Source organism: Bradyrhizobium sp. 76 (assembly GCF_023073025.1).
Lineage (GTDB): Bacteria > Pseudomonadota > Alphaproteobacteria > Rhizobiales > Xanthobacteraceae > Bradyrhizobium.
Genome location: NZ_JADPIS010000149.1, coordinates 962,591 through 1,017,554, shown reverse-complemented (window position 1 = coordinate 1,017,554; position 54,964 = coordinate 962,591). Strand labels below are relative to the sequence as shown.

At 64.6% G+C, this 54,964-nt stretch carries 54 protein-coding genes and 1 pseudogene (2 of these 55 cut by a window edge); 25 read left to right on the top strand and 30 right to left on the bottom strand.

The features are described from left to right. On the bottom strand, positions 1-524 hold the 5' portion of the coding sequence (locus IVB48_RS40410; RefSeq protein WP_247289973.1) for a Spy/CpxP family protein refolding chaperone. Its footprint begins 268 nt before the window's first position; only the first 524 of its 792 coding nucleotides appear in the window; it begins with the start codon at positions 522-524; its stop codon lies off the left edge, out of view. 484 nt (positions 525-1,008) lie between these two features. On the opposite strand from IVB48_RS40410, the gene IVB48_RS40405 reads away from it, so the two are divergent. The 6 genes from IVB48_RS40405 (at position 1,009) to IVB48_RS40380 (ending at position 7,132) form a co-directional block, all read left to right on the top strand. Next, complete coding sequence (locus IVB48_RS40405; protein WP_247408778.1) at positions 1,009-2,349, top strand: extracellular solute-binding protein; 1,341 nt, start codon at positions 1,009-1,011, stop codon at positions 2,347-2,349. Positions 2,350-2,487: 138 nt separating this feature from the next. After that, positions 2,488-3,426, top strand: coding sequence for a sugar ABC transporter permease (locus IVB48_RS40400; protein ID WP_247289962.1), 939 nt, complete (start codon positions 2,488-2,490; stop codon positions 3,424-3,426). Next, entirely contained in the window at positions 3,426-4,337 is a 912-nt protein-coding gene (locus IVB48_RS40395; protein WP_247289960.1) for a carbohydrate ABC transporter permease, read from the top strand. Before IVB48_RS40400 ends, IVB48_RS40395 begins: the two co-directional genes overlap by 1 nt. A gap of 6 nt (positions 4,338-4,343) precedes the next feature. Further along, positions 4,344-5,444, top strand: a complete 1,101-nt coding sequence (ugpC, locus tag IVB48_RS40390; RefSeq protein ID WP_247408777.1) for a sn-glycerol-3-phosphate ABC transporter ATP-binding protein UgpC — start codon at positions 4,344-4,346, stop codon at positions 5,442-5,444. Between the two features lie 33 nt (positions 5,445-5,477). Then, positions 5,478-6,467: a hydroxyacid dehydrogenase gene (locus IVB48_RS40385; RefSeq protein ID WP_247408776.1), complete on the top strand. Its 990-nt coding sequence runs from the start codon at positions 5,478-5,480 to the stop codon at positions 6,465-6,467. A gap of 167 nt (positions 6,468-6,634) precedes the next feature. Beyond that, positions 6,635-7,132: a hypothetical protein gene (locus IVB48_RS40380; RefSeq protein ID WP_247408772.1), complete on the top strand. Its 498-nt coding sequence runs from the start codon at positions 6,635-6,637 to the stop codon at positions 7,130-7,132. Between the two features lie 33 nt (positions 7,133-7,165). Here IVB48_RS40380 and IVB48_RS40375 read toward each other — a convergent pair whose 3' ends face one another. Further along, entirely contained in the window at positions 7,166-7,663 is a 498-nt protein-coding gene (locus IVB48_RS40375; RefSeq protein WP_247408836.1) for a DUF1993 domain-containing protein, read from the bottom strand. A gap of 126 nt (positions 7,664-7,789) precedes the next feature. Here IVB48_RS40375 and IVB48_RS40370 point away from each other — a divergent pair, with 126 nt between their 5' ends. The 3 genes from IVB48_RS40370 to IVB48_RS40360 all read left to right on the top strand — a co-directional run bounded on the left by IVB48_RS40370 (position 7,790) and on the right by IVB48_RS40360 (position 10,185). Beyond that, entirely contained in the window at positions 7,790-8,572 is a 783-nt protein-coding gene (locus tag IVB48_RS40370; protein ID WP_247408771.1) for a transporter substrate-binding domain-containing protein, read from the top strand. Between the two features lie 172 nt (positions 8,573-8,744). Then, positions 8,745-9,653, top strand: coding sequence for a DUF2147 domain-containing protein (locus IVB48_RS40365; protein WP_247408770.1), 909 nt, complete (start codon positions 8,745-8,747; stop codon positions 9,651-9,653). Between the two features lie 181 nt (positions 9,654-9,834). Next, the gene (locus IVB48_RS40360) at positions 9,835-10,185 is read left to right on the top strand and encodes a hypothetical protein (RefSeq protein ID WP_106944818.1); all 351 of its coding nucleotides are present in this window, start codon (positions 9,835-9,837) and stop codon (positions 10,183-10,185) included. A gap of 62 nt (positions 10,186-10,247) precedes the next feature. On the opposite strand, the gene IVB48_RS40355 is transcribed toward IVB48_RS40360, so the two are convergent. After that, positions 10,248-10,652 carry a cupin domain-containing protein gene (locus IVB48_RS40355; RefSeq protein WP_247289948.1) on the bottom strand — a complete coding sequence of 135 codons (405 nt, stop codon included), beginning with the start codon at positions 10,650-10,652 and terminating at the stop codon, positions 10,248-10,250. A 25-nt stretch (positions 10,653-10,677) separates the two neighbouring features. Further along, entirely contained in the window at positions 10,678-11,376 is a 699-nt protein-coding gene (locus IVB48_RS40350) for a ribonuclease activity regulator RraA (RefSeq protein WP_007590912.1), read from the bottom strand. Positions 11,377-11,623: 247 nt separating this feature from the next. On the opposite strand from IVB48_RS40350, the gene pxpB reads away from it, so the two are divergent. The 3 genes from pxpB to IVB48_RS40335 are packed head-to-tail and all read left to right on the top strand — an operon-like array spanning position 11,624 to position 14,192. Continuing rightward, entirely contained in the window at positions 11,624-12,355 is a 732-nt protein-coding gene (gene pxpB / locus IVB48_RS40345; protein WP_247408769.1) for a 5-oxoprolinase subunit PxpB, read from the top strand. Next, entirely contained in the window at positions 12,352-13,389 is a 1,038-nt protein-coding gene (locus tag IVB48_RS40340) for a biotin-dependent carboxyltransferase family protein (RefSeq protein ID WP_247408768.1), read from the top strand. The genes pxpB and IVB48_RS40340 overlap by 4 nt, the downstream gene beginning before the upstream one ends. Positions 13,390-13,421: 32 nt before the next feature. Continuing rightward, on the top strand, positions 13,422-14,192 hold the full coding sequence (locus IVB48_RS40335) for a 5-oxoprolinase subunit PxpA (protein ID WP_247408767.1): 771 nt from the start codon (positions 13,422-13,424) through the stop codon (positions 14,190-14,192). Between the two features lie 126 nt (positions 14,193-14,318). On the opposite strand, the gene IVB48_RS40330 is transcribed toward IVB48_RS40335, so the two are convergent. The 5 genes from IVB48_RS40330 to IVB48_RS40310 form a co-directional block, all read right to left on the bottom strand. After that, entirely contained in the window at positions 14,319-14,471 is a 153-nt protein-coding gene (locus IVB48_RS40330) for a hypothetical protein (protein WP_007590908.1), read from the bottom strand. A gap of 200 nt (positions 14,472-14,671) precedes the next feature. Beyond that, positions 14,672-16,279, bottom strand: coding sequence for a sulfite reductase subunit alpha (locus IVB48_RS40325; protein WP_247408766.1), 1,608 nt, complete (start codon positions 16,277-16,279; stop codon positions 14,672-14,674). Next, positions 16,276-18,057 (bottom strand): NirA family protein, encoded by a 1,782-nt coding sequence (locus IVB48_RS40320; RefSeq protein WP_247408765.1) that lies wholly within the window; start codon positions 18,055-18,057, stop codon positions 16,276-16,278. Before IVB48_RS40320 ends, IVB48_RS40325 begins: the two co-directional genes overlap by 4 nt. Positions 18,058-18,389: 332 nt before the next feature. After that, on the bottom strand, positions 18,390-19,553 hold the full coding sequence (locus IVB48_RS40315) for a CmpA/NrtA family ABC transporter substrate-binding protein (protein WP_247408764.1): 1,164 nt from the start codon (positions 19,551-19,553) through the stop codon (positions 18,390-18,392). Beyond that, positions 19,550-20,140, bottom strand: coding sequence for an ANTAR domain-containing protein (locus IVB48_RS40310; RefSeq protein WP_007590901.1), 591 nt, complete (start codon positions 20,138-20,140; stop codon positions 19,550-19,552). The genes IVB48_RS40315 and IVB48_RS40310 overlap by 4 nt, the downstream gene beginning before the upstream one ends. A 111-nt stretch (positions 20,141-20,251) precedes the next feature. On the opposite strand from IVB48_RS40310, the gene rimO reads away from it, so the two are divergent. After that, the gene (gene rimO, locus IVB48_RS40305) at positions 20,252-21,577 is read left to right on the top strand and encodes a 30S ribosomal protein S12 methylthiotransferase RimO (RefSeq protein ID WP_247408763.1); all 1,326 of its coding nucleotides are present in this window, start codon (positions 20,252-20,254) and stop codon (positions 21,575-21,577) included. 77 nt (positions 21,578-21,654) lie between these two features. On the opposite strand, the gene IVB48_RS40300 is transcribed toward rimO, so the two are convergent. The 3 genes and pseudogenes from IVB48_RS40300 to IVB48_RS40290 all read right to left on the bottom strand — a co-directional run bounded on the left by IVB48_RS40300 (position 21,655) and on the right by IVB48_RS40290 (position 23,534). Next, positions 21,655-22,098 carry a carboxymuconolactone decarboxylase family protein gene (locus IVB48_RS40300; RefSeq protein ID WP_027566991.1) on the bottom strand — a complete coding sequence of 148 codons (444 nt, stop codon included), beginning with the start codon at positions 22,096-22,098 and terminating at the stop codon, positions 21,655-21,657. Next, positions 22,031-22,461, bottom strand: a pseudogene (locus tag IVB48_RS40295) (MerR family transcriptional regulator). The gene IVB48_RS40300 and the pseudogene IVB48_RS40295 overlap by 68 nt, the downstream one beginning before the upstream one ends. Before the next feature lie 125 nt (positions 22,462-22,586). Beyond that, entirely contained in the window at positions 22,587-23,534 is a 948-nt protein-coding gene (locus tag IVB48_RS40290) for a hypothetical protein (RefSeq protein WP_247408761.1), read from the bottom strand. A gap of 402 nt (positions 23,535-23,936) precedes the next feature. Here IVB48_RS40290 and IVB48_RS40285 point away from each other — a divergent pair, with 402 nt between their 5' ends. Beyond that, on the top strand, positions 23,937-25,133 hold the full coding sequence (locus tag IVB48_RS40285) for an acetylornithine transaminase (protein ID WP_247408759.1): 1,197 nt from the start codon (positions 23,937-23,939) through the stop codon (positions 25,131-25,133). 93 nt (positions 25,134-25,226) lie between these two features. Here the strand turns inward: IVB48_RS40285 and IVB48_RS40280 are convergent, their stop codons facing one another. The 3 genes from IVB48_RS40280 to pcsA form a co-directional block, all read right to left on the bottom strand. Beyond that, a complete protein-coding gene (locus IVB48_RS40280) occupies positions 25,227-26,201 on the bottom strand; it encodes a quinone oxidoreductase (protein WP_027566995.1) in 975 nt (324 codons plus the stop codon). A gap of 76 nt (positions 26,202-26,277) precedes the next feature. Then, entirely contained in the window at positions 26,278-27,015 is a 738-nt protein-coding gene (locus IVB48_RS40275) for a TerC family protein (RefSeq protein WP_027566996.1), read from the bottom strand. Further along, on the bottom strand, positions 27,012-27,779 hold the full coding sequence (gene pcsA / locus IVB48_RS40270) for a phosphatidylcholine synthase (protein ID WP_027566997.1): 768 nt from the start codon (positions 27,777-27,779) through the stop codon (positions 27,012-27,014). The genes IVB48_RS40275 and pcsA overlap by 4 nt, the downstream gene beginning before the upstream one ends. An 87-nt stretch (positions 27,780-27,866) precedes the next feature. On the opposite strand from pcsA, the gene IVB48_RS40265 reads away from it, so the two are divergent. After that, the gene (locus IVB48_RS40265) at positions 27,867-29,051 is read left to right on the top strand and encodes a UbiH/UbiF family hydroxylase (protein ID WP_247408757.1); all 1,185 of its coding nucleotides are present in this window, start codon (positions 27,867-27,869) and stop codon (positions 29,049-29,051) included. 7 nt (positions 29,052-29,058) lie between these two features. Here the strand turns inward: IVB48_RS40265 and IVB48_RS40260 are convergent, their stop codons facing one another. Beyond that, complete coding sequence (locus IVB48_RS40260) at positions 29,059-30,012, bottom strand: AEC family transporter (RefSeq protein WP_027566999.1); 954 nt, start codon at positions 30,010-30,012, stop codon at positions 29,059-29,061. Between the two features lie 106 nt (positions 30,013-30,118). Between IVB48_RS40260 and hspQ the strand changes: the two genes are divergently transcribed. Further along, positions 30,119-30,451, top strand: coding sequence for a heat shock protein HspQ (gene hspQ, locus IVB48_RS40255; protein ID WP_027518019.1), 333 nt, complete (start codon positions 30,119-30,121; stop codon positions 30,449-30,451). 76 nt (positions 30,452-30,527) lie between these two features. On the opposite strand, the gene IVB48_RS40250 is transcribed toward hspQ, so the two are convergent. Next, positions 30,528-31,340: an invasion associated locus B family protein gene (locus IVB48_RS40250; RefSeq protein WP_027567000.1), complete on the bottom strand. Its 813-nt coding sequence runs from the start codon at positions 31,338-31,340 to the stop codon at positions 30,528-30,530. Between the two features lie 259 nt (positions 31,341-31,599). Here IVB48_RS40250 and IVB48_RS40245 point away from each other — a divergent pair, with 259 nt between their 5' ends. The 3 genes from IVB48_RS40245 (at position 31,600) to IVB48_RS40235 (ending at position 36,269) form a co-directional block, all read left to right on the top strand. Continuing rightward, a complete protein-coding gene (locus tag IVB48_RS40245) occupies positions 31,600-33,450 on the top strand; it encodes an extracellular solute-binding protein (protein WP_247408835.1) in 1,851 nt (616 codons plus the stop codon). Between the two features lie 4 nt (positions 33,451-33,454). Continuing rightward, a complete protein-coding gene (locus IVB48_RS40240) occupies positions 33,455-34,957 on the top strand; it encodes a class I adenylate-forming enzyme family protein (RefSeq protein ID WP_247408756.1) in 1,503 nt (500 codons plus the stop codon). Positions 34,958-35,042: 85 nt separating this feature from the next. Beyond that, a complete protein-coding gene (locus IVB48_RS40235) occupies positions 35,043-36,269 on the top strand; it encodes a GGDEF domain-containing protein (RefSeq protein WP_247408754.1) in 1,227 nt (408 codons plus the stop codon). Positions 36,270-36,468: 199 nt separating this feature from the next. Here IVB48_RS40235 and IVB48_RS40230 read toward each other — a convergent pair whose 3' ends face one another. The 3 genes from IVB48_RS40230 to IVB48_RS40220 form a co-directional block, all read right to left on the bottom strand. Then, the gene (locus tag IVB48_RS40230; RefSeq protein ID WP_007610535.1) at positions 36,469-36,678 is read right to left on the bottom strand and encodes a cold-shock protein; all 210 of its coding nucleotides are present in this window, start codon (positions 36,676-36,678) and stop codon (positions 36,469-36,471) included. 241 nt (positions 36,679-36,919) lie between these two features. Beyond that, entirely contained in the window at positions 36,920-40,438 is a 3,519-nt protein-coding gene (gene mfd, locus IVB48_RS40225) for a transcription-repair coupling factor (protein WP_247408751.1), read from the bottom strand. Continuing rightward, a complete protein-coding gene (locus IVB48_RS40220) occupies positions 40,435-40,725 on the bottom strand; it encodes a succinate dehydrogenase assembly factor 2 (protein WP_247289919.1) in 291 nt (96 codons plus the stop codon). The genes mfd and IVB48_RS40220 overlap by 4 nt, the downstream gene beginning before the upstream one ends. 184 nt (positions 40,726-40,909) lie before the next feature. On the opposite strand from IVB48_RS40220, the gene recG reads away from it, so the two are divergent. Beyond that, positions 40,910-43,018, top strand: coding sequence for an ATP-dependent DNA helicase RecG (recG, locus tag IVB48_RS40215; RefSeq protein ID WP_247408749.1), 2,109 nt, complete (start codon positions 40,910-40,912; stop codon positions 43,016-43,018). On the opposite strand, the gene panE is transcribed toward recG, so the two are convergent. From panE to IVB48_RS40200, 3 genes are all read right to left on the bottom strand, one after another. Next, positions 43,015-43,944 (bottom strand): 2-dehydropantoate 2-reductase, encoded by a 930-nt coding sequence (gene panE / locus IVB48_RS40210; protein ID WP_247408747.1) that lies wholly within the window; start codon positions 43,942-43,944, stop codon positions 43,015-43,017. The two genes, recG and panE, sit on opposite strands and share 4 nt — an antisense overlap. A gap of 194 nt (positions 43,945-44,138) precedes the next feature. Beyond that, positions 44,139-44,969, bottom strand: coding sequence for a helix-turn-helix transcriptional regulator (locus tag IVB48_RS40205; RefSeq protein ID WP_247408745.1), 831 nt, complete (start codon positions 44,967-44,969; stop codon positions 44,139-44,141). Positions 44,970-45,075: 106 nt separating this feature from the next. Next, positions 45,076-45,465, bottom strand: a complete 390-nt coding sequence (locus tag IVB48_RS40200; RefSeq protein ID WP_247289912.1) for a nuclear transport factor 2 family protein — start codon at positions 45,463-45,465, stop codon at positions 45,076-45,078. Between the two features lie 178 nt (positions 45,466-45,643). Between IVB48_RS40200 and IVB48_RS40195 the strand changes: the two genes are divergently transcribed. After that, entirely contained in the window at positions 45,644-46,159 is a 516-nt protein-coding gene (locus tag IVB48_RS40195) for an AAA family ATPase (RefSeq protein ID WP_247408742.1), read from the top strand. Positions 46,160-46,187: 28 nt separating this feature from the next. Here the strand turns inward: IVB48_RS40195 and IVB48_RS40190 are convergent, their stop codons facing one another. The 3 genes from IVB48_RS40190 to glmS all read right to left on the bottom strand — a co-directional run bounded on the left by IVB48_RS40190 (position 46,188) and on the right by glmS (position 49,835). Next, on the bottom strand, positions 46,188-47,045 hold the full coding sequence (locus IVB48_RS40190; RefSeq protein ID WP_247408740.1) for an NAD(P)-dependent oxidoreductase: 858 nt from the start codon (positions 47,043-47,045) through the stop codon (positions 46,188-46,190). 104 nt (positions 47,046-47,149) lie between these two features. Continuing rightward, positions 47,150-47,920 carry a DUF502 domain-containing protein gene (locus tag IVB48_RS40185; RefSeq protein WP_027567012.1) on the bottom strand — a complete coding sequence of 257 codons (771 nt, stop codon included), beginning with the start codon at positions 47,918-47,920 and terminating at the stop codon, positions 47,150-47,152. A gap of 88 nt (positions 47,921-48,008) precedes the next feature. Next, positions 48,009-49,835 carry a glutamine--fructose-6-phosphate transaminase (isomerizing) gene (gene glmS / locus IVB48_RS40180; protein ID WP_247408738.1) on the bottom strand — a complete coding sequence of 609 codons (1,827 nt, stop codon included), beginning with the start codon at positions 49,833-49,835 and terminating at the stop codon, positions 48,009-48,011. Between the two features lie 219 nt (positions 49,836-50,054). Here glmS and IVB48_RS40175 point away from each other — a divergent pair, with 219 nt between their 5' ends. After that, positions 50,055-50,273: a hypothetical protein gene (locus IVB48_RS40175; RefSeq protein ID WP_247289906.1), complete on the top strand. Its 219-nt coding sequence runs from the start codon at positions 50,055-50,057 to the stop codon at positions 50,271-50,273. 9 nt (positions 50,274-50,282) lie between these two features. Here the strand turns inward: IVB48_RS40175 and IVB48_RS40170 are convergent, their stop codons facing one another. Next, positions 50,283-50,474 (bottom strand): hypothetical protein, encoded by a 192-nt coding sequence (locus tag IVB48_RS40170; protein ID WP_247289904.1) that lies wholly within the window; start codon positions 50,472-50,474, stop codon positions 50,283-50,285. Positions 50,475-50,512: 38 nt separating this feature from the next. Continuing rightward, entirely contained in the window at positions 50,513-51,868 is a 1,356-nt protein-coding gene (gene glmU, locus IVB48_RS40165; RefSeq protein WP_247408736.1) for a bifunctional UDP-N-acetylglucosamine diphosphorylase/glucosamine-1-phosphate N-acetyltransferase GlmU, read from the bottom strand. A 173-nt stretch (positions 51,869-52,041) separates the two neighbouring features. Between glmU and IVB48_RS40160 the strand changes: the two genes are divergently transcribed. Then, positions 52,042-53,394, top strand: a complete 1,353-nt coding sequence (locus tag IVB48_RS40160) for a hypothetical protein (RefSeq protein ID WP_247408734.1) — start codon at positions 52,042-52,044, stop codon at positions 53,392-53,394. Between the two features lie 113 nt (positions 53,395-53,507). Next, positions 53,508-53,651 carry a hypothetical protein gene (locus IVB48_RS40155; protein ID WP_247408732.1) on the top strand — a complete coding sequence of 48 codons (144 nt, stop codon included), beginning with the start codon at positions 53,508-53,510 and terminating at the stop codon, positions 53,649-53,651. Between the two features lie 36 nt (positions 53,652-53,687). Here the strand turns inward: IVB48_RS40155 and IVB48_RS40150 are convergent, their stop codons facing one another. Next, positions 53,688-53,834, bottom strand: a complete 147-nt coding sequence (locus tag IVB48_RS40150) for a hypothetical protein (protein WP_155809610.1) — start codon at positions 53,832-53,834, stop codon at positions 53,688-53,690. Positions 53,835-54,017: 183 nt separating this feature from the next. Between IVB48_RS40150 and IVB48_RS40145 the strand changes: the two genes are divergently transcribed. Then, the gene (locus IVB48_RS40145; RefSeq protein ID WP_211395731.1) at positions 54,018-54,398 is read left to right on the top strand and encodes a hypothetical protein; all 381 of its coding nucleotides are present in this window, start codon (positions 54,018-54,020) and stop codon (positions 54,396-54,398) included. On the opposite strand, the gene IVB48_RS40140 is transcribed toward IVB48_RS40145, so the two are convergent. Then, on the bottom strand, positions 54,358-54,964 hold the end of the coding sequence (locus IVB48_RS40140; protein WP_247408731.1) for a beta-(1-6) glucans synthase. 953 nt of this gene lie beyond the right edge of the window; 607 of the gene's 1,560 nt are visible here — the last part of the coding sequence; its start codon lies beyond the right edge, outside the window — the gene reads right to left on this strand; the stop codon is at positions 54,358-54,360. The two genes, IVB48_RS40145 and IVB48_RS40140, sit on opposite strands and share 41 nt — an antisense overlap.

The following is a 54,964-nucleotide window of genomic DNA, read 5'->3' as shown; positions in this document are numbered from 1 at the left end:
TGCTTCTCCTGGTCGGGCGTGAGGTTCAGTTCGGTCTTGATCCGCTCGATATAGGAGTCGCTGTTGGTGACGATCTGGTCGGCGGTCAATTGCGGTGCGCCGGTCTGGGTGAGGACGGTGACATCCTTGTCCTGCGGCGCGTTCTTCGCCTCCTTGCTCGCCTTGGCGCCCTTGCCAGCCTTGGCGCTCTTGGCATCCTTGTCCTTGCCGGCGCCCTGCTTGGCGTCTTTGGCAGCGTCCTTGCTCGAATCCTTGCTTGAATCCTTGGCGGGAGGCGCCTGATTGCCATTATTGCCAACACCGAGCACGCCGGTGAAGACGCCGACCACACCGCCGATCGCGCCGCCGAGCACGCCGCCGACCGGACCTGCCGCCTTGTTCCCGGCCGCCGCTCCTTCCTGAACCCCTTTGACCAGGCCTTGAGCGTTCGCCACCGCGGCTGCGCCGAGCAGCAACACGAAAACGGATCCCAGCGCGAACCATCGTCGCAGGTTAAGCCGCGCGAGCGGCGCCGGGTTGATCATTCTGGTCTCCATCTCGATCTGATTAGGCTGCTGGGGGTGAGAACCACTTGCCAGTTGCAACTCTATCGTTTTCACCGCTTCGAGGTCTAGCCACCGATAATTGCTATACACGCCCGAAAAGTGTTTGCCGCGAGGTGCTTATGCAGGCTCCTTGGAAACTGCGGCGTAATTGCGCACGTATCGGTCCAGCGCGCCCGCGCCCAGTGTGCATCGCAAAACGACCGACTGTGGTTTAGGGCTCGCGCGTGACGTCGAGGGCAGCGCCACCTTGGCGGACACAACGTTAGTTCTAGGCGCAAGCCGCTCGGTTTTCTCGACAGACGCAATCAATCATGATCTGATCGCGCTACCAATTTGCCTTCGAAGCCGATGGCATCAACAAGAAACGTCGAACGAGAAACTTAAAAAAAGAAAATCAAAAGTAGAACTCGGAAGAGTTCAGAGGAAACGCCAGACCAATAAAACACCCAAGCGAGGAAACGAGATGTCACGCAAGACACTGACGCGACGTCAATTTGTGGCTGCCACTGCAATGTCCTCCGCGGCGCTGGTCACCGCGCCCTATGTCCGAGGCGCTTACGCCGCCGGCAAGCTTTCGATCGGCTTCTGGGACCATTGGGTCCCTGGTGCCAACTCTGCCTCCACCGCGCTCGTCAATGAATGGGCAGCGAAGGAGAAGGTCGAGGTCTCCATCGACTACATCACCAGCAACAACAAGAAGCTCGAACTAACCGTCGCCGCCGAGGCGCAGGCAAAATCCGGTCACGACATTCTCCAGATGCCGACCTGGTGGCCGCACGCCTATGCGGAGCAGCTCGAGCCGGTCACCGACATCATGGAGCCGATCATCAAGCAGAATGGCGAGGTGAACGGCACGACCAAATATCTCGGCCAGGCCGGCGGCAAATGGCTTGCCGTCCCTGCCACCGTCGGCAGTCAGATCAAGGGCCCCTGCTCGCGCATCGACCTGATGAAGAAGCATGCCGGCATCGACGTCCAGGAGATGTATCCGGCCGGTAGCGTGCCCAAGGACGAGAACTGGACGATGGAAGTCTTTCTCAAGGCCGCCGAAGCCTGCAGCAAGGCTGGCGTCCCGTTCGGGATCGGCCTCGGCGAGACCACCGACAGCGTCGATACCGCCGGCGCGATCTTCCAGTCGTTCGGCGCCGAGCTCGTCAATGCCAAGGGCGACATCACCGTAAAGACTGACGCCGTGCGTCAGGCTCTCGAATTCTACAAGAGATTGATCGCGGTGCTTCCGGCGGACGCGGCCTCCTGGGATGACGCGTCTAATAACAAATGGCTGATCTCGGGCCGCGGAGCACTGATCTTGAATCCGCCGAGCTCCTGGGCCGTTGCGAAACGCGACGCACCACAAGTCGCTGAGCAATGCTGGACGCACGGCATGCCCGCCGGTCCGAAGGGCCGTTTTGCACCGTTCCTGCCCTATTTCTGGGGCGTCTGGGCTTTCGGCAAGAACAAGGAAGCCGCCAAGAGCCTGCTGACCCATCTGTCGCAGCCGTCGTCGATCGAAAAGTTCGTCGCGGCGAGCGGCGGCTACGATCTCCCGGCTTTCGCAAATATGACGAAGCTCAAGACGTGGGCCGAGGAAGGGCCGCCGAAGGGCACGCTTTATAGCTATCCCGACCCACACGGCCGCCAGACGATGTCGATCGCGGCCTCGCCGGCGCCGCCGAAGATCGCCCAGCAGATCTACAACCAGGCGACGTTGACCAAACTGGCGCTGCGCTATGCCCGTGGCGAGACCATCGAGCAGGCGCTCGCCTGGGCCGAGGGCGAGTGCGAAGGCTTCATGCGCAGCTGATGCCGGGTATGTGGCATGGCGGTTCACGCGTTCGCGCGTGAGCCGCCGGGGATTCGCCCCCTTTTTCCATCGTCTTGCGAGAGAGGCCGACCGATGCGGGCGGCTTCCCTGTTGAATGTACCGTAAGAAAGTCTGACCATGGCCGATGTCGTCGTTGAGCAAGCTCGCTCCGTCCGTGCCGCCAGGCCACGCAAACGGGCGAGCCTTAAAAATGCACTCAGGCGGAAGTCGACGATGGCGTTCTTCCTGACGCTGCCGCTGATTCTCCTGATCGCGCTGTTCGTGCTCTATCCTGCCTTCTACTCAATGCATCTCGCCACGCTGAACAAGTCGATGCAGAAGTTCGTCGGCTTGAGCAATTTCACCTTCCTGTTCAAACGCGACACGTTCTGGATGGTGGTGAGGCAATCCTGCATCTTCGCCCTCACCGCGGTGTTTTTCAAAGCGCTGATGGGCTTCATTGTCGCTCATTTCGTCCACAACCTCCCGGCCAAGGGCCAGCGCAAGTGGCGCGGCATGCTGCTGGTCCCTTGGGTGATCCCGCCGGCGATGAGCACCCTGGCTTGGCTGTGGCTGTTCGATCCCTCCTACAGCGCCTTCAATTACACGCTGTCGTTCTTCGGTGTCGGCCCGATCCCCTGGCTTGGCGACACCTTCTGGGCGCGTTTCTCCGTCATCCTCGTCAACGTCTGGTACGGCGCACCGTTCTTCATGATCATGTATCTGGCCGCGCTTAAATCGGTGCCCGACCAGCTCTACGAAGCGGCCGCCATTGACGGTGCCAATTGGTGGCAGAAGATCTGGCACATCACCCTGCCGATGATGCGCAACATCATCGCCATCACAACGCTGTTCTCGTTGATCGTCACTTTCGCCAATTTCGACATCGTGCGCATCCTGACCTCGGGCGGCCCGTTGGATTCGACGCATCTGTTCGCCACCTGGGCCTTCCAGGTCGGAATCCAGAGCAGCGATATTCCGCTCGGCGCATGCGTCTCGCTGTTCATGGTGCCTATCCTCGCAGTCGCGGCGGTCTTCATCCTGCGCGATGTCAACAAACGTGGGAACGAAGCCTGATGAGCACGCTTGCAATCGACAAGGGCGGTCCCACGCGCAAAGTCAAGTACCGGAGCATGAGCCGGGATCGGACATGGGCCCTGCGCTGGTCCTACTTCTTCTTGGTGCTGTTCGCGATTTTTTCGCTCGTCCCGCCGATCTACATGCTGATCACCTCCCTTAAGAGCAGCGCGGAGATTTCGGCGGCCACCAATCCCTGGTGGGTGTTCCATCCCACCCTGGCGAACTACGTCGAGCTGTTGACGTCGAACCAGTTTTTGCGCTTCTTCTGGAATTCGGCGGTCGTCTCCATCGTCGTTGTGTGCGTCACCATGCTGATCAGCATTCCTGCGGCCTTTGCGCTGGCAAGGATGAAGTTCTGGGGCTCGACGACGCTGGCGACCGGGGTTTTTCTGACCTACCTGGTCCCGGACAGCCTCTTGTTCATTCCGCTGTTCAAGATGCTCGCTGCTGTCCAGGACATCACCGGCATCACGCTCCTCAACCGATGGTACGTGCTGCTGTTCATCTATCCGACGCTGACGGTGCCGTTCTGCACCTGGATCATGATCGGTTATTTCGCCTCGATCCCGAAGGAGCTGGACGAGGCGGCTCTCATCGACGGCGCCTCCTGGCTCCAGACCCTGACTCGGATTTTCATCCCCGTCGCCCTGCCGGGCCTGATCGCAGCGACCATCTTCGCCTTCACCGTGTCCTGGGCGCAGTTCCTCTATCCCCTGGTGTTCACGACATCCATCGACCAACTCGTGCTGCCGGTCGGCATCACCACCACGCTGATCAAGGGCGACGTCTTCAACTGGGGTCAGATCATGACCGGCGCGCTGCTTGGCGCTGCCCCGCCGCTGGTCATCTACGCCTTCCTGATGGACTATTACATTGCCGGCCTGACCGCCGGCGCGACAAAGGGTTGATGTCTTATGGCTGAGGTTGCGTTGCGGAAGGTGGTCAAGCGTTACGACGACGTCGAGGCGGTGCGCGGCATCGATCTCGACATCTCCGACCATGAGTTCATCGTGCTCGTCGGCCCCTCCGGCTGCGGCAAGTCGACGACGTTGCGGATGATCGCCGGACTCGAAGACATCACCGACGGCGACATCATGATCGGCGGCGACGTCGTCAACGACGTGCCGCCGAAGGACCGCGACATCGCGATGGTGTTTCAGAACTACGCGCTCTACCCGCACATGACGGTCGCGGAGAACATGTCGTTCGGGTTGCGGCTCAAGCATTACCCGAAGGCCGAGATCAAGGCGCGGGTGACCGAGGCCGCCCGCCTCCTCGACATCACCGACCTGATCGACCGCAAGCCGAAGCAGCTCTCCGGCGGCCAGCGCCAGCGCGTTGCAATGGGCCGGGCCATCGTGCGCAACCCAAAAGTCTTCCTGTTCGACGAACCGCTGTCCAATCTCGACGCCAAGCTGCGCGTGCAGATGCGGATCGAGATCAAGAAGGTGCACCAGAAAGTGCGCACCACGACGGTCTACGTCACTCACGACCAGGTCGAGGCGATGACGCTGGCCGATCGCGTGGTGGTAATGAATAAGGGGCGGATCGAGCAGATCGGCACCCCGAACGAACTCTACCACAAGCCTGCGACGCGCTTCGTCGCCGGCTTCATCGGCTCGCCGGCGATGAACTTCATTCCGTGCAGGCTCCAGGACGTCGGCGGCAAGCTCAACGTCCGCCTGACGGACCGCATCTCGTTCCCGTTGCCGCCGGCCCGCGCCGCCCGTTACAGCGCGCTGCCCCGAACTGAAAACCTGTTGCTCGGCATCCGTCCCGAACATCTCACGGAATCGCATGCGCATCTGGAGCCGGGTGTCGAGACCTTCGACACCGTGCTTGATGTCACCGAGCCGATGGGAATGGAGACGCTGGTCTATTTCGGCCTGGAAGGCACGCCGATCTGCGGCCGTGTCGATCCCAATGCGGGCGCCAAGGACGGGGGCCCCATGCGTTTGGCGATGGACCTCAACAATATGCACCTGCTAAACGAGGCGACCGGCGCCGTATTGTGACGGCCGGGCAAGAAACTCGTGCAGGTAGGGACGATGTCGACCAACAAGAAGAAAATCTTTGTTACGCAAACTTTGTCGCAAGGGGCACGCGCCCTCCTCACCCAGCGCGATGACATCGAGCTCATCGAGTTTCCGAACCTGATCTCCGCCAGGGATTTCGAGGCGTTGCTGAAGAGCCACGCGCCGGTCCATGGCGTGGCGCTCGGCGCCACCGCGTTCGGCGAAACCGAGCTTGAAGCCTCAAAGGACATGAAGGTGGTGACCCGGATCGGCGTCGGCTACGACGCCGTCGACGTCCCCGCCCTCTCCCGCCGCAAGGTGCCGCTGATGGTCGCGGGCAGCGCGAACTCGCCCTCGGTCGCCGAGCAGGCGCTGTTCATGATGCTGACACTGGCCAAACGCGCGCAGGAGATGCATTCCTGCGTCAAGGACGGCAAATGGGCCGACCGCCTCGGCATGCTGCCGTTCGATCTCTACGGCAAGACCGTCCTCATCATCGGCTTCGGCCGCATCGGCACCCGCACCGCCAAGCGCTGCCTGGCGATGGACATGAATGTGCAGGTTTATGATCCCTACAAGGCAGCCGCAGAGATCAAGGCGGCAGGCTGCGAGCCGGTCGCCGACCTCGATGCCGCGCTGCCTCACGCCGATTTCGTCACCATCCACTGCCCGAAGACGCCGGAGACCGTCGGCCTGTTCGACGCGGCGCGGATCGGCCGGATGAAGCCGAAATCCTACCTCATCAACACCGCACGCGGCGGCATCGTGAAGGAAGCGGCGCTGTACGACGCGCTGGTCTCGGGCAAGCTCGCCGGTGCCGGCATCGACGTCTTCGAGGTCGAGCCGCCACCGGTCAGCAACGCGCTGTTCGCGCTGCCCAACGTCATCATGGCCCCCCATGTCGCCGGCGTCACGGTCGAGGCGGTGAGCCGGATGAGCGAGCAGACTGCGCGCAACATCCTGAGTGTGCTGGACGGCGATCCGATCCGGCAGAACATCATCAATCAGGATGTCCTGGGCTGAGCTATCTCAAGGGCGGGCGGCCGACCCCCGCCTTCGGAACGCCAGAATGAGTCCCATTTTGGTGCAGATCGAGCCCTCACTCAGCCTTAATCAAACCCGCGTAATAGGTCCGGCCGCGGCGGCAGTGGGACAGACTTGCCGGCCGCGTCGAGCTGGAGGATGGACCCTTGTCTGAGATCGACCCGACCGACCACGCGTTGGCGACCATCGCCAGCATCCTGGAGCATCCTGAACCCGTTCTCGTCGTGCGCGAGACCGAGACCGTGCGCGAGACCGAGACCGTCACCGTGACCGAAATGGTGGTTGCCGGTGAGCATGGGGTCGCCGACGAGCCCCCTGTGGTCGATGAGCATCCGGTGGTCGAGGAGCAGCCGCTGGTGCCGGAGCACACCGATGCCGACGGCTACAGCAAGGTCGGCCCCGGGCCGATGGTGGCGATCCGTCTGAAATGGACGGTCCATCGCGGCGATGACGGCCAGTTCTACGTCCACGAGACCATCGGCGAGCAGTCAGTGCCCGTGGTCAGCGGCCCGATGACCGGCGAAGCCGCGGTGGATTTCGTCGACGCGCACGAGGACGAGGCACATCGGCGCTTCGAAGAGCTGCGCAGCGAGATCGCCGGCCGCAGCTCGCTCGCCGATTACGAGCGCAAGGGCGAAGCCTAGCGCTTTTTCGCGCGAAGTGGATGCCGGTTCGGCTTATCGTCGTCCGAGATAATCCTTCTTCACGAGCTCGACGCCTGCGTGCCGCAACAGGTCGTAGGCGGTCGTGACGTGAAAGAAGAACTGCGGCACGCTGAAGGTCAGCAGCAGCGTCCGCCCGGTGAAGGGCAACTCGGTCCCGTTCTTCAGCCTGAAGAAGACATTCCGTTCCGCCGCAGCATTGATCTCCGCGCGCGGCAGGCTTTCGATGAACTCGATTGACGTCGCGATGCGGGCCTGCAGTCCGGCCATGTCGTGCTCCAGCACCGGCAGCGTCACCGGCTCGCGCTCGGCCAGCAAGGCCGCGGCGACCGTGGCATGGCGGCAGGCCTCGCCGATCTGTTGCGCCAGATCGTACATGTCGGGCGCGATGCGCATGCCGAGCAGGACGGCCGGATTGAACTTCCGGGATTCGGCATAGGCAACGCCCTTGTCGAGCAGTGCGGACAGATTGCGCAGATACGGCACGAAGACGCCCACCGAGGCGTCATACATCGAGATCGTCACTTCAAAATTCCCTTCACTTCCGCCTCGCCAGCCACGGGCATCTGGTCTAAATCCAACCCTCGAGAGCTGCACAATGACAGCTTGGGCATGGGTGGAAAAGAGATGATCGTTCGAATGACCATTCGAATTCTGGCGACTTTGGCCGTGGTGCTGCTGGCAAACCTTTCGGCGCAGGCACAGCAGGCGGCGCCGTCCCGCCTCGACGAGATCGTCAAGCGCGGCACTTTGCGCGTCGGAATGACCGGCGACTACAAGCCCTTCACCTATCTCGACAAGACGACGCAGAAGTTCAACGGCTTCGATGTCGACATGGCGGAGGCGCTCGGCAAGGCGCTGGGCGTCAAGGTCGAATTCGTGCCGACGGCCTGGCCGAAGCTGATGAAGGATTTCGAAGCCGATCAGTTTGACATCGCGATGGGCGGCGTCTCGGTCACGCTGGACCGGCAGAAGAAGGGCTTCTTCTCGACGCCGATCATGCGCGAGGGCAAGACGCCGATCGCGCGCTGTGCCGACGTCGGCAAATACCAGAGCATCACCGACATCGACAAGAAGGGCACCCGCGTGATCGTCAATCCCGGCGGCACCAACGAGCGCTTCGCGCGTGCCAACATCAAGGATGCCGACATCACCGTCTTCCCGGACAATACCGTGATCTTCGACGAGATCGCCAAGGGCAATGCAGACCTGATGATGACGGATGCCTCCGAGACGCGCTACCAGCAGAAGCAGCATCAAGGCGTGCTCTGCGCGGTGCATCCCGACAAGCCGTTCGACTTCTCAGAGAAGGCCTATTGGCTCCAGCGCGACATGGCGCTGAAGGCGTTCGTCGACCAATGGCTGCACATTTCCATGCAGGACGGCAGCTACAAGAAGATCTACGCCGCCTGGTTCGACTAGGACCGCGTCCTCCTGTCGCTTGCCCCGGCCAAACTTTGGACCGGCTCCGGTGTTATTGAACCCGAAACGCAGAAAGCACGACTCATACGGTGACAGTGATCTAGATCACTTTTTGCGATCGGACCGGGGCGTAAGCGTCGGTGCGGCGACCACCTGTTTCAGGAGATGCGAAATGAGGAAGCTGTTGGCCACGGCCGCATTCCTTTTGGCGAGCACCGCTGCGCAGGCGCAGTACACCTTCGACTACGGCGGGCGTACCATCCGCATCGATCCCGATCGCGGCACGGTGCAAATCCCCGGCGTCTACGACAACACCGGCCAGGGCAAGGCGAAGAAGGCCAAGAACGATGCCAAGGGGGCTCCAAAAGCGGACCCGCAGGCACCGCAACAAGCCAAAGCTGACCCGCAGCCGCCGGCCAATCCAGCCCCGCCACCCGTCACGGCGGCTCCGGCTGCGGAGCAGGCACCTGCCCAAGCTCCCGTCCAAGCCCCCGTGGCCGTCGCGCCTCTTGCCCCGCCAGCGCCTCCGGCCACCACTGCGAACAACGCTCCGGCCGAAGACGCGCTAGTGCCGCCGCCTCAGCCGGCCCCGAGTGCTGCCCCGACGGTGGCCGCAGTACCGCCCGCACCGCCGCCGCCGCCCGCCCCGACCGTCGCAGCCGCGCCTCCGGCGCCATCTCCGCCTCCCGTCCCGGCGCCTGCGCCCGCCCCCGTTCAATCGGCTGCCGTCGCGCCGCCGGCTCCCGCAGCCGCACCCACGCGCGACCTCAATTCACCGCTCGGCGTCTGGCTCACCGAGGAGAAGGAAGGCAAGGTCCGGATCGAGCAATGCGGCAGCAATCTCTGCGGCTACTCGGTCGATTCGAAATCGAACCAGAATGGCGAGCAGGTTCTGATCAACATGAAGCCCGGCAAGGATCAGAACAAGGACCAGAAATGGTCCGGTCGCATCCTCGATCCGAACTCCGGCTCGACCTACGATTCAACCATCGCGCTGAAGGGCACCGATCGCCTGCGCGTGCAGGGCTGCGCCTTCGGCGGCATGTTCTGCGGCGGCCAGACCTGGACGCGTGTGAACTGACCTCGGGGCGACACTCTGACCGGCACAAGGGGACCCGCAGCGCGGGTCCCCTTTGCTTTTGCCGCCAAATCGATTGCGACGTGCGCGACATCACAGAGCCCGTCGCGCGCGTGACAGCCCTCACATCGCCGGTTCCGCGTCCGTGACACGATCCCCGCATGATCAACCCCAGGGGCGTGTCATGAACGGATTTCGCAAGGCTCTCTTCGCCACAATCATCATCATCGCGTTGCCGGCCGCGCAGGCCAGCGCCAGCACTTTTGACGGCGCATGGAATGTCCGTATCTCGTCGTCGAGCGAGACCTGCGGTAACGGCTCGACCGTCGCAATCGGCATCAACAACGGTCAGATCGCCTCGAGCAGCGCCATGGTGACGGCGTCAGGCCGCGTCGCGGATGCCGGCAGCATCAACGTCACCTTGAGCACCGGCATCAAGCGCGCCGTCGGCTTCGGCCGGCTCAGCGGCACCTCTGGCTCAGGTACCTGGCGCGGCAGCATGTGCACGGGCACCTGGACGGCGGAGCGGATGTAGGGTGCCGTGTCCCGGACGAACAGCGACGCAAAGCGTCGCTGCGCAAAGCCGGGTCACGCAAACTAGCCGACCGCCGCGCCGTATTCCGCGTCGGTCACCGGATCCAACCAGGTCGAGAACACACCGTCGAGCGCTTCCTGCATGGCGATGTGGGTCATGCCATTGGTCGGCGACCCGCCGTGCCAGTGCAGCTCGCCCGGTGGAATCCAGACGGTGTCGCCGGGACGGATTTCGATGACAGGGCCGCCCTTGGTCTGGACCCGGCCAACCCCCGAAATCACATAGAGCGTCTGCCCGAGCGGATGGTGATGCCAGTTGGTGCGCGCGCCCGGCTCGAACGAGACGCGCGAGCAGTTCAGCCGCGCCGGCGCGGGCGCCATGATCACGGGGTCCTGCCACACGGTGCCGGTGAAGTGTTCCCCGGGCGCACGGCGTGTCGGCCGCGTGCCTGCTACAGTGATCTCCATTGGATTTACCTCGTTTCCTTCCCGATTACTTCTTGCTTGCGGCGTAGCGCGCCTTCGTTTCGGCGTTCATGGGATAGAGGCCCGGGAGCACCGCGCCGTTGTTCACCTCGTTGACGATCCAGGCTTCCATCCGCTCCTGCTCGACGCCCTCATTGAGCACGTGCTCGAGCATCGCCTGCGGGATCAGCACGCAGCCGTCCTGGTCGGCGACAACGATGTCGTTCGGGAACACCGCAACGCCGCCGCAGCCGATCGGCTCGCCCCAGCCGACGAAGGTCAGGCCGGCAACCGACGGCGGCGCGGCATAGCCGTCGCACCAGACCGGCAAGTTGGTGCCGAGCACGCCCTCGACGTCACGCACGACACCGTCGGTGACGAGTGCGGTGACGCCGCGCTTCATCATGCGCGCGCACAGGATGTCGCCGAAGATGCCGGCGTCGGTGATGCCCATGGCATCGACCACGGCGATGCAGCCCTCCGGCATCGCCTCGATCGCGGTGCGGGTCGAGATCGGCGACGACCAGGATTCCGGCGTCGCCAGATCCTCCCGCGCGGGCACGAAGCGCAGCGTGAAGGCCGGTCCCACCAGGCGCGGCAGACCCGGGCGCAGCGGACGCGCGCCGCGCATCCAGATGTTGCGCAGGCCCTTCTTCAGCAGGACCGTGGTGATGGTGGCAGTGGTGATGCCGGCGAGGGTCTTGCGGGCTTCGGGGGACAGCGACATGGAAACAGACGAGCTCCGGATGGGCGGGAAAGAACGCGCGCATCTTGCGGGGTGCGGGCCTTGCGTCAAGGGCCAAGAGGATACCAATCATGCAGGGCCGCAGCGCAGTTATGCGTCGCGATAACAAGGCTTTATCGCCTCCCCCTGCATTAATTTATTGGACTTGCGGGCGCATTTACGCGAAGCAGGAACGAGCGGAGCTCAAGGCCGAGCCCGCGTAGCTCCAGAAGCCCGATTTCGACAGCCCATGTCCGCGACGCTTCCCCCGCCCCGCCTTCTGCCCAGTGGCGACAGCGCCGTCACGGTCGAGTTCAGCCGTACCATCGACGACGACGCCAACCAGCGCGTGCTGGCGCTCGACAAGGCGCTCGCAGCAAGCTCGATCGATGCCATCACCGAGTCCGTGCCGACCTATCGCTCGCTGCTGGTGCATTACGATCCCGGCAAGATCGACTTCGACGCACTTGGCGAAAAGCTGCTCGCGCTCGCCAGCCAGCCGCTGCCGCCGGCCACTAAGGCGCGCCGCTGGCGTATTCCCGTCGCCTATGGCGGCGAGCACGGCATCGACCTCGAGGACGTCGCGAAGGCGCTGAACACCACACCCGACGATATCGTCGCGCGCCACGTCGCCGGCGACTACAAGGTTGCCATGATCGGCTTTACACCGGGCTGGTCCTATCTCAGCGGGCTCGACAAATCCCTGCAGATGTCGCGGCGGCAGAATCCGCGGCTGCTGACGCCTGCCGGCACGATCTCGATCGGCGGCATCCAGGCCGGAATCCAGTGCCTGGCAGCGCCGAGCGGCTGGCACCTGCTCGGCCGCACGCCTGTGCGGACCTATCAGCTCCACCGCAATCCGACCTTCCTCACCGAACCCGGCGATCGCGTGACGTTTTTCGCCATCGACCACAAGACGTTCGAGGAACAGGACCGCGCCGCCGAGGCCGGCGAGATCATTGCCGAGCAGGTGGTCGCATGAGCCGGCTCGTGATCGCCAGCATCGGGCCGGCAAGCTCGGTCCAGGACGGCGGACGCCATGGCGCGCAACGCTATGGCCTGACGGTCAGCGGAGCGATGGACCGACTGTCGCTCGCGGCAGCGAACACGCTCGTCGGCAACGAACCGTTCGCAGCCGTTGTCGAGATCGGCCCGTTCGGCGCCGCCTTCACCGCGCGCGACGGTGCCGTGCGCGTCGCGGTTTCAGGCGCGCCGCGCAATGCGGACGTCGCGGGAAGTCCGGTCGCCATGGACACATCGGTGACGTTGAAGGACGGCGAGACGCTGACGCTGGGCTTTGCCCGCGGCGGCGCGTTCACTTATCTGGCGATCGAAGGCGGGATCAAGGGCGAGCCGGTGTTCGGCAGTCTCGCGGTCAACGCCCGTGCCGGGCTCGGCAGCCCCTACCCGCGCCCGCTGCAGGCCGGCGACGAGTTCACCGTCGATGCCGCAAGCGGTGCACCGGAACTGCGCATCGAATTGCCGAAGCCATCGAACGGTCCGATCCGCGTCTTGCTGGGACCGCAGGACGACGAGTTCGACGACGCCAACAAGGCCCTATTCCTCGACAGCGAGTGGAAGATCTCGGCGACCTCCGACCGCATGGGCTACCGGCTGGAAGGCCCCGCGATCAAGCATCTGCATGGCCACAACATCGTCTCCGACGGAACGGTCAACGGCAGCATCCAGGTGCCCGGCAACGGCGCGCCGATCGCGCTGATGATGGATCGCGGCACCTCCGGCGGCTATCCGAAGATCGCGACCGTGATCACGGCCGATGTCGGCCGTCTCGCGCAGACCTCGGCAGGAACGGCGTTCCGCTTCAAGGCGGTCAGCATGGCCGAGGCGCAGGACGAGGCAAGGAAATTTGCGCAGCTGATCCGCAACCTGCCCGATCGCCTGCGCGCCGCCGACACCGTCGCGCTCAACATCGAAGCGCTCAGCGATGCCAATGTCGCGGGCTATGCTGTCAGTGCCGTCGACGCCGGGACCTGGCAGGTTGCGGACGAGCCGTAAACGACAAGACGACCAGAGACGGAGAGCACCCCATGAAGACGATCGATCTCAATTGCGATCTCGGCGAAGGTTTTGGCGCGTGGGAGATGGGCAACGATGCCGCCATGATCGAACTGGCGAGCTCGGTCAACGTCGCCTGCGGCTTCCACGCCGGCGACCCCGATATCATGCGCCGGACGGTCGAGCTGGCGAAAGCGCGCGGCGTCTCCGTCGGCGCGCATCCCGGCTATCGCGACCTGCACGGCTTCGGCCGCCATCCGATCGCGGGCCTGAAGGCCTCCGAGATCGAGAATCTCGTCGCCTACCAGATCGGCGCGTTGCAGGCGATTGCGACGGCGGCCGGCCACAAGGTCACGCATGTGAAGGCGCATGGCGCGCTCTCCAACGTCGCCTGCGAGGACGACATGACGGCGAAGGCGATCGCGGCCGGCATCAAGGCGGTCGATCCCGGCCTGATTTTCGTCGTGCTCGCCAATTCGAAGCTGGTGAAGGCCGGCGAAGCCGCCAATCTGCCGATGGTGCACGAGGTGTTCGCCGACCGCGCCTATGAGGACGACGGCAATCTCGTCTCGCGCAAGAAGCCTGGTGCGGTGCTGCATGACGTCAAGGCGATCGCCGACCGCGTGGTGCGCATGGTGCAGGACGGCGCGGTGGTCTCGGTCACGGGCAAGGTCATCAAGATGCGCACCGACACGGTCTGCATCCACGGCGATACGCCCGGCGCCGTCGACATCGCACGCGGCCTGCGGCAGGCGTTGAAAGATGCAGGGATCGAGGTCGCGCCGTTCAAGCGCGGGGCGTGAGGCTTGCTCGGTACCGTAGGATGGGCAAAGCGAAGCGTGCCCACCAAAATCCATCCTGCTTGCTGAGAGATGGTGGGCACGGCGCAAGCGCGCCTTTGCCCACCCTACGAGAGCTGCGAAGACTCGTTAGAACGGGTGCACCGACAGCGTGCCGAACACGATGGCGGCGATGACCGCGAAGGCGCTGTACATCGCGGCATGATGCACGCTCGCACCGGTCCGCCGCGAGAGTGAGCGCGCGTAGAAGTGCAGCCTGGCTTCCGCCGATAGTTCGCGCATGGTCGATCTCCAACGCCCCATTTGCGGGATTATGAGGGATCAACCCGGGTGGCGGGCAAGAGACCCGCGGAAATAGCGATGCGGGTTCTCTGAAAACCCTGCATCGCAGGAGCAAATTCTCCCCACCCCCAACTTCAGAGAACCTTATTCGTTCAAATCCGAGCCAGATGGAACCGGCCCGGATGACGGCAGGATGACAGCTAGTAGACGTCAGCCTGGAAGCGCCCCGTCTTCTTGAGCTCGGCGACAAAACTGACGGCTTCGTCGGTCGAGCGCGCCCCGAACTGGGCGACGATGTCGACCAGTGCGCGCTCGACGTCCTTGGCCATGCGCTTGGCATCGCCGCAGATGTAGAGATGCGCCCCCTCGGCGAGCCACGTCCACAGCTCGCGGCCGACCTCGCGCATGCGGTCCTGCACGTAGAACTTCTTCTCGCCGTCGCGCGACCAGGCCAGCGACATGCGCGTGAGCAGGCCCGAGGTCTTCATCGCGTTGAGCTCCTCTTGGTAAAAGAAGTCGCAATCGCTGCGCTGATGGCCGAAGAACAGCCAGTTCTTGCCGGGCGCACCGGTCGCCTTGCGGTCGAACAGGAAGGCGCGGAACGGCGCAATGCCGGTGCCGGGGCCGATCATGATGATCGGCGTCTTCGGATCCTGCGGCAGGCCGAAATTGTGCGCCTTCTGGACATAGACCTTGAGCTTGTCGCCCTCGGCGATGCGCTCGCCGAGGAAGGTCGAGGCGACGCCGATGCGCTTTCGCTTGCCGATCATGTAGCGCACGGAATCGACCGTCAGCGACAGCCTTCCAGGCGTCGCATTGTGCGAGGACGAGATCGAATAGAGCCGCGGCTGCAGCGGCTCCAGCGCCTCGACGAAGGCTTCTGGATGCGGCCGCGTGCCCGAGAACTTCTGCAGCGCCGCCATGACGTCGAGCGTGGCGGCATCGCCATCGGGATCCTCGCCCTGCGCCAGTGCCCGCGCCCTCTCGCGCTGCGCGCCGCCAGTGATGAAGGAGAGCAGTTCGAACAGCGTGTCGGGCGCCGGCGACAGCGAGACATCGTCGATCAGCACCTCGCGCAGCGTCTTGCCATTGACCTTCGTGGTGTGGGACGCGCCAAGCAAGGCGATGACCTGGTCGACGAGACCGAGCTCGTTGCGCGCGAACACGCCAAAACTGTCACCGACGACATAGTCGAGCTTGCTGTCGGAAAGGTCGAACTCGACGTGATAGGTTTCCTTCTCCGACTTTCCCTTGTTGAGAAGACGGCGCGACAGGAAGGTCGCCGCCACGGGGTTGTCGCGCGAGCGGCCGGGCTCGGCGATCGTCACGGTCACGGCGGGGGCCGCCACCGCGTCGACCTTGTCGGACGCCTTGGCCCCCGGCGCCTTGTCCAGCTCTTCATGCAGCGACTTCAGCATCCGCGCGGTTTCCTTGCCGCCGGGGACGCAGAGGTTGAGCCGCGCTTCACTGCGGCTCGCGATCGCCTCCGAATAGTCGTGGCAATTGTAGCCGCACTGCCCGCAATCCTGCTGCGCCATCGCCGCCATCATCTTGCGCCGTACGGGACGGCCTTCGGCGAGCTTCATCCGATCGGCGATCGGCATGGTCTGGTCGTGCCACGGCGCTTCACCGTCGTCGCCGTCACCGGCCTGCATGACAGCGGCGCCCTGCTCGGCCGACAGCGGCGTGGCCGCCTCAGGCGAAAGCAACCCGGCAAAGAAGCCGTTCAGCCACGAGCGTTGCGCGTCGGAGAACGGAGCGCTCGTGGGAATGATGTCGAGTTTGGGCGGAGGGCTGATCTGGTTCATGAGGACACCTCGGCATCGGCAAGCTTGCGCAGCGTCTCGCCGTCGTGGCGACGCGCAAAGGACAGGAAGGTTTCGTCGGGAGACGAGCGATGGGCGATATAGGCCTTGAGCAGTCCTTCGACCGTCTTCGGCGCGTCCTCTGCTTTGAGGTCGTGGTAGACCTCCTGCCCGACGTCGGCGTCAGGACCGAACCCGCCGCCGGTGAAGAGATGATAACCCTCCACCGTGTCCTCCTCGTTGACAGGCACGCGCGCCCCGATCAGGCCGATGTCGCTGATGTAATGCTGGGCACAGGAATGGTGGCAGCCGGTAACGTGGATGTTGACCGGCTTGTCCATCTCGACGCGCGGCTCGCACCAGTCGCCGATCTCGGCAGCGTGGCGCTTGGTGTTGGAGGCGGCAAAGCGGCAACCTGCATTGCCAGTGCAGGCGATCAGGCCGGCGCGGATATGCGACGCCTCGACCGCGAGCCCGATCTGCTTGATCGCCGCAATGGCAAGCTCGACATTCTCGTCACGCACCCCTGATATCAGCAGGTTCTGCCAGACGGTCAGACGGATCTCGCCGTCGCCGAGGTCCCGCGCCACCTTGGCGAGGCCCCTCATCTGATCGCAGCTGATCTTGCCGAGCGTCAGCGACACGCCGATCCAGTTCAGGCCGTCCTGCTTCTGCCTGTGCACGCCGATATGCGCCATGCGGTCCGCGGCCGGCCGTGGCGCAAGCGCCTCTTCCGGCACGCGCGTAAATGGTGTCTTCAGCCGCTCTTCGACGATCTTGAGAAAGCCGTCATGACCCATGGCGTCGAGCACGTATTTCAGCCGCGCCTTGTTGCGGTTGGTGCGGTCGCCGTGCTCGATGAAGACGCGCACGATGGCGTCGGCAACAGCGGTCGCCTGCTCCGGCTTGACGATGATGCCGGAGTACTTTGCGAAATCCTTGTGACCGGTGATGCCGCCGAGGCCGAGGCGGAACCAGACGCCTGGCTCCACGCCGAAGCCGTCCTTCACCTGGACCGCCGTGAAAGCGATGTCGTTGGTCTCCTCGAGCACGGCGATCTTGCCGGCACCGTCGAAGGCGACGTTGAACTTGCGCGGCAAGCCATACAACGAGCGATCGTTCAGGATGTGGTAGTGCCACTCGCGCGCATAAGGCCGCGTGTCGATCAGCTCCTGCGGATCGATGCCCGCCGTCGGCGTTCCCGTCACGTTGCGGATGTTGTCGGCGCCGGAGCCGCGCGAGCCCAGGCCGAGGTCCTGAATGCCCTCGATCAGCTTCACGGCGTTCTTCGGCGGGATCTCGCGAAGCTGCAGGTTGGCGCGCGTCGTGACGTGGCTATAAGGCCCGCACGTTTCATCGGCGAGATCGGCAAGGCCGGACAGCTGCCAGTGCTTCATGATGCCGTTCGGAATGCGCAGACGGCACATGTAGGAGTCCTGCGTCGGCGCGACGTAGAAGATGCCGTAATAGCGCCAGCGAAAATTATCGGCCGGGCTCGGCGGCGTATTGTCGAGGGCCTGCTGGCGGAGACGCGGATACGCATCGAAGGGATGCTCGTCGCGCTTGACCTTCTCCTGGTCGGCGAGCTTCTTGCCCGCGGCGATGACCTTGTCCTGCGCCTTGATGTGCACGGCATCGGGACCGGTCGGCTCCGCGTTCGCCTTGCCGGCGCCGCCGCCGAGACCGCGACCGACGCGACTGATCTGCAGACCGGTCGTGAAGCCTTCGAGGTAGCGTTTCTGGTCGTCGGTAAAGTCGACTGAGACGGTGTCGATTTTCATGGTCAGTAACGAAGCTCCTGCGGCCACCGGGGTGGTATCGACGGAAAGTGCACGACCCGCGAGGAGCTCGGCTGGCTCGATAGCCGGCTGTGCACCCGACGGTCCGATCAGCTTCGTTGCTGGGGACTTGGCTCAGCAGGCATCTGTGACAGGCTGGCCGCACTGCAACATTCAAGTTGCGTGCCAGCTTCGGCGAAATGAAAATGTGTGGGGTATCAGCCGGTTAAGGGCGCCCGTGGGAACTCCGGCCTTTGGAACTCTTATGAAATTCGAGCAGTCGGCCTAAAATTTAGACTCGGATCTCCAGCGCTTAAAAACGATGCAGACCCGAATCACGCCCTCCAGCGGCCCACCTCGAAGGCTTCAAGATGCCCCCGAATATTGCCGGGATCGAAAGCGGGGCCGGCGAATGCGCCGAATGCCGCGGGGGCCTGGGCGGGCGGCCGGCGGCCGAGGGCGCCGTCGTAGAGATCGGGCCTGAACACGGCCATGGCCGTCTTGACCCCGTCGGGCGTCAGCGTCGTCTGCCCCCAGCGCACCATCTGCGCATAGAGCCAAGCAGCCTGGACCGGATCGGGGCGCCCTGCTTCCTCGCGTCCCACCAGAAGGTAGCTGCCGCTCTCGCGAAAGGTGCCGTCCGGCGAAATCTTGAGGCGTCCCGTGAGGGTGCGCTGGATGACTTCGGCATCGACGCCGATCCGCTCGGGCTGCGCCAGGATCCGCGCCGCTTCGGTCCGGTTTTCCGGATGCTCGATGAACTCGGCGGCTTTCACCGCCGCGCGCACCAGGCTGGCGACCACGTCCGGATTCTTGTCGGCCCACACCTGGCGGAGCGCCAGCACCTTCTCCGCCGCATGGGCCAGGATGTCGGAGACGAAATGCAGGATGTGGCCGATCCCGAGATCGACCGCGATCGAATTCCAGGGCGCGCCGACGCAGAACGCATCGACATGACCATTGGCGAGGCTGTCGACCATATAGGGCGGCGGCAGCACCACCAGCCGCACGTCCTCGTCGGGATCGACGCCGGCCGCCGCCATCCAGAATCGCAATTGATAATTGTGGGTCGAGAACGGGAAGGTCATGCCGAAGGTCAACGGGTCGGCCCCCGCCTTGCGCCGCTTGGCGACCACGCGCGCCAACGCTTTTGCCGTGGCGAGCGGATCGAAGCGGTCGCCGTCGATCTCCTCCATCAGCGCGGCATGAAGCGCAGGCGAGACCGTGATCGCATTGCCGTTGATGCCGAGATTGAAGGGCGCCGCGATCGGCACCTTGACGTGGCCGAGACCGAGCGAGGACGCAATCGCGACGGGCGCGAGCAGATGCGCGGCGTCGAACAAGCCGATATTGAGCTTGTCGCGGACGTTGGACCAGGAGACCTCGCGGACCAGTTCGACCTCGAGCCCTTCGGCCGCGGCAAATCCCTTGTCGACAGCAACGATCAGCGCTGCGGCGTCCACCAGCGGAATGAACCCGATGCGGAGGGGAGCGGTCATTTCAGCATCTCCGACGCGGTGATGATCGACTGGGCGATCTCGCCGATTTTCTTCTTCTCGCGCATCGCAGTGGAGCGCAGCAGCACATAGGCCTCGTCCTCGGTGAGGCCCTTCACCTTCATCAGGATGCCCTTGGCCTTCTCGATGACCTTGCGATCCTCGAGCTGCGACTTGGTGCGCTCCAGCTCCTCCTGGAGTTTCGCGAAGGCATTGAAGCGCGAGACGCAGAGGTCGAGGATCGGCTTGATGCGCTCCTTCCTCAACCCGTCGACGATATAGGCGGAGACCCCCGCCTCGACCGAGGCCTGGATCGAGGATGAATCGCTCTGGTCGACGAACATCGCGATCGGCCGCTTCACGGCGCGGCTGACCTGGAACATCGCTTCCAGCACGTCGCGGCTGGGGTTTTCCAGATCGATCAGGATGATGTCGGGATCGACCGCATAAATACGGGCGAGCAGGCTCTGCATCTCGCGGATATGGACGATCTGCGTGAATCCGGCCTCCCGCAACCCTTCTTCGAGGATCGCAGCCCGGATCGGGCTTTCGTCGACGATCACGATTTTGGGCGACTGTTCGGCGCTCATTGCTCACTCACCACCAGTGATTCATCCATAGCATGCCCGCAGGCCATGCAAAGGGTTGTAATTATGGGCAATTGGGACTAGCTCAACCCTGTCAATCAGGCAGATTTGGATATGGATCAGACGGCTGCGCCGAAGGTCAGCTTCGTGTCGCTCGGGTGCCCCAAGGCTTTGGTGGATTCCGAGCGCATCATCACGCGCCTGCGCGCCGAGGGCTACGAGCTCGCCCGCAAGCATGACGGGGCTGACATCGTCATCGTCAACACCTGCGGCTTCCTCGACAGCGCCAAGCAGGAATCGCTCTCGGCGATCGGCGAGGCCATGGCCGAGAACGGCAAGGTGATCGTCACCGGTTGCATGGGTGCGGAACCCGAGCAGATCGAGCAGGCCTATCCCGGCGTGCTCTCGATCACCGGCCCGCAGCAATATGAGAGCGTGCTGGACGCCGTGCATCGCGCGCTGCCGCCCGCCCACAATCCGCATCTCGATCTGGTGCCGCCGCAGGGCATCAAGCTGACGCCGCGGCACTACGCCTATTTGAAGATTTCCGAGGGCTGCAACAACCGCTGCACCTTCTGCATCATTCCAAAACTGCGTGGCGACCTCGTCTCGCGACCGGCCAATGACGTGCTGCGCGAGGCCGAGCGCCTGGTCGATGCCGGCGTCAAGGAGCTGCTGGTGATCTCGCAGGACACCTCGGCCTACGGCGTCGATCTCAAATACGCCGAAAGCCCGTGGAAGGATCGCCAGGTCCGCGCCAAGTTCATCGACCTCGCGCGCGAGCTCGGTGAGTTGGGGGCCTGGGTCCGCTTGCAATACGTCTACCCCTACCCGCATGTCGACGAGGTCATCGCGCTGATGAACGAGGGCAAGGTGCTGCCCTATCTCGACATCCCGTTCCAGCATGCGAGCCCCGAGGTGCTGAAGGCGATGAAGCGCCCGGCGGCGCAGGACAAGACGCTGGCGCGCATCAAGCGCTGGCGCGAGCAATGTCCCGATCTCGCTTTGCGCTCGACCTTCATCGTCGGCTTCCCCGGCGAGACCGATGCCGACTTCGCCTATCTGCTCGACTGGCTGGACGAAGCCGAGATCGATCGGCTCGGCTGCTTCAAATACGAGCCCGTCGCCGGCGCGACCGCGAACACGATCGAGAATCCCGTGCCGGAAGAGATCAAGCAGGAGCGCTACAACGCGCTGATGGCGCGCCAGCAGAAGATTTCCGCACGCAGGCTGAAGCGCAAGGTCGGCACCCGCCAGCAGATCATCATCGACGAGGTCGGCCCGACCGTCTCGAAGGGCCGCTCCAAGGCCGATGCGCCGGAGATCGACGGCGCCGTCTACCTGTCGAGCCGCCGCCCCTTGCGCGTTGGCGAGATCGTCACCGCCAAGATCGAGCGCGCCGACCAATACGACCTGCACGGCAGCGTCGCGGGATTCTGATCTTCGGCTGTCACGGCCGGTGCAGCCACGATCTCGCTGCAAGCTCTCCCGCAAGCGGGAGAGGTCGCGAGCCGTCGCTAAGCTACAGCAACATCACGCCCGCCGTTCGCTTCTCCCGACGCCTGCTGTTCGTCGCGTGCGGCGAACACTTCCTTGGCTGCGAACAGCCCGTTCAGCGCCGCCGGGAAGCCCGCATAGACGGCCATCTGCATGATGATCTCCACGATCTCGTCGCGAGAGAGCCCGACGTTCAGACCTGCCTCGAGATGGACTTTGAGCTGAGGCGCGGCATTTCCGAGCGCCGTCAGCGCGGCGATGGTCGCGATCTCTCGATCGCGCAGGCCAAGGTCCGGGCGGCAGTAAATGTCGCCGAACGGAAACTCGATCACGTATCGTGCGAAATCCGGAGCGATGTCGGCGAGTGAAGCGACGACCGCTTCACCAGCTCTGCCGTCAATGCGTGACAGGGCCCGCTGGCCGCGATCGAAGCGGCTTTCGTCTTGTGTTTGGGCGTGCGTCATTTTCCTTCGTCCTCTGTTCGTCGCTGGCATAGCCGGCGATCTTGGTATCAAGGACGAGCAGGCATTCCTGGAGTTCGGCAATCTGCGTGCGTACCTGTTCCCGGTGGACTTCCAGATCTGCCGCCGGCTTGTGCCGGTAGCGTCGCCTTCATCCCGAAGCGCCGCGTAACGCAACATGTCCCGGATCGGCATTCCCGTGGTCTTGAGCCGCCCAAGGAATGCGATCCATGTGAGGATCGATGCGTCAAAGTCGCGCTGGCCGGAGCGATCCCGGTCGGCGTATGGAAGCAGCCCGATGCGCTCATAGTAACGCAGCGTGTGCGTCGACAGGCCGGTCCGTTTTGCGAGGTCGCCGATCTTCATGTGTGCCCGTTCTCGTACTGACGCACGTACAGATACCCCTTCGAGCGCGCTCTAAGTCAAGGGGGATCGAAGGTGCAAAGATTTCGGCGCGCCGGCTGGGCGGCAGCGTCGCGGCACTCCGAGCTTCAAGATCCCGCCAGCCATTTCGGCACCCAGCGCTCCGGCCGAGGCGCGCGGGCTAGATCAGCTTGCGCCTCGGACAGCTTCGCAGGCTCGCCGTCGATGGTCGGGCGCACATCGTATTCGAAGTTCGGCATCACAAGGCCATCGGCATAGAGCCCGAACTTCATAGCGTACCACAGCCCGAGCTCGGGCTGCGCCTTCCGCATCTCCTCGCGCAGATCGCGCAGCAGGGATTCGATCGCGGCGGCTTCCTCGAACGGCTGCGGTCCGCGCGACAGGACGCGCGCCTGGTATTGCCTGCCGACGATCGCGATCTCGAAGCTCGTCTTGTCCCGGGGCTTCTTGCCCTTCGGCAGATGCGCGGCGAGGCGCCAGCCGAGTTCGGCCATCAAGCGATGATTGGCCCAATAGTCTTCGCGATCCCGGCTCCATTTTTCCATGAAGCCGCGAAAGTCGGGCAGCTCCGACGGATCGTCATCGGGCGCCACCATCTCCCCGCTCAGGCGTCCGATGAGCCACTGCGCGAGCTCGACCGTCTGGCATTCGACCTCGTCGTGCGGCTTCAGATCGCTCCAAGCCTTGTCGAATTGTTGCGACGTCAGTTTTGCGAGCAGGCCATCGAGGCTCGGCGCCAGCAGCTCGTAATCGCCCTCGGAACCAAGCCCCACGATCGGCGGATTGTCGCGGTCGAGACCCGCGCCATACCAGCCGCCAACCGTAGAGCCATCCGGCAGCCGCATGAACAGCGAAAACCTGTCGCGCAAGGGACTGCCGTCGACAATCGGCGCGTGATCGGAAAACTGGCCTTGCAGCGAGAAACAACCGACGCTGCCCCAGGGCCGTCCCTTCAGCCAGCCGGCGAAGTCCAGCAACAGCGGCGGCGCCTCGATACCCGGCGGAAACGCGCCGCGAATGCTGTCGAGGTCGATCGGATAAGGCGTCTCGGACAAGGCTTAAAACTATCTGGTTGGTCCCGCCCCTCTTGGTCCGAACCGTCATGCGTTCGGTTCGAACCAATTCGCGTCCTGTGATCACAAACGCGCTAGAGACGTAATGGTTTCCAGGCGCGCATCTTTCACCTGCCCATGCACGCTGCGCGTGTGTCTTGGAAAGCGCCCGCTTGACAAGCCCCGCCATTCGCATGTATTGCCGCGCCCCATGATCAACGCTCGGACCCATCAGCGCACCGAAATGCTCCGCCGTCGCTTCCGCGACGATGAGAGGGTGCGCCATGTCCGACGACGCCGCTGAACCACTGAATTCAGCGTAAGTTTTCGAAAAGGCCGCACCCGCAAGGTGCGGCCTTTTTGCTTTTCGCGCGCCCTTTCCACCCGCCTCCAGAGGAGTTCGACATGACCAACACTACCCATCCGTATGACGCGTTGATGGACATCACCGCTCGGCCCAAGGCCGTGTTCGTCCGCGGCGCCGGCTCCTACCTCTGGGACGACAGCCGCAAGCGCTATCTCGATTTCGTGCAGGGCTGGGCCGTCAACTGCCTCGGCCACTCCCCGCCCGCGATCGCCGACGCGCTTGCCGCGCAGGCCAAGCGGCTGCTGACGCCGAGCCCGGCCTTCTACAACGAGCCGAGCCTGAAGCTCGCGCAGGCACTTGTCACAAACAGCGCGTTCGATCAGGTGTTCTTTGCCAACTCGGGTGCGGAAGCCAATGAGGGCGCGATCAAGCTCGCGCGCAAATATGGCAGCATCCATAGAGGTGGCGCGTTCGAGATCATCAGCTTCGAAGGTGGCTTTCACGGCCGCACGCTGGCGACGATGTCGGCCTCGGGCAAGAAGGCCTTTGAACCGCTATTCGAGCCGAAGGTCGCCGGCTTCAAGAAGGCGAAGCTCAACGACCTCGCGTCGGTCGAAAAGCTGATCAACGACAACACCGTCGCTGTGATGCTCGAGCCTATCCAGGGTGAATCAGGCGTGTGGCCGGCGACCGATCGGTTCTTGCAGGAGTTGCGCGCCTTCACAGATGCCCATGGCCTCCTCTTGATCTTCGACGAGATCCAGACCGGCATGGGCCGGACCGGCAAGCTCTTCCACTACGAGCACACCGGCATCGCGCCCGACATCATGACGCTCGGCAAGGGCATCGGCGGCGGCGTGCCGCTCGCGGCGTTGCTCGCGACCGAACGCGCGGCCTGCTTCGAGCACGGCGACCAGGGCGGCACGTTCAACGGCAACCCGATCATGTGCGCGGCGGGACTTGCGGTGCTCGACGAGGTCAGTAAGCCGGACTTCCTGAAGACGGCGACCGAAACCGGGCTGCTGCTCGAAAGCGAGCTGCAGAAGGTATCGGCGCGGCATGGGCTCGGCGAAGTGCGTGGCCGCGGGCTCCTGCTCGCGCTCGACCTCAAGCTGCCGATCGCGCCCGGCATCGTCGCGCAGGCGTTCGAGGCCGGCGTGCTCCTCAACGCACCGCAGGTCGACACGCTGCGCTTCATGCCGGCGCTCAACGTCACGAGGGCCGAGATCGCCGAGATGATCGATTGTCTCGACGGGATCTTGACCAGGGCCGGCGCGGCACGGCGGGTGGCCTAAGCTCGTCATTGCGAGAAGCGCAGCGACGAAGCAATCCAGACTGCCTCAACGGAAAGATTCTGGATTGCTTCGCTTCGCTCGCAATGACCTGAGTTACGGCTTCAAGATCGACGCGCCCGTGGTCTTGCGGCTTTCGAGATCGATATGCGCCTTGGCGGCGTCCTTGAGCGCGTAGGCATGGTTGATCGGCACGTGCAGCTTGCCGTTGATGACGGCAGCGAACAGCGTGTCGGCGCCTTCCAGCAACTCCTTGCGCGTGCCGATATAGTCGTTGAGCTTGGGCCGGGTCGCAAACAGCGAGCCGTGGGTATTGAGCTCGGCGATCGAGAACGGCGGCACCGGCCCTGAGGCATTGCCGAAGGAGACGAACATCCCGCGCGGCTTCAGGCAGGACAGCGAGCCCGGGAACGTCGCCTTGCCGACGCCGTCATAGACCACGTCGCAACCCTCGTTGCGGCTGATCTGTTTGACGCGCGCAACGAAGTCTTCCTCATTGTAGAGGATGACATGGTCGCAGCCATTGGCCTCGGCAAGCGCAGCCTTTTCGCGCGAGCCAACGGTGCCGATGACGTGGGCGCCCATGGCCCTCGCCCATTGGCAGGCGAGCAGGCCGATGCCGCCGGCCGCGGCATGGATCAGCACGCGATGATGCGGCTCAACCTTGAAGGTCTTGTGCAGGAGATACCAGACCGTCAGCCCCTTCAGCATCAGCACGGCGCCCTGCTCGTGGGTGATGTGGTCGGGCAGCTTGACCAGCCGCTCCCAGGGGATGTTGCGCTCCCCGGTATAGGCGCCGAGATTGTGGTAGTAGGCGACGCGGTCGCCCGGATGGAAATTCGTCACGCCTGGCCCGACTGCGAGGACCTCGCCCGAGGCCTCGTTGCCGGCGATGAAGGGCAGCCCCGGCGCCTTGTAGAGGCCGGTGCGGTAATAGACATCGATGAAGTTCAGGCCGACGGCATGCTGGAGGATGCGCACCTCGCCGGGGCCGGGCGCCGGAACATCGACGCTCTCATAGACCAGGGCTTCGGGGCCTCCGACCTTGTGCACACGGACGGCTTTGGTCATCGCCTGACCTCCTCTTCTCGCGGGGCCAGCGAAAGACATCGCGCCCGCCTTGTCAACTCGACGCCGGCTGGAACGCCTAGACCGACGGTTTTTTGCGGGTGTTCCTGCGGTTGCGCTTGGCCAGCACATTGAAGAACTCGACCGCCGCCGAGAACGCAATCGCGAAATAGATGTAGCCGCGCGGGATGTGGAATTGGAATCCGTCCGCAACCAACGCGACGCCGATCAGCACCAGGAAGGCCAGCGCCAGCATTTTCGTGGTCGGATGCTCCGCGACGAATCGCGACACCGGTCCGGCCGAAATGTACATGATGAGACAGGCGATCACGACGGCCGCGATCATGATCTCGATGTCCTGCGCCATGCCGATCGCCGTGATGATCGAGTCCAGCGAGAACACGATGTCGATGATCACGATCTGGACGATGACCCAGAAGAATGCGCTACGAGGGGACTTCGCGTCGCCTTCGCCGTCATCGGCTTCGACCTCACCATGGATCTCGTGCGTCGCCTTCGCGATCAGGAACAGGCCGCCGCAGATCAGGATGAGGTCGCGCCACGAGAAGCCGTAGCCCGAAAACGAAAACACCGGCGCGGTCAGGCCGATCAGCCAGACCAGCAGGCTGAGCAGGATGATGCGGAAGACCAGCGCCAGTGCGAGCCCGATCTGGCGGGCGCGGTGCGCCTGCTTCTCGGGAATGCGCGAGACGATCACCGACAGGAAGATGACGTTGTCGATGCCGAGCACGATCTCGAGCGCGGTCAAAGTGAGGAGCGCGGCCCAGGCTTCTGGGCTGGTCAACAGGTGCATCATGCGAAGGATCTTGTCAGCCGTATTAATGCGTCGCTGAAGCTGATCCAGAGTGCGATCGCGCAGAGCACGACAGTCACGCCGGTGCCGACGCGGAAGTCCATCTGCAGCGTGTAGAAGGAAAGCAGAGCCCAGATCGCGATCAGCGACATCGTCAGCCAGCGCAGCCGCACGACGCGCACCGGATGCAGCACGTGGAACGGCACGAAGGTCAGCACCACCAGGCTTGCGACCAACAGCGTCGACAGCAGCGGCGGCCAGTGCAGCAGGAACAGATAAAACGCGGCGGCATTCCACAGCGCCGGAAAACCGCGGAAATGATTGTCGTCCGCCTTCATGCGCAGATCGGCGAAATATAGTGCGCTGGTGACAATGATGGCGACGCCGAGCAAGGGTGCTGCGACCGGCAACAGCAAGCCGCTGGCCACGATCGCATAGGCCGGCACGAAGACGTAGGTGACGAAATCGACCACGAGATCGAGCACGTCGCCCGACCAGTTCGGCTGCACGTCCTTGACGTTGAGCCGGCGCGCGATCGGCCCGTCGATCGCGTCGATGATGAGGGCGACGCCCAGCCATTGAAACATCGCCGCCCAGTGCTCGCGCACGGCCTCAAGCATCGCCAGCAGCGCGATCGCCGCACCGAACGCGGTGAAGATGTGCACCGAGAAGGCAGCGGCCCGGATCGCGGGCCTGGGCTTCAGGGAATCCTCTTGGCTGTCCATGGCTTCTGCTATCAGAATGACGCCGGTTTGCACATAAGCCATTGCGACGCCCGGTCGCACAATTCGTCATAAAATCAGGGCAATATGACTGGGCTTGAATTTGTCGCGGGGCGTGTCCAATGTCGTTCCATGACAGATGCATCGACACTCTTTGACGCGGCCGTGATCGGCGGCGGACCGGCGGGACTTAGCGCGGCCATCGCACTGGCGCAGGCGGGCGCACGGACCGCGCTGGTGGCGCGTCGCGTGCCCTATGCCGACAATCGCACCACGGCGCTGCTCGGTGCCTCCGTCGATCTGCTGGAGAGCCTCGACGTCTGGCCCCGCTGCAAGGACAAGGCGGCCGCGCTCGAAATCATGCGGCTCGTCGACGACACCGGTCGGCTGTTTCGCAGCCCCGAGGTCCGGTTCTCCTGCCATGAAATCGGCCGCGATGCCTTCGGCTACAACATCGACAACCGCTCGCTGATGCTGGCGCTGGAAGCGCGTGCGGCCGAGCTGCCTGGTCTCGTCCGTTTCGACGACGAGGCCGAAACTGTCGTCATCGAAGCCGATGACGTCGCGATCCGCACTGCCGCGGCGCAATTTCTCTCGGCCCGCCTCGTGGTCGGAGCCGACGGCCGGCATTCGCTTTGTCGCGAAGCCTCCGGCATCGCGGTGACGCGGCGCGAGCTGACCCAGACGGCGCTGACTTTCAACGTCGGCCACGCGCGGCCCCATCGCAGCGTCTCGACCGAGTTCCACACGCCGCACGGTCCTTGCGTGTTCGTGCCCCTGCCCGGCGATCGCTCCAGCGTCGTCTGGGTCTCGGCGCCTGCGGAGGCCGAACGGCTTCGCGGATTGAGCGACGAGGAATTGTCCGCCGCGATCGAGAAGCAGTCGCATTCAATCCTCGGACGCATGACGGTCGAGCCGGGCCGCCATCTGTTTCCGCTGGCGATCGAACGTCCCAAATCCTTTGGCCGCGATCGCATCGCGCTAGTCGGCGAAGCCGCCCATGTGGTTCCGCCGATCGGCGCCCAAGGCCTCAATCTCGGCCTCCGCGATGCCGCCGACATTGCGCGGCTTGCGGGCGAGGCCATCGCGTCCGGTCAGGATCCTGGCGCAGCAGACGTGCTCAAGCGTTACGACCGGGCCCGGCGTCCCGACATCCTGAGCCGAACCTTTGCGATCGACATCGCCAACCGCTCGCTGCTCAACGATTTCCTGCCGCTCCAGCCGGTCCGCGCGGTCGGCATGCACCTGCTCGGCGCCATCGGCCCGCTCCGGCGTTTTGCGATGCGCGAGGGGCTGACGCCGACCTGGCGGAAGTAACGACCGCTCAAGGAAACGCCAGCCGGCCGGTCTGAATCGCCCACATCACGCTGGTCAGGGTGACCACGGACGCAAACGTCCCGAGCAGCACCGCGACGGAGGCGGACTCGATCCAGGCGTCGTTCTGCCGGGCGATGACGAACACGTTCAACGCCGGCGGCAGCGAGGCCATCAGCACGGCGGTCGCCGCCCAGGGCTGCGCGAACGGGCCGAACGCCAGCATCAGGCCGAACGCTGCGAGCGGGTGGATCAGGAGCTTGACCGCGATCACGCCCGGCACTTCCCACGGGACCCGATCGAACGGGCGGAGTGCGACGGTGACGCCGAGCACGAACAGTGCGGTCGGGGCGGCTGCGTTCTGGAGGAATGTGATGGTGCGATCGAGCGCGACAGGCATCTCAATATGCAGCGATGCGAAGGCCGCGCCAAAACAGGCCGACATGATCAGCGGGTTGAGCACGATCTGCTTCAGCACGACGCCGAAGGCATGCACGATCGAGGGATGATCGCGGTCGGAAAGCTCGATCAGCAGCGGCACGATGGTGAACAGGAAGATGCTGTCACAGCAGAAGATCAGCGCAGTGGGCGCCGAGGCCTTGGGCCCGAGCACGGCGAGCGCCAGGCCGGGTCCCATGTAACCGATGTTTCCGTAGCCACCGGAGAGCCCGGCGAGCGTCGCCTCGCGCAATGTCAGCCCGCCGAGAACCTTGCCGACGACCAGCGCGAGTGTGAACGCCGCAACGGTCGACAGCGTGGTCGCGACCAGGAATGGCGGGTTGTTCAATTCGGAGAACGGCGTCTTCGACATGATCGCAAACAGCAACGCCGGGAGCGACACATAGAGCAGGAAGAAGTTCATCCAGGCGAGGCCCGATTCCGGCAGGGATTTGACCTTGCCGCAAGCGAATCCAACGAAGATCAAGCCGAAATAAGGTAGAGCTAGATTGAGGATATCGACCATTGATAAAGTGTTTTCTGAAGATTTGGGGGCTATCTGTCCCGCACCCGCGGGTTAATTCCAGATCAGGGCACTAGCATCGGCCACAATCCTGGTCTATCGACGGGGAATGATTAAAGCGCGGACCGCCAAATTCCAGATCGGACAGGTCGTGCGCCACCGGATCTTCTCGTTCCGGGGCGTGATCTTCGACATCGATCCGGAATTCAACAACACCGAGGAGTGGTGGCTGTCGATCCCCGAGGAGGTGCGGCCCCACAAGGACCAGCCGTTCTATCACCTGCTCGCGGAGAACGCGGAGTCGGAATACGTCGCCTACGTCTCCGAACAGAACCTAGTGCCGGACGATTCCGGCGAACCGGTCCGGCATTCCCAGGTCGCCGAGATCTTCGTCAAGGACAAGACCGGCGGTTACCGCCCGCGCAATCCGTCGCTGAACTGAGTTCGCAGCCATCAACTGGCCAGCAAAAAAGGCGCTCGAACCGAGCGCCTTTTTCATGTCCGGGATCGGGTCCCGATTACTTCTGTCCAGCCGGAGGGGCGCCAGGCGCTTGCTGCTGCTTCTTCTGCAGCTCTTCAGCCTTCTTCTGGAGCTCTTCCTGCAGCTTCCTCTGGGTTTCCTCGAACACCTTCGGGTCGGTCGGCGGACCGTCATAGGCCTTCTGGAATTCGCCGGCGAGCGGCAGCGGCAGCGTCAGCGGCGCACCGTTGGCATTGATCGCCTGAACAACGAGGTTCTGGCCCTTCTTCATGCTGTTGATGAACTCGGGCGTGGCCTCGTAGTCGGACATGCAGCCGTTCTGGAAGCAGATCACGTACGGGCTCTGCAACGGCGCATTGTTGTCCACGATGATGCGGGTGCCGTGCACCAGCTGCATGCCGAGCGGCAGCGTCACACGCAGGATCTTCTTCGGCTCGCCTTCCGGCTCGATGATGACGGCCGCGATGACCGGCTGGCCCGACTCGATACGGCCGTCCTTGCCGGTGAAGCAGACCTGCTTGGCATTGGCGTCCTGGCCCTTGAGGCAGAACTTGGTCCAGGGGGCATAGATCAGCTGAATCTGCTGATCCGCGGGCTGAGCCGCGCCCTGCTGAGCCGGAGCGCCTTGGGCGGGAGCCGGCTGGGCGGGTGCCTGAGCGGCCGGCGCCGGCGCCTTGGGGGCAGCCTTCGGAGCCGCCTTCGGCGGAGCCGCCTTGGGCGCGGGCGCGCCCGGAGCTGGCGCGGGAGCCTGAGCCTCGGCGGCAAACGGGACGGCCAACGCTGTCGCCGTCAACAAGGCGAGAAGTCGCCCGCGCGGCCGGACGGACGCGGCCAAGTAACGGAAATTCATTGCGGAAAACCCTTTCTGAACGGGAAGTGCCCGAACCGCTTCGACGCACCGAACCTGGCCGCGTTGGGCGCGGCTCTCTCCCCGTCAAATGAGGCGGATAAGTGACGGCTCGGCGCTCGTGCGCGATTGCGTGCCTTCTTAACGTGGCCGACGAAAAGATCAATGCCGACAAGCGTCTTTGGCCGCGCGCCGGCGTGCGCCCCCGGGAAAATCCCTGTGATAGGATTCAGGCCCGCAGTCCTCGAATCAACGTGTGCAGATGTTCATGTTCCAGCGCCTTCTCGAGGGCCGCCCTGAGGGTCTTTGCGTCCGCCTCTGCATCCTGGCTTTCGCCTTGGGGCTCCCGGCAAGCGGCGCAAGGGCCGCGGAAGCCCACGCCATCGCCATGCACGGCAAGCCGGCGATGCCTGCCGATTTCACCCACATGCCTTACGTCAACCCTGAAGCCCCCAAAGGCGGCCGGCTGACCTGGGGCGTTCTCGGCACCTTCGACAGCCTCAATCCCTTCATCGTCAAGGGACTGGCCGTGCAGCCGGTCCGGAACTACGTGGTCGAGAGCCTGCTCGCGCGCGGCAATGACGAGCCGTTTACGCTCTACGGCCTGCTCGCCAGATCGGTCGAGACCGATGACGAGCGCAGCTTTGTCACGTTCCACATCGATCCCCGCGCCCGCTTCTCCGACGGCAAGCCAGTCCGCGCCGAGGACGTGCTGTTCTCCTGGCAGTTGCTGCGCGACCACGGCCGCCCCAATCACCGGCAATATTACGGCAAGGTCGCAAGGGCCGAGGCGCTGGATCCCCTCACCGTCCGCTTCGACCTTGCGGGAGCCAATGACCGCGAACTGCCGCTGATCCTCGGCCTGATGCCGATCCTGCCGAAACACGCGGTCGACGTCGCGGCTTTCGAGGAGACGACGCTGACGGGCCCGGTCGGCTCCGGCCCCTATCGCGTCACCGCCGTGAGGCCCGGCGCCAGCGTGACGCTGACCCGCAATCCCGACTATTGGGGCCGCGACCTCCCAATAAATCGCGGGCTCTACAATTTCGACGAGATCAGGCTCGACTATTTTCGCGAGGCCAACGGCCAGTTCGAAGCTTTCAAGCGCGGCCTTTATGATTTCCGCATCGAGCACGAGCCGCTGCGCTGGCACGACGGCTACGACTTTCCCGCGGCGAAGAATGGCGACGTGATCCGCGACACCTTCAGGCCGGGCGTGCCGCAACCTTCCGAATTTCTGGTGTTCAACACGAGGCGCCCCATCTTCGCCGACATCCGCGTGCGTCAGGCATTGACGCTGCTGTTCGATTTCGAGCTGGTCAACCGCAACTACTTCTTCAACCTCTACTCGCGCGTCGCCGGCTATTTTGCCGGCTCGGATCTGTCAGCGTATGGCCATCCCGCCGATGCGCGCGAGCGCGAGCTGCTCAAGCCGTTCGCCGCGCAGATCCCGCCTGACATCCTGGACGGCAGCTACCGCTTGCCGGTGACCGACGGTTCGGGCCGCGACCGGACCACGCTCCGCGCAGCCCTGAAGCTGTTGTCGGAAGCCGGTTACGATCTCGACGGCACCGTGCTGCGCAACCGCGCGACCAAGGCGCCCTTCACCTTCGAGATTTTGGTCACGACCCGCGACCAGGAACGCGTCGCGCTTGCGTTCCAGCGCGACCTCAAGCGCGCCGGCATCGAGCCGAGCGTGCGATCGGTCGATCCCGTGCAATTCGACCAGCGCCGGCTCGCCTACGAATTTGACATGATCCAGAACCGCTGGGACCAGTCGCTGTCGCCCGGCAACGAACAATATTTCTACTGGGGGAGCGCTGCCGCTGACAATCCGGGCACCCGCAACTACATGGGCGCCCGAGATCCCGCGGTCGATGCGATGATCGCCGCACTGCTGGAAGCCCGTGAACATACGGATTTCGTATCCGCAGTGCGGGCGCTCGATCGCGCTTTGATCTCCGGTTTCTACACAATCCCCCTGTTTAGCGTATCGGAGCAATGGATCGCGCGCTGGAATCGGATAGAACGGCCAGAGGCCACCTCGCTGTCCGGCTATTTGCCGGAGACCTGGTCGTCGAGGGGGCCGCCGCAAGCTCATCAAGCAAAGTGACGCCGTGAACCAGCCAGCCGTATCGCCGACGCTCGACACGCTGTTTCAGCGCACGCTGATGCGGCAGCCGCACGCGACCGCTCTGCTCGACCCCCTGAACAAGTTCCGCGTGACCGGTCACCAGCCGCGGCGGATGAGCTATGCCGAGGCTGACACGGCCATCGAGGCGCTGTCGGCCTATTTCGTCGAATCGGGCCTGCCGGCCAATTCCGTCATCGCGATCCAGCTGCCGAACACGGTCGAGTTCGTGCTCACCGTTCTCGCCGCCCATCGCGCCGGCCTCGTCGTCGCCGTACTGCCGCTGCTCTGGCGCCATGCCGAACTGACCGCCGCTCTCAACCGCACCGCGGCGCGGGCCATCGTCACCATGAGCACGGTCGACGGCGTCAGCTATTCCGATCTCGCGATGCACGCGGCCGCGGAAGCCTTCTCCATCCGCCATGTCTGCGGCTTCGGCACCAACCTGCCCGAAGGTATGGCCTCGCTCGACGACGTGCTGGCCCGTCCGCCCGGCACCGCGCGCGCCGTGATTCAGGATGGCCGCAAGGCGGCGATGATCTCCTTCGACGTCACCGCGGAAGGCTTTCGGCCGGTGCCGCGGCCGCATTTCAGCCTGATCGCCGGTGGGCTCGCGATGTCGCTGGAAGCCGACATCAGGCAGGGGGCGACCGTGATGGCGGCGTTCACGCCGATGTCGTTCGCAGGACTCGCCTCCTCGCTCGCGGTGTGGCTGCTGTGCGGCGGCACGCTGGCGCTGCATCATCCGTTCGAGAACGACGTGTTGGAGCAGCAGATCAACGCGCACGAATGCGACGTGCTGATCGCACCGGCGCAGTATGCCCAGCGGCTCGGCGATTCCGATCTGGCGGCGCGGATGCCGACCTTGCGCAACGTCATCGGCCTGTGGCGTGCCCCCGAGCAGGTGGCGGCGAGCGAGGCATGGATCGCGCCGCATGCGCCGTTCACGGACGTCTATCTGTTCGGCGAGGCCGGATTGTTCGGCGCCCGGCGTGGCGAGGACGGCATGCCGGTGCCGGTGATGCCGGGACCGCACGGCGCGCCGCGCGAGCAGTCGGGTTCGTCGATCGCCGGCGAGATTCTGCTGACGCCGAAGGGCACGCTCGGGCTGCGCGGCCCGATGGTGCCGATCGCGGCCTACGCCCCGCCGCCGCCGGTCGGCGACAGCCTGATCGCGCAGCCACCACGCGACTATGTCGACACCGGCTATGCCGCGCGGCTCGATCGTCCCAGCGGCGCGATCTGCATCACCGCGCCGCCCTCCGGGATCATGGCGGTCGGCGGCTACCGCTTCCTGTCCAACGACCTCCAGGAATGGGCGCGCCGGCTCGGCCAGGGCGCCTTGCTGACCGCGCTGCCCGACCGGCTCTCCGGTCACCGGCTCGCGGGCCGGGCCCAGGACAACGCCCGCGCCCGCGAGGCGCTCAGCGAACTCGGGCTTAACCCCCTGATGGTCGAAGCTTTTCGCGACCGTTCCGGGGCGGTCTAAGCGTAGTTTCGACCGTTCCATTGACGCTGCATTAAGGCGGCCGGACTAGATTGCGCGGCACCTGTCGCGTGATCAGAGTCTCTCGATGTCCCAGGCCGGCCCGATCCTGTTTGTGTCCAATGGCGAGCGGCCGGCCTTCATCGCGGCGCTGGACGAGGCGCGATTCTTCCCCGTGATCGACACCGCCTGGGCCGGCGCGGTGCGCGCGGTCGAAGAGGTACAGCCGGCCGTGGTTCTCGCCGCGATGGATGCCGGGCACGAGCCGCATCTGGCGCCGCTCGCCAGAAAGATCGCGGAGCAATCGCCCTACCTTCCCTTCGTGGCGCTGGATGCGGCAGGCGCACTCCCGCACAACGCCCTGCCCTTCTCTTCCTCGCGCGCCGGCCATTCCGAACGCCTGATCGCGCGGCTTCGCGCCGCACTACGGATTCGCACGCTCCATGCCACGGTGCTGCGCCGGCTGCCCGAGGTGAAAGTCGCGCTGCCGGAGGCTGATCCCGTTCGCGATGCCACGGTGCTTCTGATCGGTCGCGGCGCGGCTTACCCCGCGCTTTCCGTCGCGCTCGGCGAGCGCGTCGGCGTCATCGGGGCACTGTCGATCGAGGCGGCGGCCAAGCATCTCAACACCCGCGACCTCGACGGCGTCGTGCTCGCCGAAGGTTTTACCCCCCGCGTGACCGATGCCTTCCTCACGGTGCTCGCCGAGGACACCCGCTTCCGCAGCCTGCCCGTGATCGTCACTGCGCATCAGCTCACGCAGACTTACGACCTGCCCAATCTCGAGCTGATCCCGGGCGAGCCGGCCAAGGTCGCCGCCAACGCGCTGCCCCTGATCCGCCAGCACGCGATGGAAGCCCAGCTGAGCCGCACCCTGCGCTCGATCGATGCCGGCGGCTGGCTCGACCCGCGCAGCGGCCTGCTCACGGTGGAAGCCTTTGCACGCGATTTTGCCAAGGCGGTCGAGCAGACACTGGCCCGCGGTGGCGGCCTCTCGGTCGCGCGCTTCGCCTTCGACCCCGGCAATTCCCGCGCCCAGCTCGATGCCGCGCGTATTCTGAGCCGCCTGATGCGGCAGATGGATTTCGGCGTGGCGCAGAAGGACGGCTCGGTCATCGTCGTGTTCGCGGAGACCGACTTCCGCACCGCCCACATGATCGCCCGCCGCCTCTCCGCGGTGATGCGGCATACCTCGAACGGCAAGCACGAGATGCGCAGCGATCCCGTCGTCTCGGTGGATTCGCTGTCGCCGTCGGATACGGCACGGTCGCTGCTTGGGCGGCTGTCGGCCGATGCGTCGCGGGCAGCGTCGTAATCATCCGCCAACGCTCGCTGCCGTCGGACTCGACTGCTCTTATGTGGAATCTTTACGCGAAACACCATTCGCATTCTCATTCGCGACGGGCGGCAGCCGGCGCAAAAAACCCGCGGCCGGTGAACGGTCGCGGGTCCAAAGATCCGAAGCTCTGCCAGTACATCCGTGGTCAAAGCAACGTCAATGAGATTGCGGCAGCCTATGCGGCGCGCAGATCTTCAGCAGCAGACTTGCCGGTCCGGCGATCTGCAACGATTTCAAAAGAAACCTTCTGCCCTTCGTTGAGGGTATTCATGCCGGCGCGTTCAACGGCGCTGATATGAACGAAGACATCCTGGCTGCCTTCGTCCGGCTGAATGAATCCGAAGCCCTTTTGGCTGTTAAACCACTTCACAGTTCCCGTCGTCATGGGGATCGTCCTTTAAGATAGATAAACGTTAGCCGCGCTCAGAAGCGCGGTGGGTGTCGTCGAGATCTGGAGGGAGGGTCGTCAGTCAGGCGCGCTTTTCAGCGGCGAGGCCAAGTCGTTCGGCCGAAACTCGATAGATTGAAGGTAGCAACTGTTCGATCGTTCCGCAAGTGATCATATGTCGCTGTTCCGGAATCCGGGTGCGGCGCGTCGTTTCGCGCCGCACCGCCTCCGGAAACTTCTACGCCGCCTTCTTGCTCTGCGCGAGCTGGGCCAGCTGGCGCATGATCTCGGTGGTGCCGGCCAGACGCTCTTCCGGCGTCTCCCAGTCCTGCAGGAACACCACCTTCATGTCGGGCCGCACCTTCGCGGCCTGGCCGTGGCTGCGGATGAACGACACCAGGCGGTCGGGATGGGCGAATGAATTATCACGGAAGGCGATCACGGCGCCCTTCGGACCGGCATCGATCTTGCCAACATTGGCCTGACGGCAGAACGCCTTGATCGCGGCGACCTTGAACAAATAGCGCACCTCGTCCGGCAGCACACCGAAACGATCGCGCATCTCGGCGCCGAAGTTCTCGATCTCCTCCTCGCTGTCGAGGTCGGCGAGCCGTCGGTACAACGACAGCCGCACCGAGAGATCGCCGACATAGTCCTCCGGAATGAGCACGGGCATGCCGATGGTGATGGTCGGCGACCAGCGATCGGCGGCGGGCTCGGACACGCCGGCCTTGAGGTTGACGATCGCCTCCTCCAGCATCGACTGGTAGAGCTCGAAACCGACCTCCTTGATGTGGCCGGACTGCTGCTCGCCCAGGATGTTGCCGGCGCCGCGGATGTCGAGGTCGTGCGAGGCGAGCTGGAAGCCCGCGCCCAGCGTCTCCAGCGATTGCAGCACGGTGAGCCGGCGCTCGGCCTGCGCCGTGATCTTCTGCTGCGCCGGCAGCGTGAACAGCGCATAGGCCCGCAGCTTGGAACGGCCGACGCGGCCGCGGAGCTGATAGAGCTGGGCGAGGCCGAACATGTCGGCGCGATGCACGATCAGCGTGTTGGCATTGGGAATGTCGAGGCCGGATTCCACGATCGTGGTCGACAGCAGGATGTCGAACTTGCCGTCGTAGAACGCGGTCATGATGTCCTCGATCACGGCGGGCGGCATCTGCCCGTGCGCGACCGCGACCTTCATCTCCGGCACGTTCTTGTCGAGGAAGTCCTTGACCTCGGCGAGGTCGTCGATGCGCGGCACCACGTAGAACGCCTGGCCGCCGCGATAGCGCTCGCGCAGCAGCGCCTCGCGGATCATCAGGGGATCGTGCGGAGCGACGAAGGTGCGGACCGCGAGACGGTCGACCGGGGGCGATGCGATGATCGAGAGCTCGCGCACGCCGGTGAGCGCGAGCTGGAGCGTGCGCGGGATCGGCGTGGCCGACAGTGTCAGCACGTGCACCTCGGCGCGGAGCTGCTTCAGCCGCTCCTTGTGGGTGACGCCGAAATGCTGCTCCTCGTCCACGATCAGCAGGCCGAGGTCGCGGAACTTGATCGACTTGCTGAGCAGCGCGTGAGTGCCGACGACGATGTCGACCGAGCCGTCGGTGAGGCCCTTCTTGACCAGATTGAGCTGCTTGGCCGGAACCAGGCGCGAGGCCTGCGCGACCTGGACCGGGAAACCCTTGAAACGGTCGGTGAACGTCTTGTGGTGCTGGCGGGCGAGCAGCGTGGTCGGCACCACGACCGCGACCTGCTTGCCTTCGAGCGCCACGGCGAAGGCAGCGCGCAGCGCCACCTCGGTCTTGCCGAAGCCCACGTCGCCGCAGATCAGCCGGTCCATTGGACGGCCGAGCTCGAGGTCCTTCAGCGTGGACTCGATCGCGCCAAGCTGATCCTCGGTCTCGTCATAGGGGAAGCGCGCGCAAAACTCGTCGTAGAGGCCCGGCTGCACCGGCAACTTCGGCGCTTCGTGCAGATGCCGCTCGGCGGCGATCTTGATCAGCTCGCCCGCGATCTCACGGATGCGGTTCTTGAGCTTGGCCTTGCGCGTCTGCCAGCCCGAACCGCCGAGACGATCGAGTTCGACCGAGGTCTGGTCGGAGCCGTAGCGCGACAGCAGCTCGATGTTCTCGACCGGCAGGAACAGTTTTGTCTCGGCGGCATAATGCAGCTCGAGGCAGTCATGCGGCGCACCGGCGACGTCCAGCGTCTGCAGGCCGATGAAGCGGCCGATGCCGTGATCGACGTGGACCACGATGTCGCCGGCGGCGAGGCTCGTCACCTCCGAGATGAAATTGTCGAGCTTGCGGCTCGCCTTGCGCGGCCGGACCAGCCGATCGCCAAGGATGTCCTGCTCGCTGATGAGCGCGATCTCGTCGGTCTCGAAACCGCTTTCGAGGCCGAGCACGGCGAGCATGGTCTCGTTGCGCGGGGTCGCTTGCACCGTGCGCCAGCTATTGACGCTGGTCACAGGCGTGAGCTTGTGATCGCGCAGCATCGAGGTCATGCGGTCGCGCGAGCCCTCCGTCCAGAGCGCGATGACCACCTTCTTGCGGCTTGTCAGTAGCCCATGCACATGTGCGACGACGGCTTCGAAGACATTGACATTGTTATCGTTGCGCTCCGGCGCGAAGTCGCGGCCTTTGCGTGCGCCGGCATCGACCACGCTGGTGCCATCGGCAGGCACCGAAAACTGCGTCAGCCGCACCAGCGGCATCCCGCTCTCGCGCTTGGCCCACTCCTCCTCGGTCAAATAGAGCCGGTCAGGCGGCAGCGGCTTGTAGATGGCGCCGCCGCCCGGATGCTCCATCGCGTCGCGGCGGGCCTGGTAATAATCGAGGATCTGCTTGAAGCGCTCGCGGATGGCATCCTCGGCCTGCGGCTCGATCGCGACGGCTGCTCCTTGCAGATAGTCGAACAGCGTGTCCATGCGGTCCTGGAACAGCGGCAGCCAATGCTCCATGCCGGGATGACGGCGACCCTCGCTGACGGCCTCGTAGAGCGCATCGTCGCGCTCGGGTGCGCCGAACTCGGCGACATAACCCATGCGAAAGCGGCGGATGGTGTCGGTGACGAGCTGGAATTCGGAGATCGGCACGAGATCGAGCGCGCGCATGTCGAGCAACGTGCGCTGGGTCTCGGCATCGAAGGTGCGGATCGACTCCAGGCTGTCGCCGAAGAAGTCGAAGCGGACGGGCTGGTCGAGGCCTGCCGGAAACAGGTCCAGAATGCCGCCGCGCACGGCATATTCGCCGGGCTCGCGCACGGTCGAGGAACGGTTGTAGCCGTTGTGCTCGAGCCAGGCGACGATGGTGTCCATCGGCACGACGTTGCCGGGCGCGACCGACAGCGCCTGCGCCGCAACGAGGTCGCGTGCCGGCACGCGCTGCACCGCGGCGTTCACCGTGGTCAGCACGATCAGGGGCTTGTCGCTGCCGGTCAAGGACGCCAGCCGGGCCAGCGTCGTCAGCCGCTGCGCGAGGACGCCGCCATGCGGCGAGACGCGGTCATAGGGTTGGCAATCCCAGGCCGGAAATGTCAGCACGGGCAAATCGGGCGCGAAGAATTGCAGCGCGCGTTCGAGCTGCTGCATCCGCGGGCCGTCGCGGCAGATCACCGCGAGGCTGACAGCCGGCTTCTTCGGCCGCGCCGCGATGGCGCGCGCGAGATCGGAAACGACGAGGCCCTCGGCACCCTCGGCGACATTGGCAAGCGTGAGCGCGCGGCCGGGCGTGAGCAGCTCGGCCGGCGATTTCATCCCCTGCTTCATACGTCGCGGTCCGCGATCGGAAACGCCTTGATGCGCGCAAACAGCGGGCCGACGACGTCGGCGGCAAGCACCTTGTCGCCGGTGATGGCGGCATAGAGGTCGGGATCGGCCTCTTCGAGCAAGGTCTCGAGCTGCGTCAGCTCGTCATCGGACAGGTTGCCGATCTCGGCATCCGCGAAGCGGCCGAGGATCAGGTCCATCTCGCGCGTGCCGCGGTGCCAGCAGCGGAACAGAAGCCGCTTGCGGCGGTCGTCCAGCCCGTTGCTCGATCGTGTCGTTCCCGTCATGTCTCAATTCCAGTCAAACGCCAAAAGCCCGGACGTGCCGGGCCGGGGTGATATAGCCACTCGGGCGGGCCCTGTCAGCCCTCGATTTGTCATGGCCCGCCGCCGCCGCAGGGACACGAAAAAACACGTGGATGCCGGGCATAAAGCCGGGCATGACCAGCGAAAACGATCCTAGGTTCGCCTGATGCGCCCCAGCCTGCTCAATCCGCTGTTTGCCCCCGTGACCAGCCTGCCCGGCGTCGGTCCGAAGCAGGACAAGCTGCTGCAATATCTGCTCAGCCGCAATGAGACGCCGCGGCTGGTCGATCTGTTGCTGCATTTGCCGAGCCAGGTCATCGACCGCCGCGCGCGGCCGAAGATCCGCGATGCCGTGCAGGGAACCATGGTGACGCTGGAGGTCACCGTCGACCGCCACCGCCCGCCCCCGCCGCGCAATGCGCGTGCGCCCTACCTCGTCTACGCCAGCGACGATACCGGCGACGTCGTGCTGACTTTCTTCCGCGCAAAGCCCGGCTATGTCGAGAAGCTGCTGCCGATCGGCGAGAAGCGCTTCGTCTCCGGCACGCTGCAGATGTACGACGGCATTCCGCAGATCGTGCATCCCGACCGGGTGCTGGACGAGGAGGCGATTTCAAAACTATCCGGCATCGATCCCGTCTATCCCTTGACCGAAGGCCTTGCGCTCGGCTCGCTGCGCCGCGCGGTCGCGCAGGCGCTGCAGAAGCTCCCGGTACTGCCGGAATGGATCAGCCCGGAGGTGCTGCGCCGCTGCGGCTTCCCGCCGATCACCGAGGCGCTCATCCGCGTGCATCAGCCGGTCGAGCTCACCGACATTCTGCCCGACCAGCCGTTCTGGTCGCGCCTCGCCTTCGACGAACTCCTGGCCGGGCAACTCGCCCTTGCCCTGATTCGCGCGCAATTGCGTCGCCCGGCCGGTGTGCGCAACGCCGGCGACGGGCACCTCCGCAACAAGATCATCGATGCCCTGCCCTATGCGCTGACAATCTCCCAACGCGATGCCGCCGCGGCCATCGCCGACGATCTGCAACAACCGGTGCGCATGCTGCGCCTGCTCCAGGGCGACGTCGGCTCCGGCAAGACCGTGGTCGCGCTGCTGGCCGCCGCTGCCGTCACTGAGGTTGGCAAGCAGGCGGCGCTGATGGCGCCGACCGAAATTTTGGCCCGTCAGCACATCAAGACCATCGCGCCGCTCGCCGAACGCGCTGGCATGCGGGTCGCGATCCTCACCGGCCGCGAAAAGGGCAAGGAGCGGCGGGACCTGCTGGCACACCTCGAAGCCGGCGAGATCGACCTCCTCGTCGGCACCCATGCGTTGATCCAGGACGACGTGATCTTCAGCGATCTCGCCCTCGCCGTCGTCGACGAGCAGCATCGATTTGGCGTGCGCGAGCGGCTGGCGCTGACGTCAAAGGGCGAGGCCGTCGACGTGCTGGTGCTGAGCGCCACGCCGATTCCGCGCACGCTGGTGCTGACCTATTTCGGCGACATGGATATCAGCGAGCTCAGGGAGAAGCCGGCCGGCCGCCAGCCGATCGAAACTCGCACCATATCGATGAGCCGCCTCGGCGAGGTCACCGATAGCATCGGCCGCGCGCTCGAATCCGGCAAGCTGGTGTACTGGATCTGCCCACTGGTCGAGGAATCCGAGGCCGAGGGTACCGAGCACCTGACCAATGCGACCAAGCGCTTCGAAAGCCTGCAAAAGCGTTTCGGCGACCGTGTCGGCCTCGTCCACGGTCAGATGAAGGGCACCGAGAAGGACCGCGTCATGGGCCAGTTCGCCGCCCACGAGATCGGCTTGCTGGTCGCGACCACCGTGGTCGAAGTCGGTGTCGACGTGCCGGCGGCGACCATCATGGTGATCGAGAACGCCGAACGCTTTGGCCTCGCCCAGCTTCATCAATTGCGCGGCCGCATCGGGCGCGGCTCGGAGGCTTCGACCTGTCTTCTGCTCTACTCCGATCCGCTCGGCGAAATGTCGAAGGCACGGCTGAAGGTGATCCGCGAGACCACCGATGGTTTTCGCATCGCCGAGGAAGATCTGAAGCTGCGCGGCGAAGGCGATGTGCTCGGCGTGCGCCAGAGCGGCTTGCCCGGCTACCGCATCGCCCGCTCCGAGGTGCACGGCCAGCTCATCACGCAAGCCCGCGACGAGGCGCTGCGCATCCTGAAGGACGATCCAAAGCTGAAGGGCGAGCGCGGCGAGGCGTTGCGATGCCTGCTGTATCTGTATGAGCGGGACGAGGCGATCCCGCTGATCGGAGCGGGTTAGCTGGCCGCTCGTTGCCGTCCAATCTCATAGGCCGCCACATGAGCGCGGGCGAGATCCAGCAGCGGCGTGTCGATGCCGAGTGCACGCGCCCGGTTGGCCATATCGCCGAGGATGTGCTCCGCCTCGGTGATCGAGCCGCGCTCGATATCACGCAACATCGAGGCCTTGAGCGGGGAGTCCGGGGTCGTGAACAGCTTCCGGTCAAACTCGATGAAAGGCGCTCGCGGCTCAAAACCCGAGGCCGTCGCCACGGCACAGCATTCCGCGAACAGGCGAAAAATGGACTCCTCGCCCTTCGGTACGGTCAGAATGTCTCCGATGCTTGCACGCATCAGGCAGGTGATGCCGGCGAGCGTGCTCAGCTGGACGAATTTCTCCCACATGTCCTGCATGATCGATTCGCTGGCGCGCACGTCGATACCGGGCACGTGCAGCAGCGTCTCCAGGGCGAGCACGCGCTCGCTCAACGCCCCCTCGATCTCGCCGAAGACGATGGTTTGATTGGCCATGAACTGAACGACTCGGCCATCCGCATCGAGTCCGGCACTGACGTTTGCGAGCCCGCCGAGGACGGAGCTCGCGCCGAACCGCGCAGTCAGGGCGTCGACATGTTTCAAGCCGTTGAGGATCGGCAAAATCACCGTGTTGGCGCCAACGGCCGGGGCAAACTGGGCCATCGCGTCGTCGAGCGAGTAGGACTTCACGCCGACGAGCACGACGTCGAACGCTTCCTTGAGATCGTTGGCGAGGATGACCTTCGGCTGCACGGCGAAATCGCCGTGCGGGCTCACGACCTGCAATCCATTCCGCTGCAACTGCTCCGCCCGCCCGGCCCGCACCAGAAAGGTCACGTCGCCGCCGGCTCGGACCAGGCGCGCGCCGTAATAGCCTCCAAGCGCTCCCGCGCCGATCACAAGGACTCTCATTCGAACTCCCAATGCGGAGTGACCGCTTCCGCAGAAACAATAACAGATGAGCCTCGCGACGTCTCCTCCCCGTCATTGCGAGCCCAGCGACTTGTCCGCCGAAGCTTTAGCGAAGGCGGAAGTCGCTGCGTTCGCAATGACTGTGTGGGTCGAGCCTGCCACATAGCGACCGGTGGAATCGCAGCGACGCCCCCTCACCCCGAATGCGCTTGCAAAAATTTGCCGTGCTCCGCTTCGGTCGCATCGTTGGCGGGGAACATGCACTCGAGCCGCAGTTCCTCCGCCGTCACCGTCTGCGGCGTTCCGACCGTCGTGATCAGAGAGAAGTAGTCCAGCGTCACGCCGTCCTTGACGAAGGACAGCGGGATCATCGGCATCGCATCGGAGGCCGACGGCGCACGCCAGTCCGGCTTCACCCCGGGGTATTGCGACAATTCCTCCAGCAGCGCCTTCGTCCTGATGTCAACGACGTGTCCGACCGCCTCGCGATACACCCGCGCCAGCAGCCCGCGTGCGGTCTGCGGCCAGTTCGCGATGAAGGGGCGCATGCCCTCCGGATCGAACATAAGATGCAGCAGGTTTCGTGGCGCCGGCCGTGCGGACATGTCGATGAAGCAATTGAACAGAAGCGGCGCAGCCTCGTTGGTCATCAGCACGTTCCAGTAGCGGTCCATGACGATGGCGGGAAACGGCTCGTGCTGACGCAGCATGCGTTGCAGGGCACGCTTGATGCTCGTCATGGCGGGCGCCTCGAGCGCGGGATCGGAATAAGACGGCGCATAGCCGGCGGCCAGCAGCAGCTCGTTGCGTTCGCGCAAGGGCACGTCGAGGGCTTGCGCAAGATCGAGCAGCATCTGGCGGCTCGGAACGCTGCGGCCGCTCTCGACGAAGCTGATGTGTTTCTGCGAGACGCCGGCGTCGAAGGACAGATCGAGCTGCGTCTTGCCGCGAATGTCCCGCCATTGACGCAGCAGCGCGCCCGCGGAACTGGCGCGCGTCTTGAGGGCACTGGCCGTCGCTTTCATGGCCGACTGATCCTTCCTGTCAATGTGCGGCATCGTCAACGCGCATCGGCGGCGGTGCGTCGGCTTATCCGAGACACCGCCGCCGATGGTAGCAGGTTCGAAGCGATCAACCGAAGGCGACCGGTCCCACGGCGCCGACCCAGTGCCGTACCTTGGTAGCGTCCCTCTCGTCCATGTAGAAGAAGTGCGTCATCGTCGGATGAACCGTCTTCATCGAGGGATCATCGGGTGTCATGTCCACGATACCGCGAAACACCTTCAGGGCGCCGGCGTCCCAGTATTCGGTGACGTGATGCAGCGCGGTGAAGCCGGTGTCGATGAAGGCTTTGAGGTTGGCGCGGATCGCCTCGCGCCCCTTCCAATCGGCGACGCCGAGGTTGCAGACGGCATCCTCCGCAAAACAATCAAAACCTCGTCCAAAGGTCTTGTCGTCGATCTCCCGCCACATGTCGAGCAGCCATCGCGGCGGCTCCTTCTTCGTAAACATGACTTGCATTTCTGTCTCCTCATGCACTGACACACGCGCAACAGGAGGCTTGATAAAATGCTTCCTGTCGGGTGGATGACCGGGACAGTAGCCAGGCTGCGGATTGGCTCAATTACATGCCAGGTAATAAAGTGCGTTCAGGAGGCCTCCTCTTTCCCTGAGCCCGACTTTATGGAACCCTACGACGATGCGCCGGATCATCGTTGTGGGCTGTCAGGGCAGCGGAAAGACGAGCCTCTCCCGGAATCTCGGGCGAAAGCTCGGGCTGCCGGTGGTGCATCTCGACGTGCTCTATTGGCGGCCGGGCTGGAAGCCATCCGACAAGCCGGGCTTCCGGGAACGCGTGACTGATGCGATCGCGGGCGACGCATGGGTTGTCGACGGCAGCTTCTCGGGACTCGCCTTCGATCTGACGCTGGCGCGCGCCGACACGCTGGTCGTCATCGACCGCCCGCGCTGGCTCTGCCAGTGGCGCATTCTCCTGCGCTCCGCCTTCGATCGCGGCAAGGCCCGGCCTGACCTCCCGGAGGGGTGTCCCGAACAGTTCGACTGGAAATTGATGCGGGAAGCATGGCGCTACGACACCGAGCGCGCGCCTGTCATCGAGGCCGAGCGCCTGCAGTATGGCGCAGACGTCCCGGTCGTGCGCTTGAGACGCGATCGGGACATCCAGGGGTTTCTGGATTCGATGCACGGCACATGACCGATGGCCGTGACGCGAGACCCGACGATCAGGATTTCTTTTGCGCGATACGCGCGGCGAATGCCTTCATCAGGTCGGTATCTGCCGACTCGCCTTTCGCGTCCTCGGCGAGATGCTCGAACCAGCGCGCAAAGCCCTCGTAAATCTGGCTGGCCGGATGATCGGGCCCGAGGAAGCCGGAAATCTCCCGCATCTCGGCAACCCAGCGATAGGCCTTCGGGATCATGTCCGGCAGCGCGACTTCGAGCCGGGCCAGAACCGCGGGCTGGCTGAGTGCGAGTTCGTCGCGCAGCGCATCCGCAGCCCCCGCCTTCGTTGCCGCGACCACCATAGCCGAGCCGATGCCGGCGAGGCCCTTGACGATACCGGCATAGGACATTTTCAGCGCGGACGCGGCACCGACCGGCCCTTCGACGATCCGCACGTCGAGCCCGAAATCCTTCAGCACGGCGACATCCTTGGCGTGCTCGCCCGACATGTAGAAGGCCGGGCTCTTGCCGCCGGGCTGGGGCGGGAACCCGATGATGCCGGCATCGACGAACGGCGCCTGTGCCGAGCCGATGATCTGCTCGATCCTCATCACGGTATCGACGTTGACGGCATTGCAATCGACCACGACCGGCTTCTTCTCGCGCCGGACGATCAGCCCGGCAAGCCACTCGGCGAGCGCCACGGCTTCGCCCGGCGGCACGATCGAGAGGATGATGTCGGCGTCCGCGATCGCGTCGTCCTCGGCGCCGATCATGCCGGTATCCGCCGCGCGTTTGCGCGTCGCCTCGCTCCGCCCTCTCAACGACGTCAGCACGCGCGCACCGTGCTCGCCGAGACGGCGGGCCACGGCACTGCCCATGGCACCGGGCGCGAGGATCGCAATGGTTTTGGACATCGTGCACTCCAGATCGAATTTCGAGCAACGCGCTCGGTTCAACCGGAGACTAGCAGAGGACGGGACGCCAGCGTGAGCGCCGGCCATCCCGCAGAGGAATGGCCCTACTCCACCTTCGCAGGCTGAGGCTGGAGCGCCGAGGCGTTGGCAATACGCGCGGCATTCGCCATGCCAGCGAGGGCCGCCGCCTTCTTCGAATCGGGCGCCGAGCCCGGCTGCACCACGCCGGCCGACATGATCAGCGTCGCGGCGTCTTCGGTGCTCATGTCGACCTCGACAATCTTGCTCTTGGGAACGTAGAAGAAGAAGCCGGTGGTCGGGTTCGGCGAGCAAGGCAGGAACACCGAGACGTGCTCCTCCTGACCAGGCAGGCTGCGGGAGACATCCTCGTTCGGCGATTGCGAGATCAGCACGATCGACCACATGCCCGGCGAGGGAAACTCGACCAGGCCGACTTTGCGGAAGCTCGAGCCCTTGCCCGAGAACAGGGTCTCGAACACCTGCTTCAGGCCGCGGTAGATGGCGCGCACTGCCGGAATGCGGCCGAGGAAAGTCTCGCCGACATCGACCAGTGTCCGGCCGATCAAATTGGCCGCGAGGAAGCCGACCAGAGTCAGCGTGAAGAATGCGACGATCAGCCCCCAGCCGGGGATGACGTACGGCATGTAGGTTTCAGGCCGATAGGCCAGCGGCACGAATGGCCGCACCACGCCATCAACCCAGGTGACGAACCACCAAACCAGATAAAAGGTGATCGCAACCGGTCCCGTCACCACGAGCCCGGTGAGAAAATAATTGCGGAAGCGGCCTATCAGGCCGGTATGCGGCTCCGGCACGGGATCAAGAGGCGCAGGCGCGTCGTCACGGGGGTTCATCAGGGTTCCAGGTCGGTCGCTTCGTTCAAGCTAGGGTCTTCTAGCAGGTTTTGGAAGACCACGAAGCGTTCCGGCCCGACCCTTCCGCCTATTCCACCGTCACGGATTTCGCGAGATTGCGCGGCTGGTCGACGTCGGTCCCCATGATCACCGCCGTATGATAGGCGAGCAGCTGAACCGGGACGGCATAGACCATCGGCGTGAACGCCGCCGCCATATCAGGCATGACAATGGTGACGAGGGACTCGACGGTCGCCTCCGCCGCGCCTTTGGCGTCGGTCATCAGGATGATCTTGCCGCCGCGGGCAGCGACCTCCTGCATATTGGAGACGGTCTTTTCGAACACCCGGTCGTAGGGCGCGATGACGACGACGGGCATGGTCTCGTCGATCAGCGCGATCGGACCGTGCTTGAGCTCGCCGGCGGCATAACCCTCGGCGTGGATGTAGGAGATCTCCTTCAGCTTCAACGCGCCTTCGAGGGCGAGCGGGAAGCTGGTGCCGCGACCGAGATAGAGCACGTCGCGCGACTTGGCGATCTCGCGGGCGAGCTTCTCGATCTGGAGCTCGGTGGTGAGCGCATCCGACATCAAACGCGGGATCTCGACGAGCCCGTGGACGAGCTTGGTCTCGTCCTCGTCGGACAGTTCGCCGCGGGCCTTGCCGGCTGCGATCGCAAGATTTGCCAGCACCATGAGCTGGCAGGTGAAGGCCTTGGTCGAAGCGACGCCGATCTCTGGGCCGGCCAGCGTTGGCAGCACGGTCTCGCTTTCGCGCGCGATCGTCGAGGTCGGCACGTTGACGACGGCGATCGTATGCACGCCCTGGTCCTTGGCGTAACGCAGCGCGGCCAACGTGTCGGCGGTCTCGCCCGATTGCGAGATGAAGATGGCGAGATCGCCCTTGCGCAAGGGCGCCTCGCGGTAGCGGAATTCGGAGGCGACATCGACTTCGACCGGCACGCGCGCGAAACGCTCGAACCAGTATTTTGCGACGAACCCGGCGTAGCTCGCAGTGCCGCAGGCCGTGATGTTGATGCGCTGGATATTCTTGAAGTCGAACGGCAGCTTGACCGGCAGCGAGACCCGCTCGGTCGCCATGTCGACATAGCGTGCCAGCGTATGGCCGACCACTTCAGGCTGCTCGTGGATCTCCTTGGCCATGAAGTGGCGATAGTTGGCCTTGTCGACCAGCGAGGTCGAGGCGGCGTGCTTGGTCTTCTCGCGCTGGACGGCGTGGCCGTCCTTGTCGAAGACCGAAGCGCTCGTATGGGTCAGCACGACCCAGTCGCCATCCTCGAGATAGCTGATCGTGTCGGTGAACGGCCCGAGCGCGATGGCGTCGGAGCCGAGATACATCTCGCCGTCGCCATAGCCGATCGCGAGCGGCGGACCGTTGCGGGCGCCGATCATGAGATCGTCCTCGCCGGCGAAGATGAAGCCGAGCGCGAAGGCGCCGCGCAGCCGCGCCAGCGTCAATTTCACCGCTTCCACGGGCTTGTTGCCGCGCGTGAGCAGATCGTCGACGAGATGCAGCACGATCTCGGTGTCGGTCTGGGTGTGGAACACCGTGCCTTTCTTCTCGAGCTCCTCGCGCAGCTCGCGGAAATTCTCGATGATGCCGTTGTGAACGACGGCGACACGCTCGGTCGCGTGCGGGTGCGCATTGTTCACGGTCGGCTTGCCGTGGGTGGCCCAGCGCGTGTGACCGATTCCGGTCGTACCCTTGAGCGGCTCGGCCTCCAGCCGCCTCTCCAGATTCTTCAGCTTGCCCTCGGCGCGGCGGCGCTCGAGATGCTTGCCCTCGAGCGTGGCGACGCCCGCGGAATCATAGCCGCGATATTCAAGACGTTTGAGCGAATCCACCAATTGCTCTGCAACCGGCTCGCGCCCGAGAATGCCGACAATCCCGCACATGCGGATCAATATCCCCCAAATCGTCGAAAAATCGCCTAAACGACGCGCTCGGTTTTTAGCGAAGTTCCTAAGGAACCAGATACTCAATAATTATTGCCGATTGAGACAGCACCGACGGCAACGCGCCTCGCCTGCGTCGAACTGGCTGAGCCTTAAACCTCGCGCATTAACTTGTTGTCAACGAATTTGGCCAACCCTTGCGTCCCAAGGAGAGAGGCCATGAAAGGCTCATCCAACCGCAAAAGTCCGTCATCGATGGCGGTGCGCGCCAGCGAGACCACCGGCACGCACCTTGCGCATTGGCCTCCGCCCCAGCGCGGCAAGGAAAGCAAGCCCGTTTTCATCAAGCACGCCGCCGGCGAGCCGGCGAAGCGTGCAAAACCGCGCGGCTGGCGCCTGACGCGCGCGATCTTCTCGGAATTCGCCGACGACGAATAGCGGCGCGCCTCACCACCTCAGCACCAGGGCACACACGAGGAATACGACGAACGCCCAAAACGCTATTCCGGTGAACAGCGGCGCGGTCTCATGCTCATGCGGGCGGCGTACGCCGAACTGTTCCAGCAGCCATCGTCCCGGCGGCTTGATGACGTTCTCGACGAAGAATTTGAGTACTTCGTAGTCGTTATCGTCGTTCATGAGCGCGCAGCTCTGGCAGCACCGATCAATTCAGCCGCTCACTTCTCCGCCTTCTTCCCACCCGTCTTCATCTCGCGATAGCGCGCCGCACCACCTTCGCGGATGGTCTGCGCGCTGCGCTCCAGCGCCAGGGCGTCATCAGGCACGTCGCGGGTGATCACCGAGCCCGAGCCGATATAGGCGCCGTTGCCGATCGTCACCGGCGCGACCAGCGAGGAGTTGGTGCCGACGAAGGCGCCCTGCCCGATGATCGTCTTGTGCTTCTTGAAGCCGTCGTAGTTGCAGGTGATGGTGCCGGCGCCGATGTTGGAATTGGCGCCGATCGTGGCGTCGCCAATGTAGGAGAGATGGTTGACCTTGACGCCGGCCTCCAGCGTCGCGGCCTTGGTCTCCACGAAATTGCCGATGCGCGCGCCGTCGCCGAGCGACGTGCCGGGCCGAAGCCGCGCATAGGGGCCGATGGAGACCTTCTTGCCGAGCTTGGTCTCGACGATATGCGAGAAGGAATGGACCACCGTGCCGTCGCCGATCGAAACGCCGGGGCCGATCACCACGAACGGCTCGATCGTCACGTCCTTGCCGAACACGGTATCGGCGGCGAGATAAACGGTTTCGGGCGCGATCAGCGTGACGCCGGCCTCCATCGCCACTTTCCGCAGCCGCGCCTGCATCACGCTTTCGGCCTCGGCGAGCTGCGCCTTGGTGTTGATGCCGCGCACTTCGTCCTCGCTGGTTTCGATCACCACGGCATCCCATCCCTGTTCGCTGACAATGCCGACCGCGTCGGTCAGATAATATTCGCTCTTGGAATTCGCATTGCCGATCTTGTCGAGGATCGCGAGCGCGCGGCGCCCGTCGATCGCCATGACCCCGGCATTGCAGAGGTCGATCTTGCGCTCCTCTGCGCTGGCGTCGGCCTGCTCGCGGATCGCGACCAGGCGGTCGCCGTCCACGATGAAGCGGCCATAGCCGGTGGGATCGGCGGCCCGGAAGCCGAGCGCCGCAATCGCGGCGCCTTTGGCGAGCGGCGCGCGCAGCCGCGCAAAGGTCCCGGCCGAGATCAGCGGCGTGTCGCCGAACGCAATCAGCAGGTCGTCCACGCCCCGCACAATGGCATCGCGCGCCGCCAGCACCGCATGCGCGGTGCCGAGCCGGTCCTGTTGCACGAAGGTGAGCGCGTCGGGGCGGATGCGCTTTGCCTCGTCCGCCACCGCCTGATGGTCGGGTCCGATCACGACCGCGAGCGAGGTGCCGGTTCCCTTGGGCGCCGCGGCGAGCACGTGGGCGAGCAGGCTCTGATGCGCGACCGAATGCAGCACTTTCGGCAGGTGTGAGCGCATACGCGTGCCTTCGCCGGCGGCGAGCACGATCGTGAGGCTGGAACGGGCGGTCATCGAAATCCTGTCAATCGGCCGAATCAAGTGGCGCCAGCGGGCGACGGCCGCCCTGATGAGTTATCGCCTTGCTACCCCCGCAAACGCCCGGAGTTCAAGTGCGACACGCTTTTCCTGTTAATGTTCCCTGATTGATTCGGGGAAGCCGGACAGGGGTTGGGCACTTAACGTTCATGGCAAAGGATTCCGACCCACTGGCGGATGCCTTCGGCGCCAAGGAGACCGGCGGGCTGTTCTCCGGACTTGTGGCCGAGGAGAGTTCGTTCGATCGCGGCATGATGTGGCGGCTCGGCTCATGGGGCGTGGCGGCCGTCGGCGCCGTGGTGCTTGCCGTGTTCGCCAACCAGGCCCAGCTCGGCTGGCGGCGCGATCAGGTTGCGTCCGCCGATCTCGCGCGGCAGGCCGACCGGCTCCAGATCCTGACCAAGGAGAGCCAGAACGAGGCCCGCCGGCTCGCCTCCGCGATCGAGACGCTGAACACCGATCGCGACCGGCTCTATTCGCGCGTCACCGTGCTGGAGCAAGGGCTCGATTCCGTCACCGGCGCCATCGCCAAGCAGACGACAACGCCGCCGCAGGCGTCCGTTGCGAAGCCGCAGGACGCGCCGGCTTTGATCGGGCCGCCGACGCCCGGCATCGGGCCGGTCGCCTCGACACCAGCTCCGGCCAACGACAAGCCGCGCACTGAGGCCGCAAAGGAGCCGTCGAGCCCGCCGCCGCAGAGCGCAGCGGCGGCCTCGCTGGTCGCGCAGTCGCCGGCGACGAATTCGGCACTGCCGATGCTTCCGTTGGTCCCATCCAAATCGATCATGGCGCCGCCCGATCCGGCCGCCCCGAAACTGGTTCAGCCCGAGGCCGCTGAGAAGACCACTGAGAAGGCTGCCGAGAAGAAGCCCGATCCAGTGCCCGCCCCGATCGAAGTCGCCGCTGCACCAGCCAAGCCGCCGGAGGCCGCCGAAAGCGAGGCTCCCGCGATCGCGGTCCAGCAGACGCGCTTTGCGATTGATCTCGGTGGCGCCAACTCGCTCGAAGGCCTGCGTGCACTGTGGCGCGGGGTGACCAAATCCAATCCCGAGATCGCAGCGTTGCGGCCGATCATCATGATCAAGGAAGGCAACACCGGCCTCGGCATGCAGCTCCGCCTCGGCGCCGGCCCGCTCATCAACGCAGCAGCTGCGGCAAAACTCTGCGCCGGCCTCGCCGAGAACGACCGCCACTGCGAGACCACCGTGTTCGACGGCCAGCGGCTGTCGATGCGCGGCGGCCAGGAAAAGGGACAAGAGAAGACTCAGGATCGAGTTCAGGAGAAGAACTCCGACAAGAACCAGGACTCGGTGCCGCAAGCCGAGACCGCCCCACCGCCCGCGCCCGCCGCCAAGCCGGACAAGCATCGCCGCAGCTATTCCTCGAAACGCTCGTCGAAGCGCGAGGAGCCCGCGCCTGCTCCTGCGGCGCAGCCGGCCGCACAGCCGAAGCCGGAGACGGCGTCGGCGGGATCGACACTGTCGTCGTTCTTCAGGCGGTAGACGCCGCAGCCGCTCTGCGGCGGGAAGACCATCTCGCGGCTAACGTATCAAACGATACGGAGGCGCCCGACATAAGACGGCAGTATCCGCGACGAAGATGATTCGGAGCGGAGATGGCGGACGAGACGTTTCTGCGCGAGCACCTCGCGCTTATCCGCGAGTTGGCCGAACAGGCCGACCCCTATATCAGGAAGCGATTGCTGGCCTTGGCCGAAAAATACGAACGTCGGCTGAGGGACCAGAACCGGACGATATAACCTCGCCCTTGAGAGCTCATCGGCGCACGCAACCACCTACTCGATGCGCGCTTTTTCCTTCAGGTCACGAATGCGGTTGTCAGCCTCATCCTTCGACTGAACCAGTTCCGACCAATCCTCGACCCGAGCTTGCTTGCTCAGCCGCTTGAGTTCGTCCAGTTGCTCCTGAGTTGGCTTTTCCATGCTCGCTCCTTGTATGCAGCGTGCGTGCGCGGTCACACCGTTTCAAAACCTGCGCAGCCCCAGCCTGTTCCTGGATATCTTCGGGCCAGGCGCGGCCGCCTTGCTCCTCCCTTAACTGGCCGCAATCGACATAAATTCACCTTCCCTGTTGCCCGTCCGCGCCATCCCGACCATATTGCCGCCATGACAAAAAAGCCCTTCCGTCTCACGCCCTACCAGGTGCAGTTCCTGATCGTCGTCGGCTTCGCCAGCGTCGGCTATGCGCTCTATCTGCGCTACCTCGGAATCGAAAACTCGCAGGTCGGTCTCGCCTGCGACGCCGGGCTTCAGACCCTGGTCTGCAAGGCGCGCTCGGTCTCGACCGTGCTGTTCAAGAATTCGGTGTTCGGCATCGTCGCACTGGTGGTGGCGACGCTGAACCTGATGCGGCCGTCGATCGTGCTGCTCACCGTCGGCATCATCGCCGCCGGCCTCGGCATCGTGCTCTACAATGTGGTGCTGTCGGGCCTGGCGATCGGCCTGTTCATTCTTGGATTTGCTCGGCCCGCGCCCGCCACAGCGTGAGCGCGAACAAGAGATAGATCGCGCAGGTCCACAGCGACTGCCAATTGTCGCGGCCCTCGTTGAAGAGCACATAGGCCGCCGACAGCGTCAGCACACCGGCGAACACCGACTCCGCGATCGGACGCTGGCCGATCTGCGGCCGGTTCAGCATCAACAGCGCGAACGGCACCACCGCCATCGTCAGCGAGGCGTAGGGGAAGTCGTGGTAGCGCGGGTCGAACACGAAGGCGAGCGCGGTCTGCGCCGCGATTACCGCCGTCACCGCCAGCGTCAGACCCAGCACGGCGGTGAGCTTCGACCATTTCCGGCCCTCGCGCGGACCGAGCAGATCGAGGAAGGTCGGAAGGCTGCGGCCGATCACCATCGCCTGCGCGCAGAAGATCGGCGACAGGATGCCGGCCGCGAGCAGCGTGCCCCAGAGCAGCCAGCCGCCGATGCCGTAGCTCTCGTAGTACATCTTGTCGGCGCCGATCCCGAGCAGGATGCCGGCCGAGGTGGCCGAGATCGCCACACCGAGCCAGGCCGAGAAGCGCGGCGTCCAGGGCCTGCGCCGCAACGTCAGGCCG

Coding starts and splice junctions, on each gene's coding strand:
- IVB48_RS40405 (WP_247408778.1), top strand. CDS start 1,009: ATGTCACGCAAGACACTGACGCGACGTCAATTTGTGGCTGCCACTGCA.
- IVB48_RS40400 (WP_247289962.1), top strand. CDS start 2,488: ATGGCCGATGTCGTCGTTGAGCAAGCTCGCTCCGTCCGTGCCGCCAGG.
- IVB48_RS40395 (WP_247289960.1), top strand. CDS start 3,426: ATGAGCACGCTTGCAATCGACAAGGGCGGTCCCACGCGCAAAGTCAAG.
- ugpC (WP_247408777.1), top strand. CDS start 4,344: ATGGCTGAGGTTGCGTTGCGGAAGGTGGTCAAGCGTTACGACGACGTC.
- IVB48_RS40385 (WP_247408776.1), top strand. CDS start 5,478: ATGTCGACCAACAAGAAGAAAATCTTTGTTACGCAAACTTTGTCGCAA.
- IVB48_RS40375 (WP_247408836.1), bottom strand. CDS start 7,663: ATGTATGACGCCTCGGTGGGCGTCTTCGTGCCGTATCTGCGCAATCTG.
- IVB48_RS40370 (WP_247408771.1), top strand. CDS start 7,790: ATGACCATTCGAATTCTGGCGACTTTGGCCGTGGTGCTGCTGGCAAAC.
- IVB48_RS40365 (WP_247408770.1), top strand. CDS start 8,745: ATGAGGAAGCTGTTGGCCACGGCCGCATTCCTTTTGGCGAGCACCGCT.
- IVB48_RS40360 (WP_106944818.1), top strand. CDS start 9,835: ATGAACGGATTTCGCAAGGCTCTCTTCGCCACAATCATCATCATCGCG.
- IVB48_RS40355 (WP_247289948.1), bottom strand. CDS start 10,652: ATGGAGATCACTGTAGCAGGCACGCGGCCGACACGCCGTGCGCCCGGG.
- IVB48_RS40350 (WP_007590912.1), bottom strand. CDS start 11,376: ATGTCGCTGTCCCCCGAAGCCCGCAAGACCCTCGCCGGCATCACCACT.
- pxpB (WP_247408769.1), top strand. CDS start 11,624: ATGTCCGCGACGCTTCCCCCGCCCCGCCTTCTGCCCAGTGGCGACAGC.
- IVB48_RS40340 (WP_247408768.1), top strand. CDS start 12,352: ATGAGCCGGCTCGTGATCGCCAGCATCGGGCCGGCAAGCTCGGTCCAG.
- IVB48_RS40335 (WP_247408767.1), top strand. CDS start 13,422: ATGAAGACGATCGATCTCAATTGCGATCTCGGCGAAGGTTTTGGCGCG.
- IVB48_RS40330 (WP_007590908.1), bottom strand. CDS start 14,471: ATGCGCGAACTATCGGCGGAAGCCAGGCTGCACTTCTACGCGCGCTCA.
- IVB48_RS40325 (WP_247408766.1), bottom strand. CDS start 16,279: ATGAACCAGATCAGCCCTCCGCCCAAACTCGACATCATTCCCACGAGC.
- IVB48_RS40320 (WP_247408765.1), bottom strand. CDS start 18,057: ATGAAAATCGACACCGTCTCAGTCGACTTTACCGACGACCAGAAACGC.
- IVB48_RS40315 (WP_247408764.1), bottom strand. CDS start 19,553: ATGACCGCTCCCCTCCGCATCGGGTTCATTCCGCTGGTGGACGCCGCA.
- IVB48_RS40310 (WP_007590901.1), bottom strand. CDS start 20,140: ATGAGCGCCGAACAGTCGCCCAAAATCGTGATCGTCGACGAAAGCCCG.
- rimO (WP_247408763.1), top strand. CDS start 20,252: ATGGATCAGACGGCTGCGCCGAAGGTCAGCTTCGTGTCGCTCGGGTGC.
- IVB48_RS40300 (WP_027566991.1), bottom strand. CDS start 22,098: ATGACGCACGCCCAAACACAAGACGAAAGCCGCTTCGATCGCGGCCAG.
- IVB48_RS40285 (WP_247408759.1), top strand. CDS start 23,937: ATGACCAACACTACCCATCCGTATGACGCGTTGATGGACATCACCGCT.
- IVB48_RS40280 (WP_027566995.1), bottom strand. CDS start 26,201: ATGACCAAAGCCGTCCGTGTGCACAAGGTCGGAGGCCCCGAAGCCCTG.
- IVB48_RS40275 (WP_027566996.1), bottom strand. CDS start 27,015: ATGATGCACCTGTTGACCAGCCCAGAAGCCTGGGCCGCGCTCCTCACT.
- pcsA (WP_027566997.1), bottom strand. CDS start 27,779: ATGGCTTATGTGCAAACCGGCGTCATTCTGATAGCAGAAGCCATGGAC.
- IVB48_RS40265 (WP_247408757.1), top strand. CDS start 27,867: ATGACAGATGCATCGACACTCTTTGACGCGGCCGTGATCGGCGGCGGA.
- IVB48_RS40260 (WP_027566999.1), bottom strand. CDS start 30,012: ATGGTCGATATCCTCAATCTAGCTCTACCTTATTTCGGCTTGATCTTC.
- hspQ (WP_027518019.1), top strand. CDS start 30,119: ATGATTAAAGCGCGGACCGCCAAATTCCAGATCGGACAGGTCGTGCGC.
- IVB48_RS40250 (WP_027567000.1), bottom strand. CDS start 31,340: ATGAATTTCCGTTACTTGGCCGCGTCCGTCCGGCCGCGCGGGCGACTT.
- IVB48_RS40245 (WP_247408835.1), top strand. CDS start 31,600: ATGTTCATGTTCCAGCGCCTTCTCGAGGGCCGCCCTGAGGGTCTTTGC.
- IVB48_RS40235 (WP_247408754.1), top strand. CDS start 35,043: ATGTCCCAGGCCGGCCCGATCCTGTTTGTGTCCAATGGCGAGCGGCCG.
- IVB48_RS40230 (WP_007610535.1), bottom strand. CDS start 36,678: ATGACGACGGGAACTGTGAAGTGGTTTAACAGCCAAAAGGGCTTCGGA.
- mfd (WP_247408751.1), bottom strand. CDS start 40,438: ATGAAGCAGGGGATGAAATCGCCGGCCGAGCTGCTCACGCCCGGCCGC.
- IVB48_RS40220 (WP_247289919.1), bottom strand. CDS start 40,725: ATGACGGGAACGACACGATCGAGCAACGGGCTGGACGACCGCCGCAAG.
- recG (WP_247408749.1), top strand. CDS start 40,910: ATGCGCCCCAGCCTGCTCAATCCGCTGTTTGCCCCCGTGACCAGCCTG.
- panE (WP_247408747.1), bottom strand. CDS start 43,944: ATGAGAGTCCTTGTGATCGGCGCGGGAGCGCTTGGAGGCTATTACGGC.
- IVB48_RS40205 (WP_247408745.1), bottom strand. CDS start 44,969: ATGAAAGCGACGGCCAGTGCCCTCAAGACGCGCGCCAGTTCCGCGGGC.
- IVB48_RS40200 (WP_247289912.1), bottom strand. CDS start 45,465: ATGCAAGTCATGTTTACGAAGAAGGAGCCGCCGCGATGGCTGCTCGAC.
- IVB48_RS40195 (WP_247408742.1), top strand. CDS start 45,644: ATGCGCCGGATCATCGTTGTGGGCTGTCAGGGCAGCGGAAAGACGAGC.
- IVB48_RS40190 (WP_247408740.1), bottom strand. CDS start 47,045: ATGTCCAAAACCATTGCGATCCTCGCGCCCGGTGCCATGGGCAGTGCC.
- IVB48_RS40185 (WP_027567012.1), bottom strand. CDS start 47,920: ATGAACCCCCGTGACGACGCGCCTGCGCCTCTTGATCCCGTGCCGGAG.
- glmS (WP_247408738.1), bottom strand. CDS start 49,835: ATGTGCGGGATTGTCGGCATTCTCGGGCGCGAGCCGGTTGCAGAGCAA.
- IVB48_RS40175 (WP_247289906.1), top strand. CDS start 50,055: ATGAAAGGCTCATCCAACCGCAAAAGTCCGTCATCGATGGCGGTGCGC.
- IVB48_RS40170 (WP_247289904.1), bottom strand. CDS start 50,474: ATGAACGACGATAACGACTACGAAGTACTCAAATTCTTCGTCGAGAAC.
- glmU (WP_247408736.1), bottom strand. CDS start 51,868: ATGACCGCCCGTTCCAGCCTCACGATCGTGCTCGCCGCCGGCGAAGGC.
- IVB48_RS40160 (WP_247408734.1), top strand. CDS start 52,042: ATGGCAAAGGATTCCGACCCACTGGCGGATGCCTTCGGCGCCAAGGAG.
- IVB48_RS40155 (WP_247408732.1), top strand. CDS start 53,508: ATGGCGGACGAGACGTTTCTGCGCGAGCACCTCGCGCTTATCCGCGAG.
- IVB48_RS40150 (WP_155809610.1), bottom strand. CDS start 53,834: ATGGAAAAGCCAACTCAGGAGCAACTGGACGAACTCAAGCGGCTGAGC.
- IVB48_RS40145 (WP_211395731.1), top strand. CDS start 54,018: ATGACAAAAAAGCCCTTCCGTCTCACGCCCTACCAGGTGCAGTTCCTG.